Genomic DNA, 57,671 nt, shown 5'->3' with positions numbered 1-57,671 from the left:
TTGGACGTATAAGGATGGTAAGCCATGGTATTTTCTCGAAGAAAAGTATCCAGCTTACGGAAATTTGGTCCCTCGCGATATTGCGACACGTGAAATATTCAGTGTATGCGTTGATGATGGACTGGGTATTAATGGCGAGAACATGGTCTACCTCGATCTGTCCCACAAGGACCCGAAAGAGCTGGATGTAAAACTGGGCGGCATTATTGAAATTTATGAAAAATTCGTCGGTGATGATCCGCGCAAAATTCCGATGAAAATATTCCCGGCTGTTCATTATTCAATGGGCGGCATGTGGGTCGATTACAATCAGATGACCAATATACCAGGCCTGTTCGCGGCTGGTGAGTGTGAATTCCAATACCACGGAGCGAACCGTTTGGGTGCGAACTCGTTGCTGTCAGCCATTTACGGCGGGATGGTGGCTGGACCTAAGGCTGTGGAATATATCAAAGGCTTGAAAAAATCTGCACAGGATACAGCGTCCTCCGTATTTGATGCCGCAGTCAATCAGCAGACGGAGAAGTATGAGCGTATTTTGCATATGGACGGAAAAGAAAATGCCTATGTTCTTCATAAAGAGCTGGGCGAGTGGATGACGAACAACATGACTGTGGTTCGTTATAATGACAAGCTGGAAGCTACGATCCACAAGATCAAGGAGCTGAAGGAGCGTTATTCTAACATTAACATCAATGACGCTTCGCGCTGGAACAATGCGGGTGCGGCGTTTACACGGCAACTGTGGAATATGATGGAGCTGGCTGAAGCGATGACCAAAGGTGCGCTGCTGCGCAACGAAAGCCGTGGGGCTCATTACAAACCAGATTTCCCGGATCGCAACGATGAGGATTTCCTGAAAACGACGATTGCGGACTGGACACCGGAAGGACCACAAATCTCGTATGAAGCGGTGGATGTTTCGCTGATCAAGCCGCGTATTCGGGATTATTCCAAGAACAAATAACGGAAGGGAGTGTATTAGATGTCGGAGCAAGCAGTGAAGTCGAATAAAACGGTGAAGTTCGTTGTGACCCGTCAAGCTGATCCTAAAGCCAGTCCCTATACGGAAGAATTCGAATTGGCTTATCGTCCGGGAATGAATGTGATTAGCGCGCTGATGGAAATTCAGCGTAATCCGGTGGACAGCCACGGTAAAGAGACGGCTCCGGTGTGCTGGGAGTCGAATTGCCTGGAGGAAGTATGCGGAGCATGCTCCATGGTGATTAACGGCAAGCCGCGTCAGGCCTGTGCAGCGCTCGTCGATAAGCTGGAGCAGCCGATTACGATCGCGCCGATGAACACATTCCCGGTAGTTCGGGATTTGGTCATCGACCGCAGCCGGATGTTTAATGCGCTCAAGAAGGTCAAAGCGTGGATTCCGATTGACGGTACCTACGATCTGGGCCCTGGTCCTAGAATGGCTGAGAAAAAGCGTCAGTGGGCGTATGAGCTGTCCAAGTGCATGACCTGTGGTGTCTGTCTGGAAGCTTGTCCGAACGTCAACGAGAAGACGACGTTCATCGGACCTGCGGCGATATCTCAGGTTCGCCTGTTTAACAGCCATCCGACAGGGGAAATGAATCAGGAAGAGCGGCTAGAGGCGTTGATGACAGACGACGGGCTGGAAGGGTGCGGGAACTCGCAAAACTGCGTACGCTCTTGTCCGAAAGGTATTCCGTTGACCACTTCTATTGCCGAAATGAACAAGGAAACGACCAAGCATATGTTCAAGCGCTGGCTGACTGTATAGCACTAGACAGCGAATAGGTTATGCCCAAACAGGCTTTTTCTCAAACTGGAGAAAGCCTGTTTTTTGCGCTCAGGAATGATGGAGGGTAACATGGAGGAAGGAGCGCGGGATAGCAGTTATGGTATAATTATGGTATTGTGTATCGTTTTTGGAGAAAAGGAGGCTGGACAGGTGACTGTGCAACCGATAACGAATCGACCTGTCACTAGGTCGGATGTATTGAAGGGATTAGAGGATCTGGGGGTTCGGAGCGGCATGACATTGCTTGCTCACTCGTCGATGCGCAGCTTTGGACGCTTTGTTCCAGGCGGGGCCTCGGTCATTCTTGCCGCACTAACCGAAGCAGTTGGCCCGGAAGGGACGCTGGTGATGCCGACACAGTCACATGACTTGACTGATCCCTCGACTTGGATGAACCCGCCTCTGGATGAGTCATGGTGGGAACTGGTACGCGAGGAAATGCCCGCTTATGATCCGGCCTGGACGCTGACCGGAGGGATGGGCGTCATTGTAGAAACGTTCCGTGGCCTGCCGGGAACCAAGCGCAGCGGGCATCCGCATGTTTCTCTGGCGGCACGTGGACCCACAGCTTCGGAATTACTGGCAGCTCATGAGCTCGACTTTGGACTGGGTGAGCATTCGCCCTTGGCGAAGCTGTACGAGGCAGATGCTTATGTAGTGCTGTTGGGCTGCGGACATGACAGCAACACGTCCCTGCATTTGGCGGAATATCGAACAGCCTACAATGGACGTGAAGTGATCACCCATCAAGCTCCTATGATGGTGGATGGAGCAAAAGCGTGGGTATCTTTTCAGGATTTTAATATTACCTCAGATGACTTTGAGAAGCTGGGACTTGATTTTGAACGGGACTGTCCCTCAGCTTTTACGCGGGTGAACATTGGGGAGGCTTCATGTTTTTTCGCGAGGCAACGTGATTTGGTAGACTATGCGGAGCAGTGGTTGTCCACCCATCGCTAAAGCTTCTGGACGGTAAGAATTCGAATAAGTGAGATCAAGGAATAGATCGCAAGGGGGAACGCATATGGAGAAGACGCCGCACACCCGCCGCGAGAGTCAGGATGGCCCGCATCAGGGGGCCGCTATCCCTCCCGGTTCTTCGCGGCGTTCCGTTTCAAATGAACCAGCCAATCCTTCGCGCCGCCATTTTTTGAAAAAAGCGGCTTTAGCCACAGCCGGAACCGCGCTTCTAGCTGGAGGATATGCTTCCTTATGGGAGCCTAATCATTTGGAAATTACACGCTTCAACTTGTCTATCCCTCGTCTTCCGTCTGCTTTTGACGGAATCAGGGTCGTACATTTTAGTGATGTGCACTTGGGTTTTCACATGGATGAGCAGGATTTACGCGAGCTTGCGGACCGGATAGCAGGTCTGAAGCCAGATTTGCTCTGTTTTACAGGCGATATTGTGGATGATTATGCAGTATCCATGAAGGCTGCTGTTCCAGTTATGGCTTCTATGCACGCCACACTTGGCAAATTTGCTATTCTGGGCAATCATGATTATAGAGGCTTACCCGCCGGAGTACAGGAATTGTATCCGAAAACCGGGTTTACGTTGCTGAGAAACGAGCATGCGATTGTAGAGCGCGCGGGGCAGCGTGTAGCCATGGTCGGTTTAGAGGATAACATTATGGGCAAGCCCAATCCGCAGCGTGCCATCCACGGACTACCTGATGAGATGTGCAAGCTCCTGCTGATGCATGAGCCGGACTATGCAGATGTGGCGGCGCAAATGTCCTTTGATCTTCAATTGTCGGGGCATACGCATGGAGGACAGGTTCGCTTGCCGGTCATTGGAGCGCCAATGCCGCCTCCGGGTGGACGCAAGTACATCCAGGGATTATTTCATGTGGGAACGGAGAGAATGCCGCTATATGTTAGCCGAGGCATTGGCATGACACATCTGCCGATTCGCGTGCTGTGCAGGCCGGAGCTTAGTGTCATTACACTAAAATCCGGCCAATAGGCCATGATTTTTTTTCATCTTCGTCATATAGTTTGGAACTACATAAAGATGGCTTGAATGTAGTGTAGAGATGTAGTCGTTTCGGACAAAGGAGTGAGGTTCAGATGGATCGTATTGCTGTCATTTCAGATATTCATGGCAATTGGCCTGCCTGTGAGGCGGTGCTGGAGGATATTGCTTCCCGAGGCATTAGCCGTGTGTTTTGTTTGGGGGATCTGATCGGCAAAGGGCCTAGCCCGAGCGAGGTTCTGGATGCTGTCCGTCAACGTTGTGAAGTGGTCGTGCGGGGGAATTGGGATGAGCTGGTCAGTATTACGGATGATCTCAATTTTAGCTGGCAAGCCGAGCGCTTGGGGGCAGAACGAGTGCAGTATTTGGCACAGTTACCGTTTCATTATGATTTCAGAATGAGCGGACGCCGTATCCGTCTGGTGCATGCCTCGCCGCAAAGTGTGTATCACCGTGTGCAGCCATGGGATGAGCCGGAAAAACGGCTTGCCATGTTCGATCCGTTAGCAGAAGAAAATGGAAAAGTTGCTTTTGCTCCGGATGTTGTGGGATATGGTGATGTGCACAATGCTTTTATCCAGCATTTTCAGGGAAAAACACTTTTTAACGTCGGCAGTGTCGGGAATCCGTTGGATGTTACGCAGGCTTCCTACTGCATTTTAGAGGGGGAGATGGGAGAGGAGCAGCCTACGTCCTTCTCCATTCATTTTGTACGTGTACCTTATGATATAGAACTGGCGGTAAAACAAGCGGAGGAAGCTGATGTGCCTTCTTTGCCGTATTATATTCGAGAGCTGCGTACAGGAATTTACCGCGGGATTCAGGAACTGGATTAAGTATGGAAACATTCATTTCTAAAAGCCAATCCATCCGCAGGAGGGAACATTGTGCTGACCAGAGAAATGCTTCGTCTTGGGCTACCGGAGCTTTACACCCGCCGAGTCCGATTGCGCCAGCTAAGAACGGAGGATTATCCCGCGCTGGAACGGATCCTATCCGATCCATTGGTGATCCAATATGTGAATCGAATTCGCAAGCCAGTCTATGCACGAATGCGGCGTCTGGTTGCGCAAATTAAAATTTCTTCCGATTCACTAGATTCCCTGCATTTTGCGGTGGAATGGCATCCGAGAAATACAGAAGAAAGCAATCTACTTAGTGAATCCAATGAGCTTACCTCTTCACCGTTGCTCGGTATCGTCTCTTTTCAGCAATGGAATGAAAGAACGGGGGAGGCGCAATTGGGCTATATTCTGGATCGTCCTTTTTGGGGACAGGGGCTGGGTACAGAAGTGGTGGGAGAAATGTTGAATTTTGGTTTCGGATCTTTGAAGCTCCATCGGATCGAAAGTCGTTGCCAAGAGGATAATCAGGCTTCTATGCGCGTGCTTATGAAAAATAAGATGCGCCTGCTGCGTACCATTGGTGCTTATGATCCCTCAGGAGTGGTACCAAGTGTATTGGTATTTTCGATAACCCAAGGGGACTATGCATAGAAATGGAAGTGGAATATTTTGTTACAAAGATGAAATATAACTGCAAAACAACTCTAACACAGGACGGGTACAATACAGACATGACCCCCTTTTGAATAATATATGTTGCTGGGCCCGACGATTCGGGTCCTCTTTTTTTGTTATCCTATAGTAGGGCCTTCTCTATTTCTGCGGAAGCGAGTAGCCTTCTTGCCTTGGCTGTGCTCAGTTATATTTCAATTTGTTACAAAAATGAAATATAACTGCAAAGTTACTTTAACATAGAGTGGGTACAACATAAACATGACCCCCTTTGAATCATATATATATTGCTGGGACCCGAAGCTTCGGGTCCCCTTTTTTTTGTGATTTTTAGGAACGGGTCAGGCTGGTTATCAGCTCTGGAAGCCATACATTTAGGGAGAGAAATGAGTACCCCTCTGACTGGGCTTTGGACGTATCCATGTACCACGATTGTGTAATACCAAATGGAGACATGTGCTCGTCTGCTGTTTTTTCTTTCATCACAGCTTGTTTTCCAGTTACCTGCTCAATGATCGAAATGATCTCCCCAATCCTCACTGTACCGTCGGAGCAAGCATTTACAGGCCCTGTTAAAGGAGTGTGACCAAGCCAAAACAGAAAATCTGCGGCTTCATCGGAACGAATAAATGAGATTTGTGCTGCGGCATTAGGTACTCCGATTTCTGTTCCTTCACGAACATGCTCGATATGAAAATGAAGTCTTTTCGTATAATCGTCTGTCCCCAATACAATTGGAAAACGAACAGCAACTACAGGAAATGTAGCTTGCTGCATAAAAACTGCTTCTGCCTGCCGTTTAGCCTCCTGATATGTAAAATCGTCTTTCCCGCCCTTGCGAACCGGGTAAGCTTGAGGGTCAAAGATGCTCTCTGTCAGCACTTCCGGTCTCGAATCATAGACGGATAGGCTGGAGGTCACGATATACCTCTTGGCTTTAGCATCAAAAATGCGGCAGGCTTCGCTGGCTTCATCAGGAGAAAAGCAAATATTATCATAAACAACGTCCCACACTTGCTCGCCTACTGCCTTAGCGAGCGCTTGCTGGTCGGTACGATCTGCACAGATCCGCTGAACGCGGTCACCGAACGAATCGCTTGTTTGGCCTCGTGTGAGGATGGTAACGGAGTTCTCGGAACTCTCCAGCAGACGTTCCACCAGTCTCTTGCCAAAAAAGCGCGTTCCACCCAGTACAAGTATCTTTTTCATACTTACATCACTCCTTCTGAAATGGTTTTCATTTATATTAAGATAGACGGACTAATGAATGTAAAAGATACAGGACGCAATGAAAAAAAGGAGGATCATATGCCATACGTAGAGATTCAGGATTTAGAAATGTATTACGAAAAAATGGGTACAGCTGCGAGGCAATGTGGCTTTATATTGTGCGGTGAAGCACCCTCAAATGTTTGCGACCGTTACGACCATAGGCTGTAGTGGAGTCGCATGTCCTGAGGGGGCAGATGAATTTGATTATGCGTCAGAGCGCACAGGATTGGCGCCAATATCCGCAATTGACACGTAGTGAGTTAAGTAGCATTACGTGCCCTGCATTATTTATCGCGGGTGAACATGACGATTTCGCCACAGAAGAGCAACTCCTGGAATTATGCTCAGGGGCCCAAGACTCACGTTATCTAATTGTTCCGGGTTGTAGTCATCGACCGCACATGCTTAGAGAGAAGCCGATCTTAATCAATGATTCTATTCTTTCATTTTTGAACAAACATGCGATTCGTTGAACCAATCATTCGCATAGCGGTGGAGCACCGCCTAATCCTACTCTCCTAGAAGCTTCAAGAAATTGGCCGGCACCGTAATTTGCTGATTATTAATCATAATCTTCCGAAGCTCCTCCATGGAGTCCTCTTCACCTCTAGCGTCTTTAATCTCCTTAATTTCACGATGCAGTCGCTCCATTTGGAGATCTAGCGCATTAGCGGAGTCTGCTGCGTTCTTTAATTCACGTGTCAGACTTTCGGGAACGGACTGGTTGTACTTATAAAATATTTTATGCTCCAGGCTGGCCCAGAAATCCATCGCAATGGTTCGAATTTGCACCTCTACGCAGACTAGCTCCTCACAATCCGACATGAATACAGGAACTTGAACCAGCAAATGCAGGCTCTGGTAACCGTTCGGCTTGGGGTTCTTGATGTAATCCTTAATTTCCAGCACCTTCAAGTCACTTTGTCTCTGAAGCATGTTACTGACATCATAAATATCAGAAATAAAAGAGCAAGTAATACGCAAGCCGGCGATATCCTTGATATGATCTTTGATAGCATCCAGCGATAACTCGCTATGTTTACGAATCATTTTATTCATGATGCTCTCAGGAGATTTAAGGCGTGATTTGGTATGCTCAATAGGGCTGTAATCGTGTAATGCCTGAAATTCCTGCTTTAATATTTCAATCTTGGTTTCCATTTCGTCGAGCGCAAATTTATAGATTAGCATAAATCGCGTGATGTCATGCTTTAGCTTTTTAAATTTGTCCATAGGATCTTCCAAGTGCATATGTAATTCTCCTCACACATAGATGTCATAATCTTGCTAAGCATTCGCCTTTGCAATGGAATTATTACCTTATAAATTACAATCCCCAACAATTCCATTGCAGCAGCGTTCGTAAGATCAAATGATTTGCGGAGAGGCAATTCCCACCTTGAATTTTAAAGCGCCACAGAAATTTTACGTTTTTCTTTAAAATAGACCCATTCCCGGAAGCCGATATCCTTCAGCATTGCCTTTACTTCTTCCCAGTCATCGCCTACCCGCGAAGGTTTATGGGCATCCGAACCAAAAGTAACCTCCACACCAAAATGGTGCGCTCTTTCTAAAATAGAAGCAGACGGGTACCATCCGCCACTCAGTTTGGTTTTACCCGAAGTGTTAATTTCAATCGCCACATTGGATTCCGCAATTACCTGCAAGGTTTCATCAATGGCTTCATCAGCAGGAATGTCTGAAAAGGCTGGAAAGTTCCCCTTCATTGCGTCAATATGGCCTAAAATCTGAAACATGCCGCTTCGCGCAGATTCCTGAATGAGCGCATAGTAGGCTTGTTTGACCTCGATTTTACGAGCGTCGCTTAATTTGTTCCAACGGTTACGGTTAAAAATGCTGTCCCCTTCGACATTGTGAATCGACCCAATGAGATAATCAAATGGATAAGGAGCCAGAGTGGAACGATATAATTCAGCAAAATCAGGAAAATAATCCGTTTCCAATCCGAGGAGCACGTCAATACGTCCTTCGTATTCTTTTTTAAGCTGTTGTACCTCTTCTACGTATTCAGCAAGCTGTGATTTGGCCATATAAATTTTAGGAAAAGCCTGATCCTGTTCGCTGCCCAGGAAAGGGGAATGGTCCGAAATACCAATCGCTTGTAAGCCCGACTGAATGCCTGCTTCAATGTAATCTCGAATGTTTCCGTCTGCATGACCGCAGCGGAAATGATGGGTGTGCAGATCAAATTTCATAGCCTGTCTTCCTTTCGTAATCAGGGTTTATATTGCGTATGTTGTTCATAGCGAATTACGTTATTCAGAACTGGTGAAATTCGTCTCCGGCATCCCCTTCAGATCACTTAAAAATTGCTGCATGGCTGAGTTTAGATATCGGCCGGATTTATAAATCACTCCTACCGGATGACTAACTTCCAGCTCAGGAATATGGATCATTTTTAATGTGCCTGCACGCAGTTCAGAAGTGACCGATAGTCTGGAAATAATGGCCGCACCGAGATTAATTTCGACCATCCGTTTGACTTCCTCACTGCTGGACAACTCAATCACGACATGAGGCACGATTTGGTGCTTTTTAAATACATCGTCTACGAATTTTCGTCCCACCGTATCAGGAGAGAGCAGAATCAGCGGAATTTCCCGAAGGGCTTCAATGGTAGCATGTGGTTGTGAAGCCAGCGGATGAGTAGGAGACACGACTAGCTCAAAGGAATCGTAATACAGAACCGAAGTGCTTAAATTAGGATTACGTTCGATCAGATAGCCGATGCCAACATCAATAAGTCCGTTCTCCACCTGCTGATAAATCATGGAGGAAGCCATGGATTGAATGGAGGTTTTGATGAGAGGGAACTGATCCTGAAAGTAGGAAAGCACGCGCGGTAAAATTTGAATAGCGATGGATGTTGTGGTACCCAGCGCAATGTGACCCTGTGGTGTTTCGTTTAGATCGTACAATTTTTGTCTTAATTCCTCAACAACCTCTAATATGCGCTCGGCATGTTCCAAAAAAACAGCTCCCCGGTCGGTCAGGGTGACAGGCTGGTTGCGGTCAATCAGGATGGTTTTGAACTCATCCTCTAGACTTTTAATTTGGGCGGACACCGCCGGCTGCGTCAAATTGAGAAGTTCTCCGGCTTTGCGGAAGCTCATCGTTTTGGAAATCATGATAAGTGTTTCGAGTTGACTGATGTTCATGAAGTTCCTCCTCTCTTTTCTTAATCTTATCGCAGCTGTATAGAATGAATATTTTTAGCCAATCCATAGGTTCATATGTAAAACCGTCGTTATGCTTTATTTCATTAAATTATAGGTTATTCGAGCAGGAAGGGCAATGAATCGAAGCAGAGCACCTTAAAGTGTGGTATATTGGGAAATAAAGACTAAAGTCCTGATATCCTTCAAAAATAATCAATCTAAAACCGGTAAGAAGTAAAGATATAGGACATTATTCACATTTTTTGTGGTTTAGCTATAAAAAATTACCGGGTAGCTGTCGATAAGTGATATAGAGAGCATTTTAATGAGGATCGATTCGTTTTACAGTAATATTTAATTAAAAAATTCTAATTTAAATGGGACTTTTGTTGTGTGTCTAAAAGCCCATCGTAAAGGGGCGCTTTGATCGTGAAGGCAGAAGTGATAAATCCTTTTTTGGAGTCGGCGCGACGGGTCATTGAACAATTGATCCAAGTATCTCCTTCATCCGGAAATCTTGGTGTGAAAAATGTCGAGCTGGTGGACGACCACATCTGGATTATGATCGGGATGACCGGACAGCTTAGCGGAAATATTGTGTTCGGCCTGAATGAACAGGTGGCGCTACGTATGGTATCAGCGATGATGGGCGGATTTGTGTTGACTGAAATTGATGAGATGGGAAAAAGCGCAATTTCAGAATTGGGCAATATGATTAGTGGTAATGCCAGTACGATTTTGTCCAGTCAGGGAATTGTCGTGGATATTACGCCTCCGCAGGTCATGAAATCAGAAAACTTGACCACTTTTGTGCCTCAGCGTGCCCTTTATATTCCGCTCACGGTGGAAGGAATCGGTGAGCTGGATATTCAGGTGATGATCTCTTAATATTAAAGGAGCAAGTTTCTTTAATGTGGAGGGATGAGCGTGAGTATACTACAGGACAAGATAGTTGTGATTACAGGTGCATCTAGTGGGATTGGCGCCCTTTGCGCTCAGTTGTTAAGCGAAAAGGGCGCGATTCCTATTTTAACAGCACGCTCGCAGGAGCGACTGAAGCAAGTATCTGCGGGAATCAGCGGCAGACATGAGCTTATCCAACTGGACGTCACCCGCCAGGAGCAGGTAGAGGCTGTTGCAGCACGAGTATTGGGACAGTACGGACGGGTCGATATATTACTTAACAATGCAGGCTACGGAAAGTTTGAGTATTTTAATGAAACCGACCTGACGGAGTTTGAACAAATGATGGACGTGAACTACATGGGTGTTGTTCGCTGCATCAAGGCGTTTCTGCCACAAATGACAGAGCGGGGTCTTGGACAGATTGTCAATGTAGCATCAATGGCCGGGAAAATCGGGACAGCCAAATCGTCTTCTTACACGGCGACGAAGCATGCTTTGCTCGGTTTCAGCAATGCGCTCCGGCAAGAGCTGCGCGGGAGTGGAGTGACTGTAACGACGATTAATCCGGGGCCGATCGACACACCGTTTTTTGAGTTGGCAGATCCTTCAGGAGGATATGTTCGAAATGTAAGCTGGTTTATGCTACAACCAGATAAGGTAGCACGGCATATCGTAAGAGCGATGGAGCTTCGCAAGGAGGAGGTTAATCTGCCACGGTGGGTATCTCCTTTTCTCAAGCTGTATCAGTTAGCTCCCAGACTGACCGACAGGCTGGGTCATGGGGTGATGAATAAGAAATAAAAGATGTCCCGTAAGCCATTAGCTATGGTGAGGGACATCTTTTATTTTTGTGATTTGGTAACAGGGCTATTTTCGCATATAATGGAGAGTAACGAATTTACGTATAGGGGTTGGACCTTTTCATGACATTGAATTTTGAATCGCTCGGCGTTGAACAAGATCTGTTGGACAAACTGACTGAGCATGAAATTACACAGCCTTCGCCAGTTCAGGCAGAGGCTATACCGGAAATAATGAAGGGAAAGCATGTATTGGCGCGCTCACAAACTGGCACAGGCAAGACACTGGCTTATTTGCTGCCGCTGTTGCAAGCGATTGATCCGCAGAAAAAGGCTACGCAAAAGCTGATACTAGCTCCAAGCCAGGAACTGGCCATGCAAATTGTACGTGAGGGTCAGCGCTACGGTGAGCATCGCGGAATCCGTGTACTCGGTCTGATTGGTGGGGCGGCTATCAAACGTCAAATCGAAAAGCTCAAGGATCATCCACAGCTTGTCGTGGGCACACCAGGACGTGTACGGGAACTCATCGCTTCAAAAAAGTTGAAAATGCACAATATTACAGCCATTGTTATCGATGAGGTGGATCAGATGTTCCAGCTCGGCGGAGCAGGCGATGTAACCAATATATTGGGCACCGCCCAACGCGATCGTCAATTGGTATTCCTGTCCGCAACGCTGAACGACGAGATTCAGTCGCTGGCGAAACGGGAGATGCGTGAATACGTAGAAATTGGGATTGATCCCGACCAGAAGACGGCCAGTGGACTGGAACACTATTACTTTGTATCTGAAGAACGGGATAAGGTGGATATGCTGCGCCGTCTGGTACGTCATTTTAATCCGAGAAAAGCGCTGGTGTTCGTGAATACAACCAATGCCATCGGGGAGATTGAGGCCAAGCTCAAGCATATGGGGCTGACTACGGCATCCTTGTATGGAGATGCGGATAAAGTCACGCGTAGCAATGTGTTGGCCCGATTCCGTGAGGACAAGCTCAAAGTGCTGGTCGCTTCGGATGTGGCAGCCCGTGGTCTGGATATTGAGGGCCTTGAAATGGTTATTCATTTTGATCCGGCTACGGATAGTCAAGCTTATGTTCACCGTGCAGGACGGACAGGACGGATGGGACGCAAAGGATTGGTGGCATCGGTTGTCACTGACCGTGAAACGTTCATCATGCGTAAGTTCTCCCGTGAACTGGGCATTGACATCGCAGAGCGTGCGTTGCATGGAGGTCGAGTAGTTGTGCCGCGTCCGGCGGATGCCAAGCGTGCACCTGTAAGACCCTCCGAGGCTAGATCCTTATCTAACGGAGCATCGGCGGAGGACCGAAAGGCACCTGTTCGTGCCGAAAACGGACGTCCTGGCAGGAATTCCGCGAACGGTTCAGCTCCAGGCAAGAGCAAAGGTGCAGCCTTGTCCAAAGCAGGAAAAGCACAGCGCGAGCGTGATCGCAAAAACAAGGGTGCACCAAGATGGCTGAAGGAAAAAGGATCAAAACCGAACGAGTAAGGGAGAAGAGGGGGAGCCATGGAACAACAGCCTGTGTTGCAAATTAACGGACTGACCGGCGGATATAGCGCCAAGCGCCCGGTGTTGCATCAGATTTCGCTGGATGTGAAACCGGGCGAAATGGTAGGACTGATTGGTCTGAACGGGGCCGGGAAAAGTACGACCATGAAGCATATTTTGGGCCTGATGACACCGCAGGCCGGAGAAATTCGTGTGCAGGGGCATAAGCAGGATGAAAATCCCGAGGAATATCAGGGAGCCATTGCTTTTGTACCTGAATCTCCAGAGCTGTATCCTGAAATGACGGTGATGGAGCATATGGAATTCACGGCCAGAGCGTACGGAGTTAGCGAAGCAGATTTCCGCACACGCAGTGATCAAATGCTGGACTTGTTCCGTATGCGGGATAAAAGTGGAAGTATGTCGATGCACCTGTCTAAAGGGATGCGCCAGAAAGTGATGATTATGTGTGCATTTTTAGCGGGACCGCCGTTGTATGTCATAGATGAACCTTTTTTGGGTTTGGACCCGCTTGGTATTCGTTCCCTGCTTGACTTTATGTTAGAGATGAAGCGTTCGGGTTCGTCCATTCTACTCAGTTCTCATATTTTGTCCACGATTGAAAATTATTGCGATCGTTTCATTGTACTTCATCAGGGTGCCATCATTGCGCAGGGTACGCTGGACGAAGTGACAGCACAGGCGGGTAAGCCGGGCATGCCGCTGGAAGATGCATTTTATGAGCTGGTACAGGGCAGGGAATGAGCATGGATTTGCAACGTCTGCATAAAGAAAGACGTGTAGCGTTCTGGGGACAGGTGTTGCCTTATCTGGGCTATGTCATTCAGAGCGGTCTGGCGGTGGTGTTCGGCTTTGCACTGATTGCCTTTGCCGCATGGTACACGTCGCTACTAATGCATACTCCACCGGATTTGCCCATCCGCTGGATCATGCTTATTGTGGCTATTCCGATTGCTCATGCGAGCTTTCGTACGTATTTAAACGCAGCGGATATTGTTTTTCTCCGTCCACAGGAGCACGCAATGCACTATTATTTTAAGGCCAGCCGGATTCGGGGTGTGGTGTATAAAATATTCGGTTTGCTATTGCTGTCTATTATAGTGTGGCCGCTGTATATTCGCAGTGATTCCGCGCCTAAGCCGTTGCTACTGACCCTGCTACTGTTCGTGCTATTAAAGCTGCTATTCAGCTACGGCGGCTGGCAAGAGCTTCGTATGGTATCGATTGGCGGGAGTATAGGCTATCGTCTGCTTCGGTGGGTGTTGGCTGTGCTGATGGTAGCCGCATGGCTATGGCAGCCTCCACTACACAGCGTACCATTTATCATATTGGTCGGTGTGGTGTACGTGCTTGTTCTGCGTTTTCCGGTCAAGCTGCTAGTGGCTTGGGAAAAGCTGATTCGTACAGAGGGTATGCAGGCTGCTCGGGTGATGCGCACTTTGGGCTGGTTTGTCGATGTGCCCGCCCTTACGCAGAGAGTGACGCCGCGCCGTTGGCTATCCTGGTTGGGAGGTAACATACCTTGGAACAGAAGGGGAGCGTATCGTTATCTGCTGTTTAAGACGTTCCTGCGCACAGAGCCAGCAGGTATTGTCATTCGGCTCGGGATTCTGGGGTTGTTAATTATATATATCACCCATGCTAGTTGGATTGGTATTGCAGTATATTTATTTTTCATATTCCTCATTGGTGTACAGGTCACTTCACTAAGGCAGTATCACAAGGATTCGTTATGGCTTCAGTTGTATCCGATTCCTGCGCATAGTCGTCGTGCGTCTTTTCTCGACTTTGTTGTTCGGTTGACGTTGCCGGCTGCTGTGGTTCTGTGGCTTCCTTTTCTGGCAAAGGGAACGGAAGATCTACTGTCTACACTGCTCACGTTGCTTGGGGGAGTTGCAGTAGTGTTCCTGCTACGAGGCGCTCAAGCCAAAAAATGGCGTTTGGACGGTCAGGATGAAGAAGAAGTGTGATTTGTATCTATGTGAATAAAGTAAAGGCTAATTCGCAGGCAGCACTTGCTGCTTGCGAATTAGCCTTTTTTTGTACTGCTATCATAGCCGTGGGTGCAGATATCCGTCAGCTTATATAAAGATCGTTTTGCTGATGATAACTAATAAAATGAACAGTACCAGAATTGTTCCTGTGCTTGTGAATGCGCCGTAACCACCGTAACCGCCTCTTGTTTCTTCTGCTCCCATGCTCATTCTCCTCTCGGTCATTGTGATAAAGGATACATCGTATCTTATGAAGTGGATTTTCAGATTGCGTGGGCCATTGCTCAGGTATGTTGCTGAATCGCCTTATATTTTTCATCAGATGTAGGGGAGGAGAGAGGAAAAGACACGTATTGTCGAGAATAGAAGAAGTACGTAATCATTATCACTTGGAAAGTGGGAAAGACGAGATGCTGATAGATAAGCTGCTCGTGAACATATTTCTTGTGTTTGTACCGTTATTGGTATATAGCGCTTTGTCAGATCATCGGCATATGAAACATACCCCGTTGCTTATGGGAGGGGTGCTGGGTGTGTCTTCTGTGCTTTGCCTTATGTTTTCGTATATTTGGTATGGACTATTTTGGGATCTTCGATATGTTCCTCTGATCCTTTCTGTTTTATATTTTGGTCCTAAGGCAGGGCTTCTGAATATAACGTTGATGGTGATGGCTCGTATGTATATAGATCCTGAGTCTATAGTGGTGAGTTTTCCCAGCATGATGTTGTGTTATTTGGGGCCTCTCTTGGTGAGAAAAAAGTTTATGCAGCTCAATAGTATATTGCTTCGGGTGGGCATGAATATGCTAATGAGTATATGGACCAGTATTGCCATGTTTATATTTCTGTTAATACATTCCTGGGTCAATGGAAGGCTAGATAAGGATGAGATCGAGCTGATCCGGGCAATACTCTGGTTCGGTATGATTCAATTCCTAAGCATTGGAGCCTCCTCTTTCTGGATGGAGTTTAGTTTGGAACGGGAAGAAATGAGAAGAAAGATTAAATATGCTGAGCATCTGAATACGTTAGGTGAACTGGCTGCCTCTATGGCTCATGAAGTACGGAATCCATTGACCGTTATTAAAGGGTTCTTGCAAATGGTTCAGTCAGGGCTAGAAGGGAAAAATCGCAGATATATTGCTTTGGCACTAGCAGAGGTCGATCGGGCTGAAAGAATTATTAGCGACTATCTGAACTTATCCAGACCGCAGATTGGGAACACAGAGCTGATGGATCTGTCTGGCATGGTTCAACAGATTGTTTTGCTTTTGAAACCGATGGCGACCAAGCAAGGCGTAAGACTGTATACTGAGCTAAGGAATGAAATATACGTACATATGGATCGTAATCAGCTGTTACAGGCGTTAATACATGTGACGAAAAATGCGATCGAAGCTGCGGATGATGGAGGCAGGGTATACATAAAGCTGGCGATTCAGGAAGAGAAGGCATGTCTGCATATTAGGGATACAGGAAAAGGCATGAGTCAGGAGCATCTGGAGCGAGTGGGTACTTTGTTTTTTTCAACCAAAGAGGTAGGAACGGGACTGGGAACGGTCGTCTCCTTTCGAATCATTGAAGCCATGAACGGAAGTATACACTATGAGAGTGAGCCCGGAGTCGGAACGGAGGTAGTCATCCTGCTGCCACTCGCACAAGAATCAATGCTCGCTGCTGAAGGATAGTTTGTTTCGAAGTGTGACTTACAATGGTTCAGCCCATTAAAAAGCGGTATGCCACAACATCCGGCATACCGCTAATGATGCTATATTGAATCTGTTACATATTATGCGTTCAACAAATCTTGTGCGCCACGGTAAACAATGTCATACAGGTCTTCCAGATACTCTTCCTCGATACATGAGAATGCGATTCGGAGATCATATTCACCCAGCGCAATTGTTCCTACCCCATATTGTTCCAGCAAATGTGTGCGCAGTCGTTCAGCGGACAAGCCGTTCAGCTTAAGGCACATAAAATAACCCGAATTGAAAGGATAGTAGCTCCATACATCTCCGTATTTTCCACTATCGAGCAACGCTTTGACTTTATTAGCCCGCCCCTTCATAATTTGGAACTTTTCATTTTTCTGTTGTGCAAAATCGGGTGATTTGAGGGCATCCAGGACGAAGGTTTGAGATGGGTGAGGACCGCTCGAAATCGTTGCCCGAATAATCCCTAATGTTTTTTGTTCCAGTGCGCTCAGTACATCCTGATGTTCCGAAGCAAAGGTAATAAATCCGACACGGAAGCCCCAAACGAATTCTTCTTTGGTAGCTCCGTCAATTTTGACGGGTAGAATTCTCGGATGAAGTCCAGCTAACTGACCGAATAGTGATTCATGCAGGGAGTCCTCGAAGAACAGACCAAAATAAGCGTCATCCGTCACAACTACGACATTGATGCCTGCTTCTGCGGCTTCCTGAATGGCAGCAACAATCGCTTTACCCTCTTCGACTCCCGGTGTGTAGCCCGTCGGGTTATTCGGGAAGTTCAGCACAACGATTGCTTTGCCGTATTCTTTCTGTGCCAGTAGCGCCTCGCGTAATCCTTCACTATTAAAACGTTGATCCTCTGTGAACAACGGGAAATTCACCAAACGTCCATGACGGCGAATACCGAAAGTCAGCTCATAGTTTTCCCAGTTTTTGTCTGGGTAAATGACAGCGTCCCCTTCATCCGTGAACAGGTCGGCAACGATGCTCAAACCATGGGTCAGCGCGTTCGTAACTACGGGAAGGCCATAACCTTTTCCAGCCAATGAAGGGTTTTCCTTCAGCATTTTGTCACGCCATACACTACGAAGTTCAGGTTTGCCCGCAGGGGGTGCGTAAGGGTATAAATCCTTGGGATTGTAAGCGGACAGCTTCTCCTGAATGACCTCCAAATGCATAGGACCGTTACCTTCCGTAGCAATACCAATCGTGGCGTTGTACTTTTTAGCAAGCTTCCCGGCTTCTGCGGATTGACTCAAAATCCCCTCTTTTGGGAAATAAATTTCTTTCCCTAAAAGAGAAAGCATTTGATATACATGCTCGTTGCCTGTCTGAATGTTTTGGTTTAACTGCGCTGCCAGTGGATTCATTCCCGTTTCATCCTTCCAAGTCATTTTGATTACATATTATAGCATCACACACGGTAAGCGTCACGCAAAAGCATCTGGGAGCATAAAAACGCATTTTTTTGCTTAATGAAGGCGCTGAGCTTATATTATAAATTAACGGGATAGAGGACAACCAAAGATTAACAAGAGGAGGTGCAGATTTTGCTGGATACATCTGCGTCATCGTTTATCCTGTTGTCGGCCTTCGCCAAAATTGTGTGCGAGCCGGGCTGGAAATGGCAGGTACGCGAGAAGCCGATGCCAAACTATGATTTATTCTATGTATGGAGCGGAGAAGGAACAGTGGTCTTAAACGGAACATCGTATCCGGTGAGCAAGGGGAGTTGCTTCCTGTTCAAGCCGGGGGATGATACCCGTGCCACACATAACCCGCAAAAGCCGCTCATACTTACCTATATTCATTTTGATCTCATCGAACAACCAGAGCTAGTCCCTGCAAGCTACCGTATGCTGGAGGAAACGTTCGAGGTAGAGCATATGCTTGCCAGGTACGTTCGACTGCGCCTGGAGCGTGCTTACGGAGCTGACGAGGAAGGCAAGCTGATTCTAAAACAACTGATGATTCATCTGCTGCGTGCGGACCGTAAGGAGCCGCAGGAGCAACAGGCCAGTAACCAGCTCACCGAGGTCATTCGGGAAACGGCCAACTACGTGCGTCAGCATCCGGGACTTCCTCATCGCGTCGAGGATTTAGCTGCACGGGCAGGGCTGTCACCGCGTTATTTTTCGATTAAATTCAAGGAGCTGCTAGGTGTTTCCGCGCAATCTCATATTATCAGCATGCGGATTGAGCGTGCACAGCATCTACTGCTGCATGCGGGAATGAATGTGACCGAGGTGGCAGAGGCTTTGGGGTATCGTGACATCTTTTTTTTCAGCCGCCAATTCAAGCAATACACGGGGAAAAGTCCGTCTGAGATCCGGTAATGTTATAGACGGTGGACAAGCTGTTTCGGATTTAGGCATAATGGGAGTAACGCATGACAAATATAAAGGATAAATTCCAAAAAAAGGACCCGAGCCATTACGCCGGGTCCTTTTTTATATGAGCAATTTATATCATTCGATCCCAATGCTCATATGTGTAGCTATAATCCTGTTATGATATATTCACTTATGCTTTGGGATCATGTCGAAAGCAACCCAGACGTTGTCCCATTTTCACCACATCCCCCAGCTTCAATGCGGGGTCTGGCTCAAACGTACCGTTCTCAGTTAGCAAAACGACGGTTGACCCAAATTCGAAATAGGCGAGATCGTCTCCTTTTGTCCATGAGACGGCTTTATCATCCGTATATTTGATGCTACTCACATTCATTGCGCCAACCTTAACGACCGCCACCTCACCGTATTCGTGGGCGATGTACGTAATCTGTCGTTCATTGCGGCTAAGAACTGCTCGCATATGCTGCAAGCCGAAGTCATTCACTGGGTATACCTTGCCGCGCAGATGCTCTTTTTCTACCAGCGTACCGGATACTGGTGCATGAATGCGATGATAATCCGTCGGGCTGAGATAGAGTACAAAAGCATAGCCGTGTGTGTATTTTTCAAGACGCGGAGAGCGGTTAAGAAGCTCTTCCAGCGTATAGTCCTGCCCTTTGACATTCAAAAGAGTGCCGGACGTAATTGGGCCAGTGAAAGTAATCCGTGCATCCACCGGACTGGTCATCACCTCGGCGTTCGTATCAATCGGGCGCATGCCCGCTTTTAATTTGCGTGTAAAATAGGCGTTCAGAGAACGGTATTCCTTCCATTCCTGTTCAGCCTCATGCGTCTGGATCTGGTACGTACGTATAAAGGTGGGGATAAAAAGTCGGCTTGCACCGCTTTGCGCGAAGGAGCCCACAATCCGGCACACCCACTTGCGCGATGATAGCTCCGTCATGAGCCGCAGCCACTGTTTTGCCATTACAGATCCCCCTTGTTCATTTCCGAGCCGTCTTGGCCGGAACCTGTCCGGCCGCTCTGAACTATATTGACACAGAATGTGACGTAAATCAATACAGTGGACGGCCTGGTGAACGTTCGGTATCTGACGAAGGCATCCGTTCGAGAAGCCAACGAGCGTAAGCCATCGGCTGAGTGTATGTTTCTTTCCAGACATTGTGCATGCCAGCCTGGCTGAAGCCATAGCGCTGGTCACGACCGTTGCATTCGATAAAAACAATCTTGCCTTCACGGGTAATTCCCAGATCCAGACCGACATCGGCGAGACGGGGAAGGGTTTGTGCCAGTCGGTGCACGATTTGTAACGAGAGCCGCTCCAGTTCATTCATCAGCCGGACTGCGTTCGAAGTCTGAACCGTCTCTGTTTGTGATAACACCTCCAGTAAGGAACGGGCCGTACCCCCCTGTGCCACATTGGAGACAAAGGTGTGGGAAGGAGCAATTTTAGCGAACATGCCTGTCACACCCCAGATACCGCCATATCCGCGCTGAACCGTCACACGGATATCAAACGGACGATTGTTGTACAAAGCAAGCGGTATGGTTTCCTGTACGATATGAGGCACATGCAGCAGTCGTTTGTGTAGAAATAACGGGAGTTCTCCGACATGCAAACGTAGTGTGGACCAACGCTCAGGTATAGAAGGATGTGCACATTGCAAAGTCCAGCCTCCGCGGGAATACCGCAGACGCATAATTCCTCTACCCACGCTACCGCTACTGGGTTTAATGACAACATCTCCGGTTTCCTCCATTAAGGTATGGATGGAGGAAAGGTTGCCTTGCAAGGTTTTGGGGAGGTGGATGCGTAGCAGAGGGTCTTCCTGCAGAATTGCATGTATATGGTCTTTGGGGAAACGGTTTTGTTCATTAAAAATATAGTATCCCTTTTGTACAAGCTTGTTGATATCTCTAGCATTTTCATTTTGCCGATAGAGAGTCCGATTGTGGATGACCGGCGGCAACGGAAGAGTCATTTGCCGATACTCGTTGCCGTGTTTAACAAAAGCCCGGCATGTTCCGGTCGCTATATGAATATCCTCCAGACGAAGAAAGCAGGGGATGAGCTCGTAGCTTAACCCGGCGTCCTCGTAATTGGCGATGGATTCATATCGCGTCCTCATGGCGGGAATGCCCCGGTAGGTTGCCGGGTTGAGCATGACGCCGACATGCAACATGAGTATGTCCGCCCTCCTTGTAGCACTCCAACTGATCATACTGTGATTGTAGTCCATCATATGTATCAAAGATCGGCCAGGCATGGACGCTAGCCTTGCGGTAAGCCCAAAGTTAGAAGCGAGGCACCTTTCAGGGAGGCAGACGATATGATACAAGATGAGTGTTGCAGAGTGTTGGAATAAGGTCAGAAAGTAGGTGTGGTGATGCAGAGGCCGAAGGTAGCAGTTGTTACACCGGGCTCCTTTGTTATACCTTCGCCCCGCAGCAGTTCTGTGGAGCGGGTAATTGCCCGCATGGTACCGCTGGCTAGTCATGAGCTTCAGGCGCAGATCTATGGCATAAAGGGAGCAGAGGCATCGGATCATGGCGATGTCGACGGAATTCCCTGTATGCGTTTTACGCGGGGAGCAGGTTATATTTCTGAGGTGATTGCCGATTTAAAGAGATGGTCACCAGCGGTAGTAGATGTACACAACCGCCCGGCAGTTGCGTATGCCATTCGCGAGGCTTTGCCCAATAGCCGAGTTGTGCTGACTTTGCATTCGACCACGTTCATCCGGGAGCCTCACCTTGAACGGAAGGACATGGGTAGGCTACTGGCATCAATGGATCGCATTATTGTGAACAGTGCGTATTTGGGAGCAATCGTAGCTTCTGACTGTTCCGAAGCAGTCAGGAAACGCATCGTCGTAAACAAGCTGGGTATCCATCCTGGCGATTTCCTGCCACGGTGGACTCCAGCAGCAGAAGCGGCCAGGTCGGCGCGATTGGACGATTTCGGCTGGTCAGGCCGCCAAATCGTATTATTTGCGGGCAGACTGATGCCAGGGAAGGGCGTTCACCGGCTGCTCAAGGCCCTGCGGCATGTCGTCCGCGCCTGCCCGGGCGTACTGCTGCTCATTGCAGGTAGTGCCTATTACGGGCATGACCGCCTCACGCCGTATACGGCGTCGTTGCATCGGCAGGTGCGTAAACTAAGGTTGGGGAAGCATGTGCAATTCCTAGACTATGTTCCGCATCCAGCATTGGCCTCGCTATATCAGCTAGCCGATGTGACTGTTGTTCCTTCAGTGAAGGATGAGGCCTTCGGGCTGGTCAATCTGGAAGCTATGGCAGCAGGAGTGCCGGTGGTCGCTTCACGAATCGGCGGTATTCCAGAGGTAGTACAACACGGCGAGACAGGCTGGCTTGTGTATCCGTCTCACGGTGAGCAGGAAATGGCCGATGCCATCATCAGGCTGCTCCAGCAACCTGACTTGCGACGACGGATGGGAGAAGCCGGACTTGGCGAGGTACGGAGACGATTTTTGTGGCAGCACTCAGCACAACGCTGGGCACAAATCATAACGGACTGCGTAACGGAGTGACGTAGGCGCTGTTACGCGCATAGGCTATCTTATAGGCATTAGCCATGATTCCCAGCCGGGTGAATGAAGCGGAGCGACCGCTGGTTCACTCCTGTGCCAAAGGAGCGGTCACCATGAACCATCGTACGAACCATAGCCCTAAGGATAAAAGAACAGCACGGCGTAACCTTTCCCATGCGGTTCCCTCCCCCCGTGTTAACAAGGAGAAAGCGGCTTCGACTTCCGGCAGTCATAGACCGAGCCAGCGCGGGACGGCAACGGTCCCTGCCCCTGTAGAGAAGGATACCTCGGTTCAAGCTGTAGAGGAAGCGGCATGGAAGAAGCATAAGCTTCCCAAAACGCTAGAGGAAGCGATGCAGATGAATCGAGCATCTGTACTGCTGTTGTCTGTGCCTGAGTCAGATACGGAATGCAGGATGGATAACGATAAACCGTCTATTACGATGGAAGATCAGGCAGAGCAAGATTCATTACTGGATTGTTCCATAACCAGTATTCACATTGCGGAAGGAAGACACCGCCCAAAGCAGCGCGTGGTCTTGCCTGAGCAAGATATCGATCTAGCTTTCGATACGGAGAAAGAATTAGACTTGAATGCCATTCGCGACGGATCAGCGACCAGTGACGAGGCTTCTGACGATCATATAGCTTCACCTCAATATGGGAGCATTTCTTTTCACCTCCCCGCACAAGCGGATAGGGGTGAAGTGAGCGTTGTATTTGAGAAACCTTTTGTAGATACACAGTATGTAATCACAGCCAATGCCAGTATACCGGGAGTGATGGTATCCGTCACACAACGTCAGAGGTATTCAGCAGTACTTACTGTGGAACGCATACACTCAGGTCCGCTATGTGAAGGGTTGGTCCTTTGGATTGCGATGGGGCAATAATAAGAAGCCAGGAATATAAGTGTCCATAATCAACTTTATAGTAGAAAAAAGGCGTCCCCTAGTGGGACGCCGTATACATAAGAGAGAAGGGGGTAGACTTGTAATATCGGGGAAGTTTATATTATTACACTTATTTCACACCTACGGCATCAAAAGACTTAATAGCAGAGGTTACGGCTATTGAATTTTCACCATAACTGTCTTTGGCTGTTTGGATAACAGCAGCACGTGCGGTGGAGAAGTTAGACGTGGAAGTCAGATAATTGGTGAAGGCATTATAATAAATATATACGGCTGCATCACGTCCGATTCCATCTATCTTGACACCATGAAAAGTGCCACCTTGTGCCAGTAGATAGTAGGCTTTATTAATAATACCGCTATTAATATGGGCTCCACCATAATCCTCGTTGTTAGGATCAGGATAGAGATTGCTGTAGTGATCGACTTGACCGTATTTGACAGGATCGGAAAGGGAGCGAATGGCATCGCCCTTAATATTAGGGGTATAAGCGACTTTGCCGAAATCCCAATTGGTACGCTCAATGTCGTTGCCTATAATATCTGAGATGGCTTCACTTAATGCACCAGATTCAGCGAAATACACGAGCCCTGATGAATGCTCGGTCACACCGTGTGTCAGCTCATGGGCAACAATTTCAAGGTCGCTGCTAAAAGGGGCAAATAACGTGCCGTCTCCGTCTCCGTAAAGCATGTGAGTGCCACCCCAGTGGGCATTATTGTAGTTCTTTGCGCCGTAATGGACTGCCGAAGCGATGGCCATGCCATGCCCGTCAATGCTGTCGCGTCCAAATCTATCCTTGTAATAATCGTAAGTGCGAATAGCGTAAGCGTGGGCATCCACCGCAGCAGGATCTTCCCATACGTTATCGGAATCTGTATACAGGGTGCCGGGGAGCGTCTCGGTGTTGTGGACGTTATAAGTTAGGATTCCTTTACCACGAGTCGTATCCTTTAGTTGATACTTCTTGCCCGAGGCTGTGGTTTCAAATGTTTTGGTATCGCCGAATACACCGCGCCCTGTGCCGATTACTTCGTTAAGAATGTCATACTTGAATACGATTTTTCCGTCATTAGCGTCAATAAAGTAACGTGTGCGCAGCAGAGTGGGCTGTAGAGTATTAACTTCGGTTACATAGACGAGACGTGTGGAGTCTCCATCGGGATAGATGTACAGTTCTGCTGTAGGGTCCACGCTTGGTTCCAGATTGGCAATCTTGGGAATAGAGGATGCAGGCTCTACCACTTCCAATGTACTGTTCTCCAGTTCAGCTGCTTTATCCAAATCCAAGGAGTCCTTATCAACAGAGATTGAAAATTCATTGTTAGATGCTGTTCCGTAAGTGTCTTTACTTACACTACTTGTACCCTCGTAAGGTTCAGGAACGATTGGGGCGGAGGAAGGGAGAGACTGAACCCGTATAGCTGCATCTTTATAAGCGGTATATACAGCCTCAGTAGCACTGATTTTTGGAGTTGTATTTTCTTTAGCATCGGCTTGTTGATTTTCTGAAATGACAGCTCCCAAATAAGAGGTGATTTGACCAGACTTGTTCACATGGATGGTCTGTTCGGCTCCAAATACGGGAATTCCGTCTACATATTGTTTTAACCGATAATGCTTTGTACCAAATTTGTCACTGGTGCGATCCACGATACGAAATTGCTCGCGCACATGGGAACCGATGTGGGTATCGTCCAGACTCAATAATGTTTTTTGTTGTCGATTTAAAAAGCTCCAGACCAGATTGTCGCCTGTTACCGTTGAAGGAGACTTCCAGTTCACCGTTTGGAATGTTGGCGTAAACTGAGTCGGATCGGGAACAGAATTTTCAGCTGCGGAGGCTCCAGGCGCAATGGCTCCTAATAACATAGCTCCTCCTAGAAGTGAAACCCATACTTTTTTCAATTCATACTCACTCTCCTTAATTAATGTTGGGGTAAAAAACACCCTGTTTGCAGAAGCCTAGCGTCATATATGTAAGTCTTGTTGCTCCTTTGAAACGTGAAGAGGCTGGATAAAAATGACCTTATGTAAAATATTAAGGTTTATTTTTTTTGCAATTTCATCGTCTCGGCTCTGATATTAGCACAGAGGTTGTCGAACGAGAAGATTAATTTTACAAAATACCCCAAAATGAATCTTTAGTCCCTGATTTACGGTTTATTTGTCTTATTTAGTCGAAAATGATCGGAGGGACTCTATGAATATGAAAAGGGCGCCCCTTTGAGGGGACGCCATAAATAAGGGGGGAAGGGGCGCAGACTTGTACACTGCACCCCTATTTTTTCGTCCATTGTATGAGTAGGGCCACATGACAGTTGCACAACGGCAACGGTCTATGGACGAGAATATGAGGATTATAGCGTATATGATTTAGTTTACACCTACAGCATCAAAAGATTTGGCAGCTGCAGTTGCTTGTGCCGAGTTCGCACCGTACAGATCTTTTGCCGCTTGGATCACAGCAGCGCGTGCGTTGGAGAAGTCAGAAGAAGAAGTCAGGTAGTTCGTAAAGGCACTATAGTAAATTTGGACCGCTGCATCGCGGCCAATTCCATTTACAGCTACCCCATGGAAAGTACCACCTTGTGCCAATAAATAGTAGGCTTTATTAATAATGCCGCTGTTCGTATGAACGCCACCGTTATCGGAGCTGCCTTTATACAAGTCGGAATAGTGATCTGGTTGATCATACAGCGTAGGATTTGACATAGAGCGAAGAGCATCGCCTGCAATGTTTGGCGTATAAATATCATCGCCTACAAGCCAGTTTTTACGCTGAATGTCATTGCCGATAACGTCCGAGAAAGCTTCATTTAATGCACCGGACTCTCCGTAATATTCCAAATTCGAAGTATACTCTGTGACACCGTGCGTAAGTTCATGTCCCACTACATCGGGGTCCCCGCTGAAGGCGATAAATGTGCTACCATCCCCGTCTCCATAAGTCATTTGGGAGCCATTCCAGAAGGCGTTGTTGTAGCGGCTACCGTAATGGACTGTCGAACGGAGTTGCAGCCCGCGTCCGTCAATGCTGTTGCGTCCAAATTTAGACTTATAGTAATCATATGTTTTGGCAGCATATGCATGGGCATCCACGCCGGCTGGATCATTCCATACATTATCGGCATCGGTCAGAAGGGTACCTGGGATGCTTTGGCGGTTGGAGGCCGTGTAAGTCACGATACCATTACCGCGTGTTGTATCTTTTAACTGGTAGCTACTACCGGAAGCCGTCGTGTTGAATGATTTGCTATCACCAAGCACACCTTTACCTGTGCCTGTCGCTTCATTAATGATGTCATACTGGAATACGATGCTGCCATCATTGGCATCAATAATGTAGCGAGTACGCAGTGGGGCAGGTTCTAAAACATTGACTTCTGTTACATAAACCAGCTGCAGGTCATCCCCTTTAGGATAGAAGTACAGATCGGCTTTAGGATCTACTTCTGGCTGCAGATTAGCGATTTTGGCAATGGAACTTTTTTCTGTCTCCACCGCTTCAATTTTGCTATCTTTCAAGGCAGACGCTTTATCAAGACTCAGCTCGTCTTTATCAATGGATAGCGTTTTTTCGTTGTTAGCTGCTTCGGCGTAAGTGTCTTTGCTTACACTGCTTTGTTCCTCAGCATCTTTAGAAATCGTATCGTCGGAGGTAGGGAGGGCTTCAATCCGTGCAGATGCTTCTTTATATGCAGTGTAGACCGCTTCAGAAGCGCTGATTTTTGGAGTTGTACCTTGCGTAGCTTCAGCTTGCTGATCCTCAGTAACCACCGCTCCTAAGTAAGAGGTGACCTCACCAGATTTGCCCACATGAATAGTCTGTTCAGCTCCATATACGGGAATCCCGTTTACATACTGTTTCAGCCGATAATGGCTCACACCGGACTTGTCGCTTGTGCGATCAACGATTCGGAATTGTTCACGTACACTAGAGTCGTCCGCACCCAATAACGATTTCTTTTGCCGATTCAAATAGCTCCATACAATGTCGTCACCCGATACCGAGGAAGGGGCTTTCCATTGCTCGGCGTGAAAGGTCGGTGTAAGCTGAGTCGGCCCCGAAACGGAACTCTCCGCTGATGCACCAGACGCGACAGACCCTAACAACATAGCTCCTCCAAGAAGCGAAACCCATACTTTTTTCATTAAAAATTCACTCTCCTCGATTAATGTCAGGATGAATCATCCTGTCTTGAATAAGGCATTGCGCCATTTATGTAGGTCGTGTTGTCGTCTGGAATAGAAGAAAATGGAACATGAAGAGAAATACCGAAGTGTTTTTCATGAAGCGTACGTGAAAAGAGGGTACTGCAGTATGAAGCATGTGGCCTAAAAAGGTGACAAACTCCTCCTTTCCTGTCGTATATAAAGAAAATAGAATAATGGTGGATAATGGAAAAGAATGACTTATGCAAAAAAAACTAATGTTGATTTTTTGAACTCCCATCATCTGGCTCTGATATTAGCACAGAGAATGACAGACGAGAAGATCTATGTCACAAATTTATCCAAAATGAATCTTTAGACCCTAATAACTCACTTATTTAATAGGATTAATAAGTTATGTAAAATAAAGTCGAAAATTGCTATGTCGAAAAGACTCCACGCTTGCCGTTACACACGGCTTTTGGACCGCATAGGTTATGTTGAACTGTCCTAATCATGCTGTCCATCTATACAGCAGGAAGGGAGGTGAGACGGGAGCATGAAGAAGCAGGGAAGAGCTGGATACAAGATCAAACGGAGGCGGCATTCCGGCGCATACTATCATTCTAAGATGTGGCTGCCGTTACGAATGCCGAACATGCATAAGACCCCTGCCATGAGGGAGGTACTCGACACGGAGAGAGGGGCACAGATCGGCGAAGAGCGACCATCTGGACCGTCATCAGTGGGAAAGTTTTTCGTATCTGTCATTATTCCGGCCATGAATGAGCAAAAAACAATCGGAGCTGTGATTCGCGAGGCGCGCCGTGTCCATCCACATACAGAGGTTATCGTCGTTGAGAACGGATCACACGATAGAACGGCGAAGGTGGCAGCAGCGGCGGGAGCTCGTGTACTTTCTTTCCCGGAACCGCTCGGACATGATGTTGGCCGTCGTGTTGGAGCGGAGGCGGCATCCGGACAGATCCTGCTTTTCCTGGATGGGGATATCGTCATTCCCTGCGTTAGACTCCGGCCGTTTATACACGCCATATGTGCAGGAGCGGATGTGGTGCTGAATGATTACCATGGACCTGTGAATCATACGCCCGTACATCCTGTAGTGGAGGCAAAGCATGTATTGAATATCTTGTCGAATCGTGCTGATTTAGGGGGGGCATCTATGACTGGCATTCCACACGCCATTAGTCAAAAGGCTCTAAACAAAATAGGTCCAAAGCCCTTGGAGAAACCTCCTTTATTTCAAGCTATGTCCATCGCTTCCGGGTTACGAGTGGTGACTGTATATGGAATAGCTGTCGGTAAAATAAATGCGACACGTAAAAAACAGAACGGCAAGGACCCGCTGGCAGGTGTAATTGTTCAGGATCATCTGGATGCCATTGCCTGGCTTACATCGCATCTGGGAACGCGTGCGGGCTTTACGGATTTGGAGCGCAAACGGATCAGAGACGAGGTGAAACTGTGAGTAGACCGTATCGCAGAGGGAAGCGTGAAGAACCGAGCTGGGGGGTCAGACGTGTTCAGCGAAAACGAGGAACGACGACTTCAATGCATAGCCGTAGGGTGAGAAAGCCCACACCTCGGGCAACAGGAATGACCAAAGTGACTCCGCCTGTGGAACGCGAAGTTCCGGGAGATATTGTATTACAGGGAACCGCAGCGGCCGTGGTCAGCGCCTGTAATGAAGAGTCAACGATTGACCGGGTGCTGAGCGAGCTGGAAAAACTTCCGCTTACGGATATCATTGTCGTATTGAACGGCTGCACGGACGGCACGCGCTCCACCGTAGCCAAACATCATCCTAATGTGACTCTCGTCAACGTGCCCGATCGACTGGGGCATGATGTTGGCCGTGCAGTAGGCGCGCGTATGACGCAGGCTGATATTGTGCTGTTCGTGGACGGAGATTTGCCGATTTCGGGATCTGATTTGCTGCCTTTTCTCCACGCGGTGGATCAGGGAACGGATGTCGCGCTTAATGATCTGGGCAGACATTTGCCCCCCTATGCCCAGCAAGACAGCGTGACACGGTGCAAAGCATTCCTGAATCGCGTACTGCGCAGGCCGGATCTGGGAGCAAGCTCATTGACCGCCGTACCGCATGCATTATCTCGGCGTTTACTGGATCAGCTTGGCTCAGCCGTGCTTGCCGTACCGCCAAAAGCCCACGCCATGGCAATTCTGTATGGCATGATCGTGGCGGCAGTACATGCTGTCGATGTCATTAAAACAAACCGTAAGCGGACCTTCAATGTTGGCAAAGGGAACGCTATGGAACAGTTGATCGTCGGTGATCATGCAGAGGCACTGACGGCTGTGTTTCAGGTAGCCGGGTATTCCCCGCTCGGGCCTGTTCCAACACGGGTAGACGTTGCCAAAGGGAGGAATGCACAATGAGTCTGACGAGCATCATTATTCCGACTTATAACGGCCTGCATCTGTTAAAGCCGTGTATTGAGGCGATTCGGACACATACGATAGATGTACCGTATGAAATCATTGTTGTGGACAACGCTTCGAATGACGGAACGGATGATTTTTGCGCATCCGAGCGGCTGATCAGCATACGTCTTCCTGAAAACAGGGGCTTTCCAGCAGCATGTAATATGGGGCTCCGGCTGGCTTCGGGTGATCAGTTCGTTATTTTAAACAATGATGTGACGGTTACGCGGGGATGGCTATCGAATATGTTGGCCGCATTGCAGAGCGAAAGCATCGTGGGATTGGTGGGACCGGTGACGAATTGCGTCAGCGGTATTCAGCAGATACACGGCTTGGAAGGAGATTTGGCCAGCTGTCTGAGATATGCGGAGCAGAATAATGTAAGTAATCCCTCCAGGTGGCAGGAGGTTAAGCGGTTGGTCGGATTTTGTTTGTTATTCCGGCGTGATCTGATGGAACGGATCGGATTGCTGGATGAACGGTTCAGTCCCGGACATTATGAGGATGACGATTATTGTCTGCGCGCACGTGTGCATGGCTACAAGCTGCTCATGTGCAACGACTGTTTTGTCTATCACGAGGGGAATGCGAGCTTCTCACGCTCGGAAACTTCCTGGATCGAAGAGCTGATCGAGCGGAACTATCGTTTATTTATAGAGAAATGGAGCATAGATCCCAGAATGTTCATCGAAACTGGAAACGCTGGGGTTGTATGCACTGAACATGCTGTCGAAGGAGGAAGGAAGATATGAAAGGGGTTATTCTCGCAGGAGGAACCGGATCGCGCCTTCATCCGTTGACTACATTACTCAACAAGCATCTGCTTCCGGTCGGCAAGTATCCCATGATCGTATATGGTATCGAGAGGCTGCGACAGGCTGGAATCACCGATATGCTTATTATTATTGGTAAACAATCGGCCGGGCTGTATACCGATTTTTTGGGCAGTGGCAGTGATTATGGTGTCCAACTGACCTACCGGATTCAAGAAAAGGCGGGCGGCATTGCAGAAGCACTCGAACTGGCAAGAAGCTATATGCAGGCAGAAGAGAAATTCACTGTTTTGTTAGGTGATAATTTGTTCAAGGAAGACTTGGGACCTGTGATCGAACGATTCAAGCAACAGCCCCCGGGGAGCGCCAGAGTGTTGTTGAAAAAGGTGGCAGATGCTCGTCGTTACGGGGTACCCGTGTTTGATCCTGAGCGTCCGGAGAGCATTACGCGGATTGAAGAAAAGCCACAGCATCCCCAATCCAAATACTGCGTTACGGGTATCTATATGTACGATACTGCCGTGTTCGATAAGATCCGGCAAATTACACCTTCGGCACGTGGTGAGCTTGAGATCACGGATGTTAACAACTGTTATGCCGCTGAAGGCAAGCTGGAATATGATATTTTACGGCGTTATTGGAGCGACGCAGGAACCTTCGATTCCCTTCAGGAAGCTGGATTGAAAATGAAAGGACTTCTACCTTGATCTCAATGAAACACCATCCTACCGGGCCAGGCATATAGTATAGGCATAATGCCACCCGGAGGAGTGAACGGCATGAAACGCCTGAATATGCAAAGGAAACACAGCAAGCGGCTCGGAAAGAAAGGCTACTGGTCAGGATATAAAAGGGGCCAGGAGCAAGGTAACAGGTTGGGTCAGGCTTCGTTCGGCAAGGTTTTTGAAGGCGTCAGTATTATCATTCCGTCCTGCAATCAGCTTCAACAGCTCCGTGCATGCATTCACCGTATTGAGGAGAATACGAGCCATCCTCACGAAATTATTGTAGTGGACTGCGGCTCGACGGACGGGACATCCACCTATTTGCTCCGTAAAAGCATCGCTGTGCGTTATGCGCTGTTAAAAAAGGATGTGCAAATGATAGGTAGCCTGAATCAGGGGCTGATGATGGCAAAAGGAACAACTATTGTGGTACTGGATCAAAACTCCATGGTGACCCCCGGCTGGTTGGATCGGTTGTTAGGGTGTTTACACAGCGATCCGCGTATGGGTGTTGTTGGGCCTGTAACGAATGGTCCATTCAAAGAACAGCAGATCGAGGTTCCTGATATGAACGAAAATGGAGCACGTCAATTTGCCATGACCTTCAATGTTCCCAAACCGGATGCATGGCGAGAGACCGAAAGCTTGGCTGGATTTTGTTTATTGCTGCGCAGAGAGACACTGAAAAAAACGGGCTACTGGGACGAAGGCTGCCACAGTATTGAGGAGGCCCATGCAGATTGGCTACTGCGTGTGCGTTTGTTGGGGATACGTATGGCAATTGCCGGAGATGCTTTTATCCATTATGAAGAAAGAGATCGGGATACGGTGTATGGTTTTCCTCTAACGACCGAAACAAGCGGTTCAATGGAGGAAAGCAGCCGGAACCGATCCTTTTTTGTACAAAAGTGGGGGGACGCGGATAAGCTGTTCCACAACCTGAAATTCAGTACAGCGGAGACGGACGACCAGATCTCAACAGGTAAGGAAACACACGTATCAGCGGCAAGCTTTTACCCCATCGGAGCGGTTGTTCAGGGACCGTCCGGTGTAGTATTTCGGTTAGAATCGGGAAGAAGGCGGTATTTGCATGGAGTCAGTGCTGCGGGAGGTGAAAACGTGCGCCCTGTCAGATTGTCTCAGCTGGACTTGTTGGCACTTCCCTTGGTAGGGAAGCCGGAGGTCACAGTTTCCGGCAGCACTGATGCACCTGTAGCTGAGTCGCCAGAGGAACCCTTGCCTGTGCTGGCGGCTCCTGAGCTGGGGAACATGTCCATGCTTCCCACACTTCATATCCCGGCCCAACGTAGGCGATGGATCGAGTTACTGTATGCTGAAGGTGGGCAACTGTACCAAATCGGCAACGGTTGGAAAAGACCATTCCTTACCCTCTACGCTGTGATGAGTTGGCGGGCTGAGGACTATCCAATTCAATTTTTGTCCTCTGAAGAATTGTCGGCATTGCCGGAGAAGCAGCCTATTATTGCTCCACCGGTGCTGCACGGGCATCTGTAATGATCTGAATAGGCGCTTTTAGGCGGAACCGACTACTCGCTGCGGCATACGCTGTAGTAGCGGAAAGCCCGTAGGTAATTCGTGCGTTCCGCACGGCGGAGCACATAAAGGAGGGGCTTATGCATAACGAGTTAGATGATTTGCTGATCCACATTTCGCACTCGCAGCAGCAGATGTCAAGGTTGTTGGATGCGGAACGGCAGGTGGTTGTGCGCATGGCGCAGATCATACATGAACTGCCAGATGAGGAGCCGCGTTTTGACGGAATTCCGGGCATTCTCGACAGCTCGGGACAAGTAAACAAAAGCATTGTGGCCTATCTGAACGGCATTGCCGATCTTCAGGAAGCAATGGCTGAAATGCTCGTTCGTGTCGTGAAGGAAACGGCATACCCGGAAGAGGAGTAACGTAACAACCGAGGGCAGGGAGTGAACACATGAGTAGGGAACAAGCAATGATTCACATGCTGGACGCAGCCTCCAAAATGCAGCGGAATGTGTCTATGATCCTGGAGGCCAAGGCGGTCGAAGCAGAAAAAGTGCGTAATTGGGCGCTGAACCATCTGGCGCCCCACGCCTTTGACACCGATGAAGAACAGCTGGGGCGACCTTTGGAGATTCACGAGCAAATGGTGGAAATGCTGGAGGGATTAACGCGGCTTCAGACTGGTCTTTGCAGCAATCTCAAAGCATTGCTGGATCAGGATGAGCAGCAGGGTGGCGGCATGGAAGGGATGATGGGAGGCATGGGCTCGGGGGATATGAACTAATGAGCATGAGGCGTGAACGTGAGATCAAGCTGGATATAATGGAGTCTATTGCTGCCAGCCAGCACGCCGTTGCCCGGATGCTGACCAGTCTTGCGGACTTGACGCCCCATGCGGATATGTCGGCTACCCGTCTGGAAGAAACCATTCGTATACTCAGCAACTACCAGGGCGAAATCACGCAAATGTTGGCGGGTATTCCATTAAGACGACAGGTATATGGAAAACCGACGAAACCGTGGCTCCATGTGCCTGTTCAGAAAAATGAAACCACCACGAGAAAGCAAAGGAGGAATGAAAATGAGCACAAGGTGGGAACGCGCCACTCGGGAAAAAGCCCGCAAAAGACGTAAAGATGCCCGGCGTTCCAGCATTCGCAGATTAAAACGGAGAAGAAGACGTCTGCTTGCTCTAAGACGCCGTAAAAGAGGACATCATTCTGCACGTAGAAGACATCCTCTTTTGCGGCGGCGAAAAAAACCTCAAGCTAACCCGGTGGCAGTCCCTTCTGCGGAGAATCCACAGCCCGGGACTGTTGCATTGGAGCATGATCCGCAGGCATTTCAGCAGGGGTATGATGCAGCTTACAACGAGGGTTTCAATTCAGGCTTTGCCAAAGGTTATGAAGATGGACACCAGGTCGCTTACCAGGCTCAGTAAACTATGCAGAACATCCATGACAGCTAACCCCCCGAAGCTACACAGCTTCGGGGTTATTTGCGGTTCGGCAGTTGGACGGGCAAACGCCAATTTTGTCCGGGCAGTGGCAGTCGTCCATGATGCGTTTGACCCCTCCGCATATAGTTTAGGAGTGACAGAAGTTTATCCTACAACAGGACAGGGTGAAGGATGTGAACGATCAACAAAGCGGAAATGAACGCGAAGCGTACCGATGCGGCTATCGGGAAGGACGCAGAATGGGCGGTTGCACGGCTGCTCTGTCACAGGTCGTGGCCATACAGCCTGCTGTTCGTCATTTGAAAGTGTTGTATATTCCGCAAGGTTTCGCAGCTATAGACACAGGTGTGCAAGAAGCATTAGGCCAAATATGCAGCTCATGCGCCATCGGTACGCCTGCTACGATGCTAGCTGACGCCGAGGCTCAACGTCCAGACCTCGTGCTGGTCATGAACGGGCTGCATGTTTTTCCGGCGGATCATCTGGAGCAGGTACAGCAAATACGAGCCCTAGGCATTCGGACGGCCATATGGTTTGTAGATGATCCTTACTTTACGGAGGATACGGCGTTGATCTGTCAATCCTACGATGTCGTATTTACGCACGAAATTTCTTGCCTGCCGTTTTATCGCGATCAGGGAGTAACGAGGGTTCACTATTTGCCGCTGGCTGCGTCAGCTCGTATCTTTTATCCTCGGCGGGTAGAGCGGGAGCATCAGCATGATATTTGTTTCATTGGAAATGCCTTCTGGAACCGTGTGAAGCTATTCGACCACCTAGCTCCCTTCTTGGCGGACAAAAGAGTGCTGATCGTAGGTGGGCACTGGGATCGGCTGACCCGGCGGGATGTGCTGGAACGCTTTATCCGTCCGGGCTTTATGGAGCCGGAAGAGACCGCTCAATATTATAACGGCTCCAAAATTGTCATCAATATGCACCGCCCGACAGACCCCGGACTGGATAATCGGAATACACACCAGCTTTCAGCGGAGTCCATCAATCCTCGGACATATGAAATTTCTGCTTGTGGCACGCTTCAAATGACGGATGTTCGGAAGGATTTGAGCCGTTATTACCGACCAGGCTATGACATTGAAACTTTCTCTGGAGCAGATGAATTGAAAGTGAAGCTGGACTACTATCTCAAGCATGATTGGGAACGCGAACGCATGGCCTGGCGCGCATTGTACACGACTATGCAAAAGCATATGTACTCCAATCGCATGGAAGAACTGCTGGACAAGGCGATGGCCTAAAGTAAACACCATAAACAGTGAGGAGTGAAAGTGATGACGATATCTACGACAGGACCGTATGACCCGGCTGTTCACCAGACGGCGGCAGCCTCCTGGGAAAAGGGGAGAACTGCGGGATTGCATGACGGATACGACGAAGGATATCTGCGCGGCCGTGCTAACGCAATTGTTGCGCGGATGAAAGCAGTTTTCCCTTTTCGACAGATCCATGTACTGTATGTCGTCTCAGGCAAAGGCCTTCCGTATTCTCCGCTGGATGAGGCGGTCATTACCACATTGCAGAGCATGACGGCTCAGGTTACCGTAACAGACCCACGTCAGCCGGTAGGAGATATTGCCGCTCAGCTCCGTCCGAATCTGATGCTGGCACTGGATGGAATGGATCTTCCGTTGGAGCAGGTTACTGCGGTACGCCAGTTGGGCATCCCCACCGCCATCTGGCTAACGGACGATCCATATTACACCGACACGACGACCAAAATCGTTACGAATTATGATTATGTGTTCACGTTAGAAATGAACTGCATGGAGCTGTACCGTCAGTTGGGTTGCACGTCTGTGCACTATTTGCCCTTTGGAGCATTTCTGACTCACTATTTCCCCCTCAGCTCGCCCGCTTCGGTACGACGTGAGATTGGGTTTACAGGCTCAGCCTACTGGAACCGCATCTATTTCTTTAATCCGATTATGCCGCAGCTCATGGCTCGTAACATTAAAATCAACGGAATCTGGTGGGATCGTCTCCCAGATTATCAGTCGTATGGCGACAAAATTGAGCTGGGTCGCTGGATGTCTCCGGGCGAGACCAATGATTCGTACAACGGCAGCAAAATCGTAATTAATCTTCATCGTTCCCATCAGGATGATTCGGTGAACAACAACTCACTGAAAATTCCGGGGGCTTCGCCCAATCCGCGTACGTTTGAAATTTCTGCCAGTGGCACGTTGCAACTGACAGATACAAGAGATGATCTGGCTCGTTTTTATAAGCCAGGGGAAGAGATAGAGACCTACAGCTCTCAGCAGGAACTGCTGGAGAAGGTTGAGTTTTATTTGACGCATGAAAAGGAGCGTCGTGAGATTGCTCTGCGTGCTCTGGAACGAACCCTGCGGGAGCACACGTATGGTCACCGGATTGACCAACTGTTGTCGGTCATATTTCCATAAGGTGATTCACACGTCCGGTGGTTGCTATTTTAAAGGAGGTGAACTCCGATCAAGCCGAAAATGATGTTATTCAGCCATGTTAGCAACGTCCGCAGTATTACGGGGGCAGAGAAGCTGCTATTGCAATTTTGTCTAGATATGCGTACGTACTTCGATTGTATTCTCGTAACGCCTGGTGAAGGGCGGCTGACCTCAATGGCCCGCAAGCGCGGAATCACCGTTCTGACACAGAATCTGTTCATGCTGCATGGCATGTATACCCCATATGAGGGATTGGCGCAGGATGCGGAGAATTTGCGGACCCATGTGGCGTATGCACCGTTGTTCCAGATGCTTCGGCATGCTCGACCTGATGTGGTGCTGGTCAATACCTGTGTGAACGTCATGCCTGCAATGGCTGCCCATGAGCTTAATATTCCGGTGATCTGGAAAATTACCGAAGTCATTAACCAGAATGCGCATACGCCAGTTTCTGTTTCTATCATTGAGCGCTATAGCCAATGGGTCATCGGCATTTCTCAAGCTGTAATGCGTCCTTTGCATGGTGGGGGACTGACACGTCCGCATACGGTGTTGTCTCCCTGCCGGGATATGGATATGCCGTCTCCCAGAGAGCATGTGCTGGAACGGAAAAGGAAACGTGAAAAACTGGGGCTGCGGGATTTTCATATTTGCATTGGTTATATTTCTTCCTTTATCTACGAAGCCAAAGGGCTGTTACCTTTTGTCCAAATGGCTCTAAAGCTGTGCGAAACCAATTCGCGGTGTCGTTTCTGGATCATCGGCAGCTCGGTGGACTCGGAATATTACGTAAAATGTGTCTCTTTAATCCGCCAATCTCGTTATAGCCACCGCTTCCAGTTCAATTCATTCGAGGAATCCGTGTCAACGGCCTATAGCGCAATGGATATTGTTGTGATCCCAAGTATGGTGGAAGAAGGCTTTGGTCTGACCGCCCTGGAAGGGCTAGTTTACGGTAAGCCCGTAGTAGCCTTTGCGCAGGGTGGACTTGTGGAATTGATGGAGGCTACCGGAAATACAGATTTTTTGGTAGAGCCGGGCAACAGCGACATGCTGGCGCAAAAAGTGGGCTATCTGCTCGATCATCCCGAGGAAGTGGAACGGATTGGTGTCCGTAACAACAGTGCAGCTACACGTGTATACGGACCTGATTCCTACCGAAGCAGTATGCACCTCATGGTCAGTCAATGGGTATGTCATCATCCGCATTGGTTCCCGTTGATTCAGCAGCCGGGTGGACCTGTATGGACGAGGGAAGGCGAAGGGCTGCGTCAGGTCACCGCTATACCGGAGGGTTATACCAGCACGATTCGAGAATTTCCTGAATCGGTGGTGTGTCAGCTGCCTGTGCTGGGTCTGCCGCCAATCGAATATGCAGCCATTCAGGGCTTGCCACAACCAGCACCCCCTTTACCTGAGTCACCACCCGAATTGCCCCGCGGCAAGCGTAGTATTCGGGCGAGATGGCCAAAGGGCCGCAAGCGTACCAGACTTCGGAATCGCAGGTATAAGAGAAGCGGCGGCAAGAGTCGCCTTAAGAAAATTCACGGGTTCCCGTTGTCGAAGGGACTTTATCCGAAAACCAAGTCCAGACAGAAGCTCAAGCGGAAAATCAAGCACCGGTCACGGCGACACAACGCGCACAAACCGAAGCGAGTCACACTCAAGGCTGGACAGCATACAAAACAACGGTCCGGGTGAACCTACGCCGGACCTTTGAGATGAACGTTAAGCTGGAGCACAGCCAGTCTGCTGGATGGCTATCCTTCATTGAACGCGACAATTCAATGAAACAACGACAGCAAAGGTGGGTTCCAAAACCATGAAAATATTGACCGTGCTCGGCACAAGACCGGAGATTATACGGCTCAGCCTGATCATTCCGAAGCTAGACCGCCATGCAGATGAACATGTGCTTGTGCATACGGGCCAAAATTACACCGAAAGCCTGAGCGGGCAGTTCTTTCGCGAACTGGGACTGCGTGCCCCGGATTATGTACTTCAGGAGAAAGCGGGGACACTGGGCAAACAGTTGTCCGCCATGTACTCGCAGATGGAGGATATTTTAAACAAGGAACGCCCCGATCATGTGCTATTGCTCGGTGATACGAACAGCGCTCTATGTGCCTTACTTGCGGAACGTATGGGTTATCCGGTCGTGCATATGGAGGCGGGGAACCGCTGTTATGATCTGGATGTGCCGGAGGAGAAGAACCGGCGTGTCATTGATGCGATATCTACCATTAATATGCCTTATACGGAGCAAAGCAAGCAGCACCTACTACGCGAAGGCTTCCCAAGCCAACGAATCATACTGACTGGAAATCCGATCTACGAAGTAATGCAGCACTATGAGAAAGAAGTAACTGGTAGTGGGATTTTGAAAAAATTGGGACTGTCGCCGGGAGAATATTTCCTGGTCACTGCCCACAGAGCCGAAAATGTCGACCATCCACCGCATTTGCTGGCTATTTTAGATGGTCTTAACCGGGTAGCCCAGCAGTTCGGGCAGCGGGTCATTTGCAGTATTCATCCCCGGACTGCCGCCCGGATCGCAAGCCATCCGCCGATCCAGCTTGATCCGCTTGTGGAATTTCACGAACCGTTCGGTTTTTTTGACTTCGTTCTGCTGGAGCGGCATGCCCGCTGCGCTTTGACAGACAGTGGTACCGTACAGGAAGAATGCTGTGTCATGGGGGTGCCGACGGTTACGATGCGCCGGACGACTGAACGGCCGGAAACGGTAGATTGCGGCAGCAATATCGTGTCCGGCCTTAATGGCGAGGTTATAGCAAACGCGGTAGCCATAATGACCGGGATGACCCATAAGTGGCAATGTCCCGCAGGCTATCTGGTGGAAGATGTGTCGGATAAGGTAGTTAAATTTCTGCTTGGAGGGAAACGGCATGTTTGAAAACCAACGTATCTTGGTTACCGGCGGTACCGGCTCCTGGGGGCATGAGCTGGTTGCCCAGTTACTGCCGCGTAACCCCAAAGAGGTCATTATCTTTTCACGCGGAGAATCCAGTCAGGTTGCCATGAACAGGCAGTTTGAGGATGAACGACTCAGCTTCTGTATTGGAGATATTCGGGATAAGGATGCGCTGACTACCGCTTGTCAAGGAGTGGACTATGTATTTCATTTGGCAGCGCTCAAGCACGTACCCGTCTGTGAGGATCAGCCCTACGAGGCACTCAAAACCAATGTCGTAGGCACTCAAAACGTAATCGAGGCCGCTGTCGTTAATCAGGTCAAGAAAGTCATTTATATATCGACCGACAAGGCCGCGAATCCGTCCAATTTTTACGGCATGACGAAGGCAATAGGAGAAAAACTGATTGTTTACGCCAATCTGCTGAATAGCGATACACGTTTCGTGACGGTGCGCGGCGGTAATGTTTTGGGCACAAACGGAAGCGTGGTGCATCTGTTCCAAAGCCAGATTCGCCAAAAGGGCAAGGTTTCGATCACAGATATGAACATGACGCGCTTCTTCCTAACCTTGCGTGATGCGATCAGTCTCCTGTTCAAAGCCTCGGTGGAAAGTGTTGGCGGGGAAATTTTTATCATGACCATGCCAACCTGCCGTATTTTGGACTTGGCTGAGGTGCTCATTGAGGATTCAGGTGTGGAAAACGTAGAAATTGTAGAAAAAGGTGTGCGTCCCGGTGAGAAAATTCATGAGATTTTGATGAGCGATTTTGAAAGCCTGACGACGGTAGTCTATGACGAGCAATATTTGGTCATTCTCCCAACGCTGAATATTCCTCAATTAAAGGACCGCTATAATCAGTGCCCTCCCGTGTCATTCAGCAGCTTTAGTTCGGAGTTTAATTTGATGTCGAAAGAGGAGATTCGCAGCATTCTCCAAAGCGGGGGGTTCATCAAATGAAGCTGCTTATTTTGGGTGGTAACGGCATGGCGGGCCATGTTCTGGTGAAGTATTTCCAAAACCAGAGCGGGTATAACGTGTTCTACACCACCCGTGATCCCGAAAATAAAGGTGGTCTGCTGCTGGATGTAAAGGACAGCTTTATGGTGGAGCAGCTGGTACGGAGTGTACGGCCGGACGTTATTATTAACGCGGTAGGTGTACTGAATCAGCATGCCGGGGAGGATCAAATTGCAGCATACCAAATTAATGGGTTGCTGCCACATCTTCTCCGGCGGACAGCGGACAGTATCGGTGCCCGATTGGTTCATATCAGCACGGATTGCGTATTCGAGGGAAATCGGGTACCTGGTTTATATAAGGAGACGGATCAACCCGATGGGACAAGTGCCTATGCTTTGACGAAAATACTCGGAGAAGTAAAGGCCGCAGGGCATCTGACTATCCGTACCTCCATTATCGGGCCGGAAATTCGGCCCAGTGGCATTGGTCTGCTGCACTGGTTCTTGCAGCAGAGCGGAGACGTTAACGGGTATCGCCGGGTCTTTTGGAACGGGGTTACGACGCTGGAATTAGCAAAGGCGATACAGGTGCAGATGAATGAGCCGCTGGACGGACTCATTCATCTGGTTCACCCTGAACCGATCAGCAAGCACGATTTGCTGCTGCTGTTCAAAGATATCTGGAATAGGGAGGATATTCGGATCGTGCCGAAAGATGAGCCGGTGCAGGACCGGACGCTTCGTTCTACCCGGGCCGATCTGCTCTACGATGTTCCTCACTACAGCATCATGCTGAAGGAGCTGCTGGAATGGACGGAAGCACAGCGGAACAACGTCGGCCTGTCATAGTCATTACCGGAGCGGCGGGCTATACCGGGATGCATGCCTGCCGCCATTTTGCAAAGCTCGGCTGGGAGGTAGCGGCGCTGACTCGCACTGCCGCTTCCGTCTCAGAACTGATCTTACTGGCTCGCGATGATGAAAATAACAGCCCAGAGGCGGAGACTCGCAACTGTATTACGCCTTATGTGTGTGACTTGCTCGACAAGAAACGTCTGGGCGAAGTAATTAGACAGATTGCTCCGGATTATGTGCTTCACCTGGGTGGTAAAAATTCCGTCCCTGAATCTTGGGAGAGTCCCCTGCTATACATGGAATCCAATGTACTGTCCACCCTGTATCTGCTCGATGTACTGCGACCTTTCCCCAAAGCCAGAATTGTCGTGGCGGGTTCTCGGCTAAAGACGGCTTTGCAGGCTCCGTATCATCCAACACATCCATACAGCCTTAGCAAAAGCCTTCAAGAGGCAGTCGCGCTCTCGTGGGGCGCGCTGTTCGAACAATCCGTCATGCTGGCAGAGCCTTGCAACTTGATCGGTCCGGGTCCATCTACCGGATTTTGTGCATTACTCGCGGGGTATATCGTTCAGACGGAACGTAGGGAGGGGCAGTCCGCAACTGAAACTGTCCCGTTCCGGGTATCTTCCCGACATGCGCAACGTGATTTTCTCGACGTTCGTGATGCCGTTCGCGCATACGGTGTGCTATTGGAACAGGGTGTGCCAGGCCGAGTGTACTCGGTCTGCACAGGCCGCATTGTGGAACTGGGCAATATCGTGGAACGTATGGTTGCGCTGGCCAAAACATCTATTCCCATACAATGGGGGGATGTGGCAGAGTCAGCATCTACCGAGGCATACCGTGCGAAAGAGCTGGAGGACATGGGCTGGAAGCCGACCATACAGCTGAGGCAATCTATGGAGGATATGATTCAATACCGCCGAGCCGGAAAGGAAGGAACGATATGAGACCGAAAGTAACGATCGTCATTCCCTTTTATAACTGTGCATATGTGGATCAGGCTTTGCAAAGTGCACTAGAGCAAACTTATGGCCCACTCGAGATTATTGTCGTCGATGACGGCTCCACGGAACATGTTGATATGCTTCAGGCCTATCTTCCTTATATACATTATTTAGGTAAATCCAATGGTGGAACAGCCAGCGCTCTGAATCATGGTATCCGACATGCCAGTGGCGATTATATTGCGTGGCTCAGTTCCGACGATACCTATCATAGGGATAAAATTAACAATCAGGTTTCTTTTATGGTGGAAAACGGTGCGTACATCTCCCATACCAACTTCAATTTCATCAATCAATACAGCCAAGTCACAAGCTACCAGGCAGCCGCCGTGTTTCCGTCTATGACGGAGTTTTACCGTTTTTTTCAACAAGGAAATCCGGTCAATGGATGCACGGTTATGTTTAAAAAGGAGCTGTTTGCACATATCGGTTTGTTTGATGAATTGCTGCCGTACACACATGATCTGGATATGTGGTACCGCGTGATGCTGGCGGGATATCCATTTCCTTTTCTGAACGAGTCCTTGGTTAACTACCGTTGGCATGATGAAATGGGAACCAAAAAATATTGGCCCGCTGTGGAGCGGGAGTACAACATCACCCAAGCACGTTATCGAGATCGCTTCAGTCAGGTATTGAGTGGTTTATCCTCATGAAGCCGAAAGTCTGTCAGGGGGGATTGATATGGTAGATACGGGGATTGTTATGCCACTGTACAAACAGGATATCGGCTATCTGCAAGCTGCAATCTCATCCGTACTAGCCCAGAGCTACAGGGGATTTCGCTTCATCATTGTTATTGACGGAGCGCCGGAAATGGTGGGGCCAGCGCTCTATGCAGCAATGGGAGACCCGCGCGTTCAGTTGGTTACACTCCCTCAGAACCAAGGAGTATCCCACGCCCTAAACCGGGGATTCGATGAGTTGTTTAAAGATCCTGGGATCAAGTATGTGACCTGGGTCTCCAGCGACAATGTTTATAATGCTTCCTTTATTGAACGATTGCGGCAAGAGCTGAAGCAGGGGCCAGACTCACTCGGTCTTGTGTTTTCTACCTTCCGCCAGGTTGACGCATATGGGAACCCGTTGTATGACGAGCAGCATCAACAGGCGTTGATCCGGTACCAAAGTCAGCCACATCACGAATTGCTGAACGCCAGCATTGTTGGGGTTTCATTTATGTACAAAAGCAAATATGCCCTCCAGATTGGCGGCTATCGGCTGCAACCCGTTGAGGATTATGATTACTGGCTGCGGCTGACCGAGACGTGCAATATGAAATTCATCCCGGAGATCCTGATGGATTACCGGGTGAATTCCACATTTAGTGTATCGGCCGGCCTACACAGCCAAAAGGAGCACCGACGCTGGCGGCGCGCATTCCAAATCGCCAAGTATGAGGCGAGAGCACGCCGGGGCATCCCACTTGAAATGACGATTTTAATGCCTGTCACGGATATGGCTCAAGCTGAATCATTGCTGGATAATCTGCTGGAGCAGCACTACAGCAATTGCGTGGTACGGCTGCTGGATTTAACGCCAGAACAGGAAGCTAGCGCTTTCCTGTCGATGATGCTCGACCCTCGGTTAATCGTAACATCACGGCAGCATTATTCGATCCAGGAAGCACTGGTTCAGGCTATTGGTGAAACCACGACTCGCTTTGTTGTATGCTTCGGTGTCAAACCTTATATTGCCGTGACGGATCTACTGTATCTCACGGATTTGTTGCGCCCATTACAGGATACACATGCCTTTTCCTACTATACAGATGACCATTCCACCATCGGCAGCGGACGAGGGGTTCAGTCCGTACCGCCAGAATGGAATTACGTGTATTACACCCACAGATTGCATCAGGCACTGGAACAGGGTGGCTTTTAAATAACAGGGGACAGTGCAGGGATTGTGGTCAGCTCGGACTGGAGAACACGGTGCTCCTGTACAACATTACCAAACTGATCCAGTCCAAAGTTGGAGAGCACGACATTCGCTGGAGCAGCGGAGGCCACGTTGTATTGTACCTCATAGGCAAGAACCCCTTGTATAAAGAAGGTACGGCGGGCAATGGAGTTTGCAGGCAAGTTAACCGATGTCACATACAGTGGTGTCTTGGTATCCGGTACCAGCGAGAAAAAAATTTGGATGGTCACGGTTGCCGCATTTACTGTGTCCTCATTGACCAAGTTCACAACAACATTGGAGCAGGCAGTACCAAAATCTCTAGTGTTCGTCATATAACCGGTTGTAAAAGCCAATCGAATCATCCTCTCAAAAAACAGAATATTGGATAACCCTTGAAGGGATGCTTTTATACTATGAATCTATTGAAAAGAAAGCTTGTATGGTTGTCTCTAGGCTGTGCTGAAAAAAGTACATTTTGATAGAAATACTTCAGGCGTATCTATTTATATAATGAAGGGAATGCTCGCGATGCCTTTGAATTTTCAGGTGACACCCAGCGGCCTGCCCAAATTTGAGCCTAGTGTTGCTGTTAATTTACTGAATCCGAATATTGTTATAGCTGTAGCTGTTGATTTTAGCAGTGGGCCTCCCTTGATTGGACTGTATCGCTCATTGGATGCCGGAGCGAACTGGACGGATACTTTATTGCCGATTCCGCCGGGTTATACAGGAGCCGAGGCAGGAATGGTAGCCTATCTGTTCCCCAATATTTTTATCGTATCCGCGCATGTATTTCCGGGCAATGAAAACGGGGCTGTCGTGATCTACCGTTCTACGGACGATGGAGCCACCTTTGATCCTCCAGTGGTCATTAACCCGGGCTATGGAGATTACATTAATAATGACTGGACTAATATTACGACGGATAATGCGGGGGCAAGTCCCTATCTCGGACACGTCTATGTCACGTATAACCGCCAATATAATGTGGATTTTAATGCTCAATCTGCGGCCTTCTACCAGCGTTCCACCGATGGAGGACTAACTTGGGACCGACCGTTAATGCTCTCCAATATCCAATCCTCAACGGAGCGGCCTGAGCCTGCGGTCGACAAATATGGAAGCGTATATGTCAGTTGGATTCGTACGGGACCGCAAACACCAGCTTTTTTTATCCGACGCTCCTTTGATGGCGGGGCAACCTTCAGCGGGGATATTCTCGTATCCAATATAACGCTTGTGCCCAATCCTTTGCCCGTTCCTGGTTATGACTTTCGGATATTGAATTTCCCCAGCTTGGCCGCGGACTGCTCGGGTGTGCCTTCCACAACAAATACGCTATATGCCGTGTGGCAGGACTTTGGTCAGGGATACAGCAATATTTTGTTGTCCAAATCAAGCGATTTTGGCGGTACCTGGAGTGCTCCGGTCATTGTGACAGACAGCCCGCCCGGCTCGCAAAATTTTTTCCCTGCAATTTCAGTGTCGCCCAAGACGGGACTGGTCGTTGTCGTGTACTATACCAATCGCGTGGACGGCTTTAATCTGGATGTGTTCGCCGCAGAGTCGTCCGATGGAGGTAACACCTTTACGAACAGTCGTCTCACGACGACCTCCTTTAACCCGAATGTCGGTGGAGGCGAATCAGAGCTGATCGGTGATTATATTGATGTCGCCATTGTACCGCCGAACAGCTATATTACCGTCTGGACAGATACGCGCACAGGCAGTTTGACGATATTTGCGGGTGTACCGGGGGGTGGAGCCTGATGCCGAACGTACAGCTTACGCCTAACGGAAGGCTGGCCCAGGAGCCGAGTGTAGCTTTCAACCTGCTCGACGGTACCATTGTGTCTGCGGCTATCGATTTTACGACAGGGCCGCCGTTGACGGCGGTATACCGTTCAGGTAACGGCGGTGCCTCTTTCACACAGCAGATTTTACCGCTACCAGCCGGCTATGTAGGGGCGGAATCCCATAGCGTCAGCTACGGTTTTCCCAACTTGTTTGTCATAGCCTGTCACGTATTTACCGCAGACGGTTTGAGCGGTACCATCGCCACTTATGTGTCGAGAGACAACGGTAATACATTTGATCCGCCTGTGATTGCCCAGCGAGGGTATGGGACATTTGTCAATAATGTTGAGGTCAGCGTGAAATTCGATACTTCTCAGGTCAGCTCCTATACCGGAAATATCTATTTATGTTATACGCATCAGTACAATCCTGACTTTTTCGGCGGATCAGTCATGTTCTTCCAACGTTCGCAGGATGGAGGGATCACATGGGGGACACCCGTGGTGCTCACCGCTGGCTCCAATCAGATTACGCGGGGGGAAATCACTGTGAGCATTACAGGGGTGATTTATGTCGGGTACATTGTCACGAATCCGGTTAACCAATATCAGGTCATTGTGTCCTTCAATGGAGGGACAGCATTTAGTTCCTCGCTACCTGTATCTTCTGTGGTCCCGGTTCCGAGTCCGTTGCCCGTGGCCGGCTTTGGTTTCAATGTGCTGCCGGCAGCTAACATTGCCGTGGATCGCTCTACGAGCCCGAATCAGGGAACACTTTATGCGGTCTGGCAGGATAATCGGGCAGGGTATGCGGATGTGCTGCTTGCCAGGTCGGTGAATGGTGGATTAAGCTGGACTGCGCCGCAATCGGTGACAGGGGCCAGTGCAGGGGCACAGCATTTTTTCCCGGCTATTGATGTTTCGCCTGTGACCGGCGTGATCAAGATCGTATATTATACCAATCAAATAACGACCTCTTTATTAGACGTATTTGTGGCCGAATCAACGGACGGAGGAAGTACATTTACGAACCTCAGAATAACAGACAGCTCCTTTAATCCTAACGGGATTAGTCCGGTTCCAGTCGTTACAATCGGTAATTTTATTGATGTAACGATCGTGCCGAATAATGGGTTTTTTGCGGTCTGGACAGATGCGTTATCGGGTTTCCAGCAAATTTACGGAAGTAATGGGGTGTAGCTCAGCGTACGAGACAGAGGAGGTGAGGCTGTTTTGAAAATTTTGTTGGCTACGTACTGGCCGATTCCTCATTTGGGTGGCGTATGGCCCTTTATGATGCAAATTAAACGGAGACTGGAGCTACTGGGCCACACGGTAGACTTGATGGGAAACGGACCGGATACACCTAAATACCATATTGTTTTTGAAGATAGGGAGCTACTGAAGGATCAACTGCTGCCCCTGCTGGATACGAAGCTGAATGAATCGGCTGTCCCTGTATTACATTTGGATTCATGGGTGCAGACGGTGGAAAAGGATCGATACTGTATGGAGCTGGCAGCGGCGTATTTCGGGGTCGAGCAGTATGATGTGATTCACACGCAAGATGTCATTGCGACGCGTGCGCTAAGTCGGGTCAAACGCAAAGATAGCGCGTTGGTAGCGAATATTCATGGCTCGCTGGCTCGTGAAGTTATGATGGCTTTGGAGCGGGATCATGAGGAGGGTTACCGTGAGACGCTGATGTGGAAGTATTATTGGGCGCTAGAGCACTATGGCGCTCTATCCGCGGATATTACCATTACGTCTACAGAATGGATGAAACAGACGCTTGTGCGTGAGTTCGAAGTGCCTGAGCAGCAGATTGCTACTTTCCAATACGGTTTGGATACCGAGCACTTCTGGGAAGTCCACGCCCGGGGAACGGACATGATACGACCTGAGGGGAAAAAAGTTATCATTTGTCCTTCACGGCTGGTCTATATCAAAGGGCTGCATTATTTAATGAGCGCTCTTGGCCTGCTGAAAGCAAGTCGTACGGATTGGGTTTGCTGGATTGTCGGGGAGGGAGATAAAAGGGAAGAGCTTCAAACACAGGCGAAGGAGCTAGGGCTGGAAGAAGACGTGGTTTTTCTGGGGCATCGTGAAGATGTACCTGCTCTTTTACAACTGGCGGACCTTTTTGTTCATCCAAGCATACAGGACAATCAGCCGTTTTCGGTCATGGAGGCGCAGATTATGGGGCTTCCGGCAGTGGTATCGGATGCGGGTGGACTGCCGGAAATGGTGAAGCATGAACACACCGGACTAGTCTCCCCGGTTGGCGATGTGGAGGCACTGGCAGCTCATTTGCAGCATTTGCTGGCACAGGATGAAGTGCGGATAGTCATGGGAAATCGTGCCAAGGCATGGGGGATCGCGCATTGGTCTCTGGATGTTATGATTGAACGACTCGTGAATATTTATGGGCAAGCGCTGAATCAAGTACGTTGAATACGTTGATTCAATAGTTAGGAGGGAGAGCATGACTTTTCCTGTCGTTGGAGACTTGTACAACCGTATTTTTGAAATCCAGCAGTCACACCCGGATTTGAAGGTTGATTACGCAATATGGAACCGAATTAACACTTCGTTGCCAGAAGATTATACGCTGCCGGACGCTGACATTTTAGAATGTCTGAAGCAATCCGCGCCATGAGAATACAGACCCTATAAAAAGGCAGGTTGGGCTTAAAACTCCCACCTGCCTTTAGTTATTTCAGTTCATTGTCCATCCGGGTTCTCGTCCATCGAATCTACATACACAGAGCCTCGAACCATGAGTGGTCCTGTAACAACAGCACGGCGGTCGGCTGATTGTACGGTCAGGCAGTATACATAAGGCTCTCCCTGTGTTCCCGTTTCCTCATAGATTAACTCGGCAAATCCCTCCTGATAACAGGAATCCTGCAACCAGTCCAGCATAGGTCCCCGCTCATCGTTGCGACGCAATCGAATATCCAGCTCCCCGATATCCCAGTTGAGCAGCGGATTTTCCCATGCCAAAGAGACTTCAATGACAATACGTCCTTCAGCTTCACTTGCAGGAATGATCAATGTAGAGAGCACGCTCTCCTGATCGGTAACCTGAAAAGGCAGTGCATATGTGCCTGGCTCAGCTTTGTTTTGAACTGAATATTTCAACATACCTTCTTCCTCCTCTGCCCGTTCATTAGGGTGTCACGGTAAAATGACTGGCTGTACGCTTAGCGACAACGTTCCCGTTTTCCAAAAATTCAGCCAGGATAAACAGCGTTTCTGGATTGTAAATATTCGTGATCACTCGCAGATAAAACGGATTTTGGGCTGCCTCCATATCCTTGAGTTCTAGCACGGAGTCAGCTTCGGGAGAAGGGCCCAGTCGAAGAAGTTGCCGCCTAAAAACGCCACTGTCATTCCCCATTTCCAGCAACACATCGACGGCCCTCTTTTCACGATTGAAAAAGGTCACATGGCAGCTTTGTATATGGGCGCTGTGGTAAGCGAGATGGTGATCGATGGTTAAAAGAAACACGGACATATGATGATGCCTCCTTGAATTCCGTTAGGTTACCAGCCTTAATATGATATGAAAAATAACCGGGATTGGACTGGATAGTTGTACGCCTCTTTGACAAAAAGCGCATCGGTGTCCAACCCTTTTCGCCGTGCTGTGCATGTAATGTAGAGTGGAACAAACTACGGCCTGAAGTCCCTTTTTCGACTACAGAAGAAGGATAGAGTAGGAACTGAGAGAAGGGTCGTATTAAAAAAGGAGGCACGGCTATGAGACTCGCACAGCTGGCAGGGGAATATGAAGCGGTCTTCAGTCTGGGGCAAAACTGTACACCTGCCATTCAATTGGAAAAGAACCGTTTGCGGCCGTTTGCCGGGGTACTGGATTGGATGATGTCTGACACGCTGTCCGATGTGAACCGCTTGCTTGAAAATCGGTTTGCCGGATTTATGGAATTGCCCAATTTGAGTGTCGTTGGTACGAGCCAACTGAATTATATGGTCAGAGATATCGCTTATAATGTGATCTCGGTACATGATTTTCCGCAGGAGCGCAATACGTCCTCAGATCTGGTGACCTATCCCGAGTTCAAGGAAAAGATAGACCGTCGTATTGAACGTTTTTTTGCAAAAACACAGATGGCGAAGCGCAGCTTGTTCGTCCGTATGCTGGGAACCTATGAAGAAGTAGAGGAACTGGAACGTATTTTGTCAGGCATGGTAGCGAATGAATTTTGTTTGTTGGTAGTGAATTGTTCCGGCGTAACGGAGTTGACGGAGGTGGATTGGCAGCTTCCGCATGTATGCGCGGTGGAAATGCCTTTTGCCGATGTATGGAATTACAAGAGTGATCCGCATTGGCGTACTCTTTTTAAAGGGATGACCTTGTCTTCGGAAAGGGGAGGGCGTCGTGCTTGAGCGGTTGCAGGGGGATTATGATGCTGTATTCAGTCTGGGTGGACATTGCTTGCCTTCCATTCAGCTGGATAAAAACGGACTGCGTCCCTATGCGGGTCCGCTGGACTGGATGATTTCCGGTAACTTGTCACAGATCAGTCGCTTGCTGGACGCCCGTTTTGCCGATTTTATGGATGTTGACAGTCTACGTGTCACGGGACATGATTACGGCGAACATAACTTCATGGTCGAGGATGCAAACTATGAGATTATAGCGGCACACCATTTTCCGGTTAGCCAAAATACATCGGAGCAGCTGACTTCCTACCCTGCATTCAAAACGACGCTTGATCGCCGCATCGCACGTCTACTGGATCAATTCACGCTTGCGTCCCGTCTGCTACTAGTTCGTCTTGGAGGCAATCGGGAGCAAGCGGTGGAACTACATGATGTGTTATTACAGAGGATTACACATGATTTTCGCTTGTTATACGTGGATTATACAGGGACAGATGGTGTGACGGAGCTGGATTGGGGTTTGGAGCGGCTGGTTTCAGTGGAGCTACCGCCTGAGGATATATGGAACGGTCAGGATGAGATGTGGCGTTATATGCTGGAAAACGTGAGACTGCATGTCTGAGATGCTGAGATTCTAGAGACACATTATAGATTGTCTTCGGACTGTGCGTGTGCCTGCGCCAAGCTATAGGGAGTCGCATAACATGATGCGAAGGGAAGTCATATGCTTCGGTTCAAAAGGAGGGTGAGCTAGTGAAGGCTTTGGTCACCGGGGGAGCTGGATTTATTGGTTCTCAGCTGGTACGTGCGCTTGCTGATTCGGACATCAGAGTACATGTGCTGGATAATCTGACGACCGGAAATATGGCAAATGTGGACCCGCGCGCGGTCATGCATATTGCGGATATTCGCAGCTCTGAAGCTAGGACGTTGCTGATTCGGGAAAGCCCGGATATTGTGTTTCACTTGGCCGCACAGGCTGATGTGCAGCAATCCATCCATCAACCCGATGAGGACGCGGATGTGAACGTGCTGGGGACGATTCATTTATTGCAGGCTTGTCATGAAGCCGGTGTGTCAAAATTCATATTTGCTTCCACATCTGGCGTATACGGAGAGCTGCAAAAGCAATGTATACAGGAAGACGATCCCGTGGAGCCCATTTCAGGCTACGGACTGTCCAAGCTGACCGCAGAATCGTATATTCGACTTTTTTATCGGCTGCACGGTATGAACTACACGATTTTGCGTTATGGAAATGTGTACGGTCCCGGTCAGGCCGCGAAGGGAGAGGGTGGTGTTGTCGCTCTTTTTATGGAGCGGCTGAAAAAAGGAAGCCCCTTGCTCATTCACGGCGATGGGACGCAAACTCGTGACTTTGTGTACGTCAAGGATGTAGTTCGAGCGAATATGGCGGCTATTCATGCAGCGGATCAACGCACAGTACATGTAAGTACGGGACGAACGACGTCCATCAATCGACTGGCCTACGATTTACTGAAGCTGCATGGTTCGTCTGTCCGCCCTGTGTATTCACCAGCGCGAGCTGGAGACATTCACCATAGCTGTCTTAGTAACGCAGTCGCCAGACATTGGCTTCGTTGGGAACCGCTATACGGCATTTCTGCCGGTTTACAGGAAACGTATGTGAGTAGTATGGGCTCAGGCAAAGAAGATATGTCGTGATAAAGAGCGCGCAACTCAAGAAAGAGACTGAGGGAATTCTCAGCCTCTTTTTCATTTGAATAGCAATTAGATGTTCTCGCCAGCCAGCTTAAAGGCTTGATCTAGGACAGCTGCACCGTTCCCTCTACCATAAGCCAACGTGTCAATGACATCTACTGGGATACCATAGGGAGCTGCAATTTCGGTGACTGCCTTTTTACGCATCCGCACTTGAGGTCCGAGCAAAATAGCAATCACGGAATCTGTAATGCCTTCCAGCTCTTCCTTGATGGTGCTTTCGGGGATGGCTTCGATGTTCAGCTCTATGGATCTTGCTGCTGCTTCTTTTTTCATTTTAGAAACCAAAATGGATGTGGACATACCCGCAGCACATGCCAAAATAATTTTTTTCATATTTGAGCGCCTCCAGAATTCATTTTTAACTACTTGTACTCTTCATCCAGATCAGCAATAAATGAGCGTTCTTTGATCGCGGCCTGATACCAGTAGCCGGATTTCTTCAAATGCCGACTTCGATCATTGTCCAGGTTAATTTCTACCAGTCCATAGCGATTTTTAAAAGCATTCATGGGAGAAACGTTGTCTGTAAAGGCCCACAGCATATAACCTGTACAGTTGGAGCCCGCTTCTACAGCTTGTAATGTGTAGTACAAATGCTCTGTTATAAAGTCAATACGATAGTCGTCCTGAATGATGTGTTCCTCATTTTTGAAAGCAGCTTCATTCTCAATACCCATACCATTTTCTGCGACAAACCACTCGATATTGTGATATTCGTTCTTAATGCGCATTCCCATATCGTAAATGATTTTAGGATAAATCTCCCAGCCCCGTGACTTGTTCATTCTTTTACCCGGAAGATCAAAATGCTCATAGTAGTAAGAGGGGTGGAAGGGGGTGTTTTCGTTCCACGCTTTACTCTGCACTTTGACCCGATGGGGATAATAGAGATTGATTCCGACGTAGTCAACGGTATTTTCCTTAATTACGGTCAGTTCTTCCGTTGTAGCTTCAAATGCAATATCATGCTTGCCCATGAGATCGAACAATTCTTGCGGGTATTCGCCTTTAATAAGCGGGTCCAGAAATACTCGATTGTAAAATAAATCATACACATGTGCCGCATACTGGTCATGAGGGGCGCTTGATCGGGCATAAGTGACTTCAGGATTCAGAATAACGCCTATTTTAGCCCCGTGCTGACTATAGTTTTTTGCTTTGAAAAGCTGTACGCACTTTGCGGTAGCCAGCGTTTTGTTATAGTTCCATTGCATCCACTTCCGCGTATTTTGTTCATAGGGATAGCGAAGGGCATCTAGATAGACACGAGTCTGTACAACAATGGGCTCATTAAACGTAAACCAGTGCTTGACCCGATCGCCGTACCGTTCAAACACTTTTTCCGCATATTTTACAAATAACTCCACTACATGCTTGGAAGACCAGCCTTCATATTTATCCAGCAGGTAGGCAGGGACCTCATAGTGTTCCAGACAAATCATCGGCTCGACTCCGCTTGCAATCAGCTCATCAATGACCCGGCCCATATAATCCGCATACGTTTCATCCACCACTACATTCTCATAATCCGTTAAGAAGCGGGACCAATTAATAGAAGTACGATAATGGGTTAAGCCGATCTGCTTCATCAGCGCAATATCTTCGGTATAGCGATTATAAAAGTCGGTTGCAACCGCGGGCCCATATCCATTGTGCCAGACATAGCGGTCATTTTTGTACCATTGGTCCAGGAATGAGTCCTGACCTTCTTTTTTACCGCTCCATCCCTCTGTCTGCCAGGCGGAAGCCGCTGCACCCATGATGAAATTCGACGGAATTTGTATCGTATGTTTAGCCATGACATGTTTCTCCTTTTCATTGTATAAAGAATGCGTTTTCAATTAATTAGTGTATTTCTATAGTAGCGCATTATTCAGTCGTTCGCTTGTTGGCAATTTTGACGAACGGGAAATAAATGATAATCGCTACCACAATGCAAATGATCTGAGTGACGACAGCGCCAATGCTTCCACCTGTAGACAGGTAGGCATTAATAATAGGCGGAGTAGTCCATGGAACCATGACGACGGCTTTACCTGCAAATCCAAGCAACGTCGAGAAGTAACCAATCGTTCCTGTGATGAGCGGAGTAATAATGAAAGGGATAGCCATCAATGGATTCAACATAATCGGAAGTCCGAAAATGACAGGCTCATTAATATTAAACAGACCTGGGCCGAGCGAAAGCTTTGTTATTTCCTTCATATCTTCACGCTTGGAAGCGATCATAATACAAATCAAGAGGGCTAGCGTAATCCCTGAACCACCGATACTCATATATACGTCCCAGAAAGGCATCGTAATAATGTTCGGAATGGGCAGTCCTTGCTCATAAGCAGTCATGTTGACGGTAATCGCGCCAAGCAGCAGGGGTTCACGAATGGGCTTTACCATTTGGTTCCCGTGAATACCGATCACCCAGAAGATTTGCGCAACCAGCATCAGCACCAGTATACCTGGCAGTCCCTGTACTACGGTCTCCAGAGGTTTTTGCACCACATTATAGACGGCATCGTACAGGTAGAGACCTGTAAACTTATGAAAGAAAAATCCGAGCATGGAGAAGACAGTCACCGTAATAATGGTAGGAATGAGTGCGGAGAAAGAAACGGCCACATTGCTGGGAACACTTTCAGGCATTTTGATTTTTAGCTTGTCGGACTTACCCAGTTTGCTGTATAGCTCAACGGACAGGATGCTTATGAAAATCCCTAAAAACAAGCTCTTGGTATCCGTAAATTGACGGGCTATGACGTCTGTTACTTGTTGCATGTCACCGTTAACCATCAACTCTATCGTGGTTGGTGTCACAGAGATAAAACAGATTAAAGCAAGCAAACCGGGGAAAAGATTTTTCTCACCATTAATTTTTCCTAGCTCCAGACCAATCATGAAAACAGCCAGAATGGTAAGGATATTCAAGCTGGCATAGTTAATGCCTGAGAAAATCGGTTTGTACTCAGCCAGGAATGAGAATGGCCTAAAATGGGCCAAACCATTGACTGGGTCCATGACCATATTGGAAATCAGTACAGCAAAGGCCCCGACAATAATAACGGGCATCAATGTGATAAAAGCTGATTTGATCGCTATAATATATTTAAAATTGTTGATTGCATTTGCTACCGATGTGAGGCCGTCAACCAGTTTGTCTTTGAATGCCATGGGATAGCGTCCCTCCCTCTACGATTTCGGTACGAATTGATCCATGCGTTCATACAGGTCTACAAACTCTGAGGCCATATCGCGAATGGTGATGGCATTCATCAAATGATCTTGAGCATGTACCATCATGACAGACATCTCTGTTTTTTCACCCGCTGCTTCCTTACGGATGATTCTGGTTTGAATCTTGTGGGAGGACACCAGTTCTTTTTTTGCTGAGGCTAATTCTTCTTTGGCTTCACGAAATTTCCCCGCCTTTGCAAGCTCAATCGCCTCCATGGCGGAGCTGCGTGCATTCCCTGCGTATAATATAATTTGGAATACAATCTCTGTATCATCCATGTCCTCCATGTTCACGTCGTGCTCTGTAGATTCATCATGATTCACGTGATCCTCTCTCCTTTCAATCATCTCGTTCGTATGGCTATTATAATTTGGAATCGCTTTCAACATAACACACATTATTTCCTCTTCTTAACGGAAATCAATCGTTCTTCATACTCCTTATGTTCAACTATTTTTATGCAACACTTCTATGAATTCTGTATACGTTTTGCAGCGAATAAGCTGCTGGACGAGCTGTTCATTATTTAAAATTTCAAGCAAGATATGATACATAGTCTGTAAATCTTCTGATTTCGTACGCTGTATACAGAGCATACAAATAAACTGTACCGGCTTGCCATCCCAATCGATTGCTTTTTGTAATGTACAGATGGCCCAAAATGTGGAATCTGCGAAAGGTTCCATCGGATGCGGGATCGCGACCAAGTTGCCAAATGAAGTGGGGGAAACGGCTTCACGCTCTATCACGGATTGCAGTAGAGGGCCTTTTACAAGATCTGCTTCGTGTATTTTTTCGGCTATAAATTCAAGCACTTGGAGTTTGTTCTCAAACTTCTGCTGAAGGAAGACCAATTTTTTTCGTACATACTGCACAGCAGGAAGTCTGACCTCAGAAATGGCTTGTTCAATTTTAGTAATATCAGAACTGCCCAAAAATGTATTCACATGGATCATAGGGATAGAAAGCGGTTCTGAAATGGGGATCGTGCTAATGACAAAGTCCAGTGTATCCAACGGCATTTGTTTCAGCTTATAAAGTTCAGTGGTTCCCACGATATCCAACCTTGAACCGAAGACCGATTGAAGCTTATAATACAGCAGCTTAGCACTGCCGAGTCCAGAAGCACATACGATCATACATCTTTTGGGTGCATCCTCCATTTTCTTTCTTTCCATCGCGACTCCGATATGAATGGCTAAATAACCAATTTCATTTTCCTCGATGTGTATATGAAGCCGCTGCTTGATGACCTCCGCAGCAATGATACCTGCTTCAAAGGCAAGCGGGTAATTGGCTTTGATTTCATCCAGCATAGGATTACGCAAATTCATTCCGTATTGATAACGGTTAATCACTGGTTTGAGGTGAAGGCAAAATGCAATCAGTAATTCTTGATCGTTATGAATGTTCATCTTCAACTGCTGATCAATTTGGTCTAGTATTTCGATAGTCAGTTCGTAGATATCTTTATCAATGATCTTTTTAATCTCCACTTCATCCATATGCGCACTAACGACTGTCCTTACACCCAGCAGGTGCACAGCAATGTACGCAACTTCAACAAGTGGAAAGGAGTGCTTCATGTTTTGTTCCAAAGCAGATACGATCTCAGTCGCCACCCTAAACTCTTTTTGTGCTTCAATTTTTTTCATCTCTTGCGGATAATACGACACATACCTTTCTTCGCGAATGCGCTTACATGCTATAGCAATATGAATGACCAGATTGTTCAGGGCAATGTCCGATAACTGAATATCATGGATCTCAATACGATCCAGAATCACTTCTCTTATGAATTCCATCTCT

General features: G+C 48.4%; 59 protein-coding genes (2 of these 59 running past the window's edge). 41 read left to right on the top strand and 18 right to left on the bottom strand.

The window, feature by feature from the left end; translation table 11 throughout:
- The 6 genes from sdhA to MKX46_RS10075 all read left to right on the top strand — a co-directional run.
- Positions 1-967, top strand: partial view of a succinate dehydrogenase flavoprotein subunit gene (gene sdhA, locus MKX46_RS10100; RefSeq protein ID WP_039272682.1) — the 3' portion only. The gene continues 779 nt to the left of window position 1, outside the view; only the last 967 of its 1,746 coding nucleotides appear in the window; its start codon lies off the left edge, out of view; the stop codon is at positions 965-967.
- A gap of 18 nt (positions 968-985) precedes the next feature.
- Positions 986-1,753, top strand: coding sequence for a succinate dehydrogenase iron-sulfur subunit (gene sdhB / locus MKX46_RS10095; protein ID WP_039272681.1), 768 nt, complete (start codon positions 986-988; stop codon positions 1,751-1,753).
- Between the two features lie 171 nt (positions 1,754-1,924).
- Positions 1,925-2,734 (top strand): aminoglycoside N(3)-acetyltransferase, encoded by an 810-nt coding sequence (locus tag MKX46_RS10090; protein WP_069012665.1) that lies wholly within the window; start codon positions 1,925-1,927, stop codon positions 2,732-2,734.
- Between the two features lie 64 nt (positions 2,735-2,798).
- Positions 2,799-3,743 carry a metallophosphoesterase gene (locus tag MKX46_RS10085; protein ID WP_069012628.1) on the top strand — a complete coding sequence of 315 codons (945 nt, stop codon included), beginning with the start codon at positions 2,799-2,801 and terminating at the stop codon, positions 3,741-3,743.
- 104 nt (positions 3,744-3,847) lie between these two features.
- Complete coding sequence (locus MKX46_RS10080) at positions 3,848-4,588, top strand: metallophosphoesterase family protein (RefSeq protein ID WP_318628009.1); 741 nt, start codon at positions 3,848-3,850, stop codon at positions 4,586-4,588.
- 51 nt (positions 4,589-4,639) lie between these two features.
- Positions 4,640-5,248, top strand: a complete 609-nt coding sequence (locus MKX46_RS10075) for a GNAT family N-acetyltransferase (protein WP_340886316.1) — start codon at positions 4,640-4,642, stop codon at positions 5,246-5,248.
- A gap of 351 nt (positions 5,249-5,599) precedes the next feature.
- Here the strand turns inward: MKX46_RS10075 and MKX46_RS10070 are convergent, their stop codons facing one another.
- Entirely contained in the window at positions 5,600-6,478 is an 879-nt protein-coding gene (locus MKX46_RS10070) for an NAD-dependent epimerase/dehydratase family protein (RefSeq protein ID WP_341071217.1), read from the bottom strand.
- A 263-nt stretch (positions 6,479-6,741) separates the two neighbouring features.
- On the opposite strand from MKX46_RS10070, the gene MKX46_RS10065 reads away from it, so the two are divergent.
- Positions 6,742-7,014 (top strand): alpha/beta fold hydrolase, encoded by a 273-nt coding sequence (locus MKX46_RS10065; RefSeq protein WP_238437842.1) that lies wholly within the window; start codon positions 6,742-6,744, stop codon positions 7,012-7,014.
- Between the two features lie 37 nt (positions 7,015-7,051).
- Here the strand turns inward: MKX46_RS10065 and MKX46_RS10060 are convergent, their stop codons facing one another.
- The 3 genes from MKX46_RS10060 to MKX46_RS10050 all read right to left on the bottom strand — a co-directional run bounded on the left by MKX46_RS10060 (position 7,052) and on the right by MKX46_RS10050 (position 9,720).
- Entirely contained in the window at positions 7,052-7,792 is a 741-nt protein-coding gene (locus tag MKX46_RS10060) for a GTP pyrophosphokinase (RefSeq protein ID WP_165148567.1), read from the bottom strand.
- A gap of 155 nt (positions 7,793-7,947) precedes the next feature.
- Positions 7,948-8,757 carry a histidinol-phosphatase gene (locus tag MKX46_RS10055; RefSeq protein WP_029518259.1) on the bottom strand — a complete coding sequence of 270 codons (810 nt, stop codon included), beginning with the start codon at positions 8,755-8,757 and terminating at the stop codon, positions 7,948-7,950.
- Positions 8,758-8,817: 60 nt separating this feature from the next.
- Positions 8,818-9,720 (bottom strand): LysR family transcriptional regulator, encoded by a 903-nt coding sequence (locus MKX46_RS10050; protein WP_023990132.1) that lies wholly within the window; start codon positions 9,718-9,720, stop codon positions 8,818-8,820.
- Between the two features lie 429 nt (positions 9,721-10,149).
- Between MKX46_RS10050 and MKX46_RS10045 the strand changes: the two genes are divergently transcribed.
- The 5 genes from MKX46_RS10045 (at position 10,150) to MKX46_RS10025 (ending at position 14,932) form a co-directional block, all read left to right on the top strand.
- Entirely contained in the window at positions 10,150-10,608 is a 459-nt protein-coding gene (locus MKX46_RS10045; RefSeq protein ID WP_029518260.1) for a chemotaxis protein CheX, read from the top strand.
- A 39-nt stretch (positions 10,609-10,647) separates the two neighbouring features.
- A complete protein-coding gene (locus tag MKX46_RS10040; protein WP_029518261.1) occupies positions 10,648-11,427 on the top strand; it encodes an SDR family NAD(P)-dependent oxidoreductase in 780 nt (259 codons plus the stop codon).
- Positions 11,428-11,549: 122 nt separating this feature from the next.
- Positions 11,550-12,941: a DEAD/DEAH box helicase gene (locus tag MKX46_RS10035; RefSeq protein ID WP_029518262.1), complete on the top strand. Its 1,392-nt coding sequence runs from the start codon at positions 11,550-11,552 to the stop codon at positions 12,939-12,941.
- 18 nt (positions 12,942-12,959) lie between these two features.
- Complete coding sequence (locus tag MKX46_RS10030; protein WP_013311782.1) at positions 12,960-13,706, top strand: ABC transporter ATP-binding protein; 747 nt, start codon at positions 12,960-12,962, stop codon at positions 13,704-13,706.
- 2 nt (positions 13,707-13,708) lie between these two features.
- Positions 13,709-14,932: an ABC transporter permease gene (locus MKX46_RS10025; RefSeq protein WP_039272674.1), complete on the top strand. Its 1,224-nt coding sequence runs from the start codon at positions 13,709-13,711 to the stop codon at positions 14,930-14,932.
- A 111-nt stretch (positions 14,933-15,043) separates the two neighbouring features.
- Here MKX46_RS10025 and MKX46_RS10020 read toward each other — a convergent pair whose 3' ends face one another.
- Positions 15,044-15,160 carry a hypothetical protein gene (locus tag MKX46_RS10020; RefSeq protein ID WP_023990126.1) on the bottom strand — a complete coding sequence of 39 codons (117 nt, stop codon included), beginning with the start codon at positions 15,158-15,160 and terminating at the stop codon, positions 15,044-15,046.
- A gap of 206 nt (positions 15,161-15,366) precedes the next feature.
- Between MKX46_RS10020 and MKX46_RS10015 the strand changes: the two genes are divergently transcribed.
- The gene (locus MKX46_RS10015; RefSeq protein WP_029518264.1) at positions 15,367-16,644 is read left to right on the top strand and encodes a sensor histidine kinase; all 1,278 of its coding nucleotides are present in this window, start codon (positions 15,367-15,369) and stop codon (positions 16,642-16,644) included.
- Between the two features lie 101 nt (positions 16,645-16,745).
- Here MKX46_RS10015 and MKX46_RS10010 read toward each other — a convergent pair whose 3' ends face one another.
- The gene (locus MKX46_RS10010) at positions 16,746-18,044 is read right to left on the bottom strand and encodes an aminotransferase class I/II-fold pyridoxal phosphate-dependent enzyme (RefSeq protein ID WP_069012636.1); all 1,299 of its coding nucleotides are present in this window, start codon (positions 18,042-18,044) and stop codon (positions 16,746-16,748) included.
- A gap of 180 nt (positions 18,045-18,224) precedes the next feature.
- Between MKX46_RS10010 and MKX46_RS10005 the strand changes: the two genes are divergently transcribed.
- On the top strand, positions 18,225-19,010 hold the full coding sequence (locus MKX46_RS10005; protein ID WP_069012637.1) for a helix-turn-helix domain-containing protein: 786 nt from the start codon (positions 18,225-18,227) through the stop codon (positions 19,008-19,010).
- A gap of 187 nt (positions 19,011-19,197) precedes the next feature.
- Here the strand turns inward: MKX46_RS10005 and asd are convergent, their stop codons facing one another.
- Together asd and MKX46_RS09995 are read right to left on the bottom strand one after the other, a co-directional pair.
- Positions 19,198-19,995, bottom strand: coding sequence for an archaetidylserine decarboxylase (gene asd, locus MKX46_RS10000; protein ID WP_029518267.1), 798 nt, complete (start codon positions 19,993-19,995; stop codon positions 19,198-19,200).
- Positions 19,996-20,083: 88 nt separating this feature from the next.
- Positions 20,084-21,211 carry a YheC/YheD family endospore coat-associated protein gene (locus MKX46_RS09995; protein WP_341071216.1) on the bottom strand — a complete coding sequence of 376 codons (1,128 nt, stop codon included), beginning with the start codon at positions 21,209-21,211 and terminating at the stop codon, positions 20,084-20,086.
- 204 nt (positions 21,212-21,415) lie between these two features.
- On the opposite strand from MKX46_RS09995, the gene MKX46_RS09990 reads away from it, so the two are divergent.
- Positions 21,416-22,579 carry a glycosyltransferase family 4 protein gene (locus MKX46_RS09990; protein WP_340956725.1) on the top strand — a complete coding sequence of 388 codons (1,164 nt, stop codon included), beginning with the start codon at positions 21,416-21,418 and terminating at the stop codon, positions 22,577-22,579.
- Positions 22,580-22,692: 113 nt separating this feature from the next.
- Positions 22,693-23,472 (top strand): WIAG-tail domain, encoded by a 780-nt coding sequence (locus MKX46_RS09985; RefSeq protein ID WP_209949721.1) that lies wholly within the window; start codon positions 22,693-22,695, stop codon positions 23,470-23,472.
- A 130-nt stretch (positions 23,473-23,602) separates the two neighbouring features.
- Here the strand turns inward: MKX46_RS09985 and MKX46_RS09980 are convergent, their stop codons facing one another.
- Together MKX46_RS09980 and MKX46_RS09975 are read right to left on the bottom strand one after the other, a co-directional pair.
- Positions 23,603-25,402, bottom strand: a complete 1,800-nt coding sequence (locus MKX46_RS09980) for a M4 family metallopeptidase (protein ID WP_341071215.1) — start codon at positions 25,400-25,402, stop codon at positions 23,603-23,605.
- Between the two features lie 468 nt (positions 25,403-25,870).
- A complete protein-coding gene (locus MKX46_RS09975) occupies positions 25,871-27,649 on the bottom strand; it encodes a M4 family metallopeptidase (RefSeq protein WP_069012639.1) in 1,779 nt (592 codons plus the stop codon).
- Positions 27,650-28,208: 559 nt separating this feature from the next.
- Here MKX46_RS09975 and MKX46_RS09970 point away from each other — a divergent pair.
- The 18 genes from MKX46_RS09970 to MKX46_RS09885 all read left to right on the top strand — a co-directional run bounded on the left by MKX46_RS09970 (position 28,209) and on the right by MKX46_RS09885 (position 44,660).
- Positions 28,209-29,138 (top strand): glycosyltransferase family 2 protein, encoded by a 930-nt coding sequence (locus tag MKX46_RS09970; protein WP_069012640.1) that lies wholly within the window; start codon positions 28,209-28,211, stop codon positions 29,136-29,138.
- Positions 29,135-30,070, top strand: coding sequence for a glycosyltransferase family 2 protein (locus MKX46_RS09965; RefSeq protein WP_069012641.1), 936 nt, complete (start codon positions 29,135-29,137; stop codon positions 30,068-30,070). The genes MKX46_RS09970 and MKX46_RS09965 overlap by 4 nt, the downstream gene beginning before the upstream one ends.
- Positions 30,067-30,867, top strand: a complete 801-nt coding sequence (locus MKX46_RS09960) for a glycosyltransferase family 2 protein (RefSeq protein ID WP_069012642.1) — start codon at positions 30,067-30,069, stop codon at positions 30,865-30,867. The genes MKX46_RS09965 and MKX46_RS09960 overlap by 4 nt, the downstream gene beginning before the upstream one ends.
- Positions 30,864-31,595: a sugar phosphate nucleotidyltransferase gene (locus MKX46_RS09955; protein ID WP_029518275.1), complete on the top strand. Its 732-nt coding sequence runs from the start codon at positions 30,864-30,866 to the stop codon at positions 31,593-31,595. The genes MKX46_RS09960 and MKX46_RS09955 overlap by 4 nt, the downstream gene beginning before the upstream one ends.
- Before the next feature lie 72 nt (positions 31,596-31,667).
- A complete protein-coding gene (locus tag MKX46_RS09950; RefSeq protein WP_069012643.1) occupies positions 31,668-33,128 on the top strand; it encodes a glycosyltransferase family 2 protein in 1,461 nt (486 codons plus the stop codon).
- 119 nt (positions 33,129-33,247) lie between these two features.
- Complete coding sequence (locus tag MKX46_RS09945) at positions 33,248-33,535, top strand: hypothetical protein (RefSeq protein WP_013311765.1); 288 nt, start codon at positions 33,248-33,250, stop codon at positions 33,533-33,535.
- Positions 33,536-33,564: 29 nt separating this feature from the next.
- A complete protein-coding gene (locus MKX46_RS09940) occupies positions 33,565-33,897 on the top strand; it encodes a hypothetical protein (RefSeq protein WP_029518277.1) in 333 nt (110 codons plus the stop codon).
- Entirely contained in the window at positions 33,897-34,247 is a 351-nt protein-coding gene (locus MKX46_RS09935) for a hypothetical protein (RefSeq protein ID WP_039272663.1), read from the top strand. Before MKX46_RS09940 ends, MKX46_RS09935 begins: the two co-directional genes overlap by 1 nt.
- Positions 34,195-34,554: a hypothetical protein gene (locus MKX46_RS09930; protein WP_069012644.1), complete on the top strand. Its 360-nt coding sequence runs from the start codon at positions 34,195-34,197 to the stop codon at positions 34,552-34,554. Before MKX46_RS09935 ends, MKX46_RS09930 begins: the two co-directional genes overlap by 53 nt.
- Before the next feature lie 182 nt (positions 34,555-34,736).
- Positions 34,737-35,828, top strand: a complete 1,092-nt coding sequence (locus MKX46_RS09925; protein WP_029518280.1) for a CgeB family protein — start codon at positions 34,737-34,739, stop codon at positions 35,826-35,828.
- 33 nt (positions 35,829-35,861) lie between these two features.
- Positions 35,862-36,995: a CgeB family protein gene (locus MKX46_RS09920; RefSeq protein ID WP_029518281.1), complete on the top strand. Its 1,134-nt coding sequence runs from the start codon at positions 35,862-35,864 to the stop codon at positions 36,993-36,995.
- A 60-nt stretch (positions 36,996-37,055) separates the two neighbouring features.
- The gene (locus tag MKX46_RS09915) at positions 37,056-38,717 is read left to right on the top strand and encodes a glycosyltransferase (protein WP_069012645.1); all 1,662 of its coding nucleotides are present in this window, start codon (positions 37,056-37,058) and stop codon (positions 38,715-38,717) included.
- 121 nt (positions 38,718-38,838) lie between these two features.
- Positions 38,839-39,930 carry a non-hydrolyzing UDP-N-acetylglucosamine 2-epimerase gene (gene wecB, locus MKX46_RS09910; RefSeq protein WP_069012646.1) on the top strand — a complete coding sequence of 364 codons (1,092 nt, stop codon included), beginning with the start codon at positions 38,839-38,841 and terminating at the stop codon, positions 39,928-39,930.
- Positions 39,923-40,909, top strand: a complete 987-nt coding sequence (locus tag MKX46_RS09905) for a polysaccharide biosynthesis protein (RefSeq protein WP_029518284.1) — start codon at positions 39,923-39,925, stop codon at positions 40,907-40,909. The genes wecB and MKX46_RS09905 overlap by 8 nt, the downstream gene beginning before the upstream one ends.
- Positions 40,906-41,760 (top strand): dTDP-4-dehydrorhamnose reductase family protein, encoded by an 855-nt coding sequence (locus tag MKX46_RS09900; RefSeq protein ID WP_069012647.1) that lies wholly within the window; start codon positions 40,906-40,908, stop codon positions 41,758-41,760. Before MKX46_RS09905 ends, MKX46_RS09900 begins: the two co-directional genes overlap by 4 nt.
- Positions 41,721-42,719, top strand: a complete 999-nt coding sequence (locus MKX46_RS09895) for an NAD-dependent epimerase/dehydratase family protein (protein WP_341071214.1) — start codon at positions 41,721-41,723, stop codon at positions 42,717-42,719. The genes MKX46_RS09900 and MKX46_RS09895 overlap by 40 nt, the downstream gene beginning before the upstream one ends.
- On the top strand, positions 42,716-43,432 hold the full coding sequence (locus MKX46_RS09890) for a glycosyltransferase (RefSeq protein ID WP_029518287.1): 717 nt from the start codon (positions 42,716-42,718) through the stop codon (positions 43,430-43,432). The genes MKX46_RS09895 and MKX46_RS09890 overlap by 4 nt, the downstream gene beginning before the upstream one ends.
- A 28-nt stretch (positions 43,433-43,460) precedes the next feature.
- Positions 43,461-44,660: a glycosyltransferase gene (locus MKX46_RS09885; RefSeq protein WP_069012648.1), complete on the top strand. Its 1,200-nt coding sequence runs from the start codon at positions 43,461-43,463 to the stop codon at positions 44,658-44,660.
- Here the strand turns inward: MKX46_RS09885 and MKX46_RS09880 are convergent.
- Positions 44,657-45,043, bottom strand: a complete 387-nt coding sequence (locus MKX46_RS09880) for a hypothetical protein (protein ID WP_231109445.1) — start codon at positions 45,041-45,043, stop codon at positions 44,657-44,659. The two genes, MKX46_RS09885 and MKX46_RS09880, sit on opposite strands and share 4 nt — an antisense overlap.
- A gap of 166 nt (positions 45,044-45,209) precedes the next feature.
- Between MKX46_RS09880 and MKX46_RS09875 the strand changes: the two genes are divergently transcribed.
- Genes MKX46_RS09875 through MKX46_RS09860 form a run of 4 tightly spaced genes read left to right on the top strand, consistent with a single transcriptional unit; the run spans position 45,210 to position 49,136 of the window.
- Positions 45,210-46,451: a sialidase family protein gene (locus MKX46_RS09875; RefSeq protein ID WP_069012649.1), complete on the top strand. Its 1,242-nt coding sequence runs from the start codon at positions 45,210-45,212 to the stop codon at positions 46,449-46,451.
- On the top strand, positions 46,451-47,677 hold the full coding sequence (locus tag MKX46_RS09870) for a sialidase family protein (RefSeq protein WP_069012650.1): 1,227 nt from the start codon (positions 46,451-46,453) through the stop codon (positions 47,675-47,677). The genes MKX46_RS09875 and MKX46_RS09870 overlap by 1 nt, the downstream gene beginning before the upstream one ends.
- Positions 47,678-47,710: 33 nt before the next feature.
- Positions 47,711-48,931, top strand: a complete 1,221-nt coding sequence (locus MKX46_RS09865) for a glycosyltransferase family 4 protein (RefSeq protein WP_069012651.1) — start codon at positions 47,711-47,713, stop codon at positions 48,929-48,931.
- Positions 48,932-48,962: 31 nt separating this feature from the next.
- On the top strand, positions 48,963-49,136 hold the full coding sequence (locus tag MKX46_RS09860; RefSeq protein WP_165148594.1) for a hypothetical protein: 174 nt from the start codon (positions 48,963-48,965) through the stop codon (positions 49,134-49,136).
- A gap of 65 nt (positions 49,137-49,201) precedes the next feature.
- On the opposite strand, the gene MKX46_RS09855 is transcribed toward MKX46_RS09860, so the two are convergent.
- Both MKX46_RS09855 and MKX46_RS09850 read right to left on the bottom strand, forming a co-directional pair.
- Positions 49,202-49,624, bottom strand: a complete 423-nt coding sequence (locus MKX46_RS09855; protein WP_029518293.1) for a hypothetical protein — start codon at positions 49,622-49,624, stop codon at positions 49,202-49,204.
- A 25-nt stretch (positions 49,625-49,649) separates the two neighbouring features.
- A complete protein-coding gene (locus tag MKX46_RS09850; RefSeq protein WP_029518294.1) occupies positions 49,650-49,997 on the bottom strand; it encodes a hypothetical protein in 348 nt (115 codons plus the stop codon).
- A 245-nt stretch (positions 49,998-50,242) separates the two neighbouring features.
- Between MKX46_RS09850 and MKX46_RS09845 the strand changes: the two genes are divergently transcribed.
- From MKX46_RS09845 to MKX46_RS09835, 3 genes are all read left to right on the top strand, one after another.
- Positions 50,243-50,890, top strand: a complete 648-nt coding sequence (locus MKX46_RS09845; RefSeq protein WP_029518295.1) for a DUF1796 family putative cysteine peptidase — start codon at positions 50,243-50,245, stop codon at positions 50,888-50,890.
- Positions 50,883-51,509 carry a DUF1796 family putative cysteine peptidase gene (locus MKX46_RS09840; protein ID WP_069012652.1) on the top strand — a complete coding sequence of 209 codons (627 nt, stop codon included), beginning with the start codon at positions 50,883-50,885 and terminating at the stop codon, positions 51,507-51,509. The genes MKX46_RS09845 and MKX46_RS09840 overlap by 8 nt, the downstream gene beginning before the upstream one ends.
- Before the next feature lie 131 nt (positions 51,510-51,640).
- The gene (locus tag MKX46_RS09835) at positions 51,641-52,573 is read left to right on the top strand and encodes an NAD-dependent epimerase/dehydratase family protein (RefSeq protein WP_209949729.1); all 933 of its coding nucleotides are present in this window, start codon (positions 51,641-51,643) and stop codon (positions 52,571-52,573) included.
- A 66-nt stretch (positions 52,574-52,639) separates the two neighbouring features.
- Here the strand turns inward: MKX46_RS09835 and MKX46_RS09830 are convergent, their stop codons facing one another.
- The 5 genes from MKX46_RS09830 to MKX46_RS09810 all read right to left on the bottom strand — a co-directional run.
- Positions 52,640-52,966, bottom strand: a complete 327-nt coding sequence (locus MKX46_RS09830; RefSeq protein WP_039272650.1) for a PTS sugar transporter subunit IIB — start codon at positions 52,964-52,966, stop codon at positions 52,640-52,642.
- A 29-nt stretch (positions 52,967-52,995) separates the two neighbouring features.
- Positions 52,996-54,432, bottom strand: coding sequence for a glycoside hydrolase family 1 protein (locus MKX46_RS09825; RefSeq protein WP_209949730.1), 1,437 nt, complete (start codon positions 54,430-54,432; stop codon positions 52,996-52,998).
- A 70-nt stretch (positions 54,433-54,502) separates the two neighbouring features.
- The gene (locus MKX46_RS09820; RefSeq protein ID WP_209949731.1) at positions 54,503-55,798 is read right to left on the bottom strand and encodes a PTS sugar transporter subunit IIC; all 1,296 of its coding nucleotides are present in this window, start codon (positions 55,796-55,798) and stop codon (positions 54,503-54,505) included.
- Between the two features lie 18 nt (positions 55,799-55,816).
- Positions 55,817-56,185 carry a PTS lactose/cellobiose transporter subunit IIA gene (locus MKX46_RS09815; RefSeq protein ID WP_312887696.1) on the bottom strand — a complete coding sequence of 123 codons (369 nt, stop codon included), beginning with the start codon at positions 56,183-56,185 and terminating at the stop codon, positions 55,817-55,819.
- A gap of 123 nt (positions 56,186-56,308) precedes the next feature.
- Positions 56,309-57,671, bottom strand: partial view of a BglG family transcription antiterminator gene (locus tag MKX46_RS09810; protein WP_341071213.1) — the 3' portion only. 563 nt of this gene lie beyond the right edge of the window; 1,363 of the gene's 1,926 nt are visible here — the last part of the coding sequence; its start codon lies off the right edge, out of view — the gene reads right to left on this strand; its stop codon occupies positions 56,309-56,311.

Source organism: Paenibacillus sp. FSL P4-0113, from assembly GCF_038009305.1.
Taxonomy (GTDB): domain Bacteria; phylum Bacillota; class Bacilli; order Paenibacillales; family Paenibacillaceae; genus Paenibacillus; species Paenibacillus polymyxa_D.
This window is presented reverse-complemented; position numbering and strand designations above follow the sequence as displayed.

What these genes read in the sequence shown, in the direction of transcription:
- MKX46_RS10035 (WP_029518262.1), top strand. Translation starts at nt 11,550, where the DNA reads ATGACATTGAATTTTGAATCGCTCGGCGTTGAACAAGATCTGTTGGAC.
- MKX46_RS09905 (WP_029518284.1), top strand. Translation starts at nt 39,923, where the DNA reads ATGTTTGAAAACCAACGTATCTTGGTTACCGGCGGTACCGGCTCCTGG.
- asd (WP_029518267.1), bottom strand. Translation starts at nt 19,995, where the DNA reads ATGGCAAAACAGTGGCTGCGGCTCATGACGGAGCTATCATCGCGCAAG.
- MKX46_RS09930 (WP_069012644.1), top strand. Translation starts at nt 34,195, where the DNA reads ATGAGCACAAGGTGGGAACGCGCCACTCGGGAAAAAGCCCGCAAAAGA.
- MKX46_RS09860 (WP_165148594.1), top strand. Translation starts at nt 48,963, where the DNA reads ATGACTTTTCCTGTCGTTGGAGACTTGTACAACCGTATTTTTGAAATC.
- MKX46_RS09935 (WP_039272663.1), top strand. Translation starts at nt 33,897, where the DNA reads ATGAGCATGAGGCGTGAACGTGAGATCAAGCTGGATATAATGGAGTCT.
- MKX46_RS09970 (WP_069012640.1), top strand. Translation starts at nt 28,209, where the DNA reads ATGAAGAAGCAGGGAAGAGCTGGATACAAGATCAAACGGAGGCGGCAT.
- MKX46_RS10050 (WP_023990132.1), bottom strand. Translation starts at nt 9,720, where the DNA reads ATGAACATCAGTCAACTCGAAACACTTATCATGATTTCCAAAACGATG.
- sdhB (WP_039272681.1), top strand. Translation starts at nt 986, where the DNA reads ATGTCGGAGCAAGCAGTGAAGTCGAATAAAACGGTGAAGTTCGTTGTG.
- MKX46_RS09870 (WP_069012650.1), top strand. Translation starts at nt 46,451, where the DNA reads ATGCCGAACGTACAGCTTACGCCTAACGGAAGGCTGGCCCAGGAGCCG.
- MKX46_RS09845 (WP_029518295.1), top strand. Translation starts at nt 50,243, where the DNA reads ATGAGACTCGCACAGCTGGCAGGGGAATATGAAGCGGTCTTCAGTCTG.
- MKX46_RS09945 (WP_013311765.1), top strand. Translation starts at nt 33,248, where the DNA reads ATGCATAACGAGTTAGATGATTTGCTGATCCACATTTCGCACTCGCAG.
- MKX46_RS09985 (WP_209949721.1), top strand. Translation starts at nt 22,693, where the DNA reads ATGAACCATCGTACGAACCATAGCCCTAAGGATAAAAGAACAGCACGG.
- MKX46_RS09940 (WP_029518277.1), top strand. Translation starts at nt 33,565, where the DNA reads ATGAGTAGGGAACAAGCAATGATTCACATGCTGGACGCAGCCTCCAAA.
- MKX46_RS09920 (WP_029518281.1), top strand. Translation starts at nt 35,862, where the DNA reads ATGACGATATCTACGACAGGACCGTATGACCCGGCTGTTCACCAGACG.
- MKX46_RS09955 (WP_029518275.1), top strand. Translation starts at nt 30,864, where the DNA reads ATGAAAGGGGTTATTCTCGCAGGAGGAACCGGATCGCGCCTTCATCCG.
- MKX46_RS09975 (WP_069012639.1), bottom strand. Translation starts at nt 27,649, where the DNA reads ATGAAAAAAGTATGGGTTTCGCTTCTTGGAGGAGCTATGTTGTTAGGG.
- MKX46_RS09990 (WP_340956725.1), top strand. Translation starts at nt 21,416, where the DNA reads ATGCAGAGGCCGAAGGTAGCAGTTGTTACACCGGGCTCCTTTGTTATA.
- MKX46_RS09820 (WP_209949731.1), bottom strand. Translation starts at nt 55,798, where the DNA reads ATGGCATTCAAAGACAAACTGGTTGACGGCCTCACATCGGTAGCAAAT.
- MKX46_RS10070 (WP_341071217.1), bottom strand. Translation starts at nt 6,478, where the DNA reads ATGAAAAAGATACTTGTACTGGGTGGAACGCGCTTTTTTGGCAAGAGA.
- MKX46_RS09995 (WP_341071216.1), bottom strand. Translation starts at nt 21,211, where the DNA reads ATGTTGCATGTCGGCGTCATGCTCAACCCGGCAACCTACCGGGGCATT.
- MKX46_RS09915 (WP_069012645.1), top strand. Translation starts at nt 37,056, where the DNA reads ATGATGTTATTCAGCCATGTTAGCAACGTCCGCAGTATTACGGGGGCA.
- MKX46_RS09885 (WP_069012648.1), top strand. Translation starts at nt 43,461, where the DNA reads ATGGTAGATACGGGGATTGTTATGCCACTGTACAAACAGGATATCGGC.
- MKX46_RS09890 (WP_029518287.1), top strand. Translation starts at nt 42,716, where the DNA reads ATGAGACCGAAAGTAACGATCGTCATTCCCTTTTATAACTGTGCATAT.
- MKX46_RS10085 (WP_069012628.1), top strand. Translation starts at nt 2,799, where the DNA reads ATGGAGAAGACGCCGCACACCCGCCGCGAGAGTCAGGATGGCCCGCAT.
- MKX46_RS10030 (WP_013311782.1), top strand. Translation starts at nt 12,960, where the DNA reads ATGGAACAACAGCCTGTGTTGCAAATTAACGGACTGACCGGCGGATAT.
- wecB (WP_069012646.1), top strand. Translation starts at nt 38,839, where the DNA reads ATGAAAATATTGACCGTGCTCGGCACAAGACCGGAGATTATACGGCTC.
- MKX46_RS10055 (WP_029518259.1), bottom strand. Translation starts at nt 8,757, where the DNA reads ATGAAATTTGATCTGCACACCCATCATTTCCGCTGCGGTCATGCAGAC.
- MKX46_RS10025 (WP_039272674.1), top strand. Translation starts at nt 13,709, where the DNA reads ATGGATTTGCAACGTCTGCATAAAGAAAGACGTGTAGCGTTCTGGGGA.
- MKX46_RS09950 (WP_069012643.1), top strand. Translation starts at nt 31,668, where the DNA reads ATGAAACGCCTGAATATGCAAAGGAAACACAGCAAGCGGCTCGGAAAG.
- MKX46_RS09850 (WP_029518294.1), bottom strand. Translation starts at nt 49,997, where the DNA reads ATGTCCGTGTTTCTTTTAACCATCGATCACCATCTCGCTTACCACAGC.
- MKX46_RS09830 (WP_039272650.1), bottom strand. Translation starts at nt 52,966, where the DNA reads ATGAAAAAAATTATTTTGGCATGTGCTGCGGGTATGTCCACATCCATT.
- MKX46_RS10080 (WP_318628009.1), top strand. Translation starts at nt 3,848, where the DNA reads ATGGATCGTATTGCTGTCATTTCAGATATTCATGGCAATTGGCCTGCC.
- MKX46_RS09880 (WP_231109445.1), bottom strand. Translation starts at nt 45,043, where the DNA reads ATGATTCGATTGGCTTTTACAACCGGTTATATGACGAACACTAGAGAT.
- MKX46_RS10060 (WP_165148567.1), bottom strand. Translation starts at nt 7,792, where the DNA reads ATGCACTTGGAAGATCCTATGGACAAATTTAAAAAGCTAAAGCATGAC.
- MKX46_RS09875 (WP_069012649.1), top strand. Translation starts at nt 45,210, where the DNA reads ATGCCTTTGAATTTTCAGGTGACACCCAGCGGCCTGCCCAAATTTGAG.
- MKX46_RS09855 (WP_029518293.1), bottom strand. Translation starts at nt 49,624, where the DNA reads ATGTTGAAATATTCAGTTCAAAACAAAGCTGAGCCAGGCACATATGCA.
- MKX46_RS09960 (WP_069012642.1), top strand. Translation starts at nt 30,067, where the DNA reads ATGAGTCTGACGAGCATCATTATTCCGACTTATAACGGCCTGCATCTG.
- MKX46_RS10010 (WP_069012636.1), bottom strand. Translation starts at nt 18,044, where the DNA reads ATGAATCCACTGGCAGCGCAGTTAAACCAAAACATTCAGACAGGCAAC.
- MKX46_RS10015 (WP_029518264.1), top strand. Translation starts at nt 15,367, where the DNA reads ATGCTGATAGATAAGCTGCTCGTGAACATATTTCTTGTGTTTGTACCG.
- MKX46_RS10020 (WP_023990126.1), bottom strand. Translation starts at nt 15,160, where the DNA reads ATGGGAGCAGAAGAAACAAGAGGCGGTTACGGTGGTTACGGCGCATTC.
- MKX46_RS09900 (WP_069012647.1), top strand. Translation starts at nt 40,906, where the DNA reads ATGAAGCTGCTTATTTTGGGTGGTAACGGCATGGCGGGCCATGTTCTG.
- MKX46_RS09895 (WP_341071214.1), top strand. Translation starts at nt 41,721, where the DNA reads ATGGACGGAAGCACAGCGGAACAACGTCGGCCTGTCATAGTCATTACC.
- MKX46_RS09825 (WP_209949730.1), bottom strand. Translation starts at nt 54,432, where the DNA reads ATGGCTAAACATACGATACAAATTCCGTCGAATTTCATCATGGGTGCA.